38 protein-coding genes and 1 tRNA gene are annotated in these 44138 nt (G+C 61.5%); 13 read left to right on the forward strand and 26 right to left on the reverse strand.

The genetic code is table 11. The features are described 5' to 3' along the window. The 7 genes from ANI01nite_RS14600 to ANI01nite_RS14630 all read right to left on the reverse strand — a co-directional run. Positions 1 to 1366 (reverse strand): IS1380 family transposase (locus ANI01nite_RS14600; protein WP_141358832.1); only part of this gene is annotated, 1366 nt, incomplete at its 3' end. Between the two features lie 119 nt (positions 1367 to 1485). Continuing rightward, entirely contained in the window at positions 1486 to 2505 is a 1020-nt protein-coding gene (locus ANI01nite_RS14605; RefSeq protein ID WP_038990245.1) for a LacI family DNA-binding transcriptional regulator, read from the reverse strand. Positions 2506 to 2599: 94 nt separating this feature from the next. Beyond that, positions 2600 to 4018 carry a GH1 family beta-glucosidase gene (locus tag ANI01nite_RS14610; protein ID WP_141358834.1) on the reverse strand — a complete coding sequence of 473 codons (1419 nt, stop codon included), beginning with the start codon at positions 4016 to 4018 and terminating at the stop codon, positions 2600 to 2602. After that, a complete protein-coding gene (locus ANI01nite_RS14615; RefSeq protein WP_073707469.1) occupies positions 4018 to 4863 on the reverse strand; it encodes a carbohydrate ABC transporter permease in 846 nt (281 codons plus the stop codon). Before ANI01nite_RS14615 ends, ANI01nite_RS14610 begins: the two co-directional genes overlap by 1 nt. A 34-nt stretch (positions 4864 to 4897) precedes the next feature. Then, positions 4898 to 5998, reverse strand: coding sequence for a carbohydrate ABC transporter permease (locus tag ANI01nite_RS14620; RefSeq protein WP_121866123.1), 1101 nt, complete (start codon positions 5996 to 5998; stop codon positions 4898 to 4900). 90 nt (positions 5999 to 6088) lie between these two features. Then, complete coding sequence (locus ANI01nite_RS14625; protein WP_254590842.1) at positions 6089 to 7420, reverse strand: ABC transporter substrate-binding protein; 1332 nt, start codon at positions 7418 to 7420, stop codon at positions 6089 to 6091. 269 nt (positions 7421 to 7689) lie between these two features. Beyond that, entirely contained in the window at positions 7690 to 9606 is a 1917-nt protein-coding gene (locus ANI01nite_RS14630; RefSeq protein ID WP_141358839.1) for an ExeM/NucH family extracellular endonuclease, read from the reverse strand. A 221-nt stretch (positions 9607 to 9827) separates the two neighbouring features. Between ANI01nite_RS14630 and ANI01nite_RS14635 the strand changes: the two genes are divergently transcribed. From ANI01nite_RS14635 to ANI01nite_RS14645, 3 genes are read left to right on the forward strand one after another with little or no spacing between them, the layout of a single operon-like run. Beyond that, positions 9828 to 10751, forward strand: coding sequence for an ABC transporter ATP-binding protein (locus ANI01nite_RS14635; RefSeq protein ID WP_141358841.1), 924 nt, complete (start codon positions 9828 to 9830; stop codon positions 10749 to 10751). After that, the gene (locus ANI01nite_RS14640) at positions 10748 to 13078 is read left to right on the forward strand and encodes a YhgE/Pip domain-containing protein (RefSeq protein ID WP_141358843.1); all 2331 of its coding nucleotides are present in this window, start codon (positions 10748 to 10750) and stop codon (positions 13076 to 13078) included. Before ANI01nite_RS14635 ends, ANI01nite_RS14640 begins: the two co-directional genes overlap by 4 nt. Next, positions 13078 to 13686, forward strand: a complete 609-nt coding sequence (locus tag ANI01nite_RS14645; protein WP_141358845.1) for a TetR/AcrR family transcriptional regulator — start codon at positions 13078 to 13080, stop codon at positions 13684 to 13686. The genes ANI01nite_RS14640 and ANI01nite_RS14645 overlap by 1 nt, the downstream gene beginning before the upstream one ends. Here the strand turns inward: ANI01nite_RS14645 and ANI01nite_RS14650 are convergent. The 4 genes from ANI01nite_RS14650 to ANI01nite_RS14665 all read right to left on the reverse strand — a co-directional run bounded on the left by ANI01nite_RS14650 (position 13683) and on the right by ANI01nite_RS14665 (position 18042). After that, a complete protein-coding gene (locus tag ANI01nite_RS14650) occupies positions 13683 to 15296 on the reverse strand; it encodes an ABC transporter transmembrane domain-containing protein (protein ID WP_141358847.1) in 1614 nt (537 codons plus the stop codon). The two genes, ANI01nite_RS14645 and ANI01nite_RS14650, sit on opposite strands and share 4 nt — an antisense overlap. An 8-nt stretch (positions 15297 to 15304) precedes the next feature. After that, positions 15305 to 16432: a DUF1611 domain-containing protein gene (locus tag ANI01nite_RS14655; protein ID WP_073707462.1), complete on the reverse strand. Its 1128-nt coding sequence runs from the start codon at positions 16430 to 16432 to the stop codon at positions 15305 to 15307. 227 nt (positions 16433 to 16659) lie between these two features. Next, positions 16660 to 17187: a SixA phosphatase family protein gene (locus ANI01nite_RS14660; protein ID WP_141358849.1), complete on the reverse strand. Its 528-nt coding sequence runs from the start codon at positions 17185 to 17187 to the stop codon at positions 16660 to 16662. Positions 17188 to 17256: 69 nt separating this feature from the next. Beyond that, on the reverse strand, positions 17257 to 18042 hold the full coding sequence (locus ANI01nite_RS14665; protein ID WP_141358851.1) for a winged helix-turn-helix domain-containing protein: 786 nt from the start codon (positions 18040 to 18042) through the stop codon (positions 17257 to 17259). Positions 18043 to 18658: 616 nt separating this feature from the next. Here ANI01nite_RS14665 and ANI01nite_RS14670 point away from each other — a divergent pair. Together ANI01nite_RS14670 and ANI01nite_RS14675 are read left to right on the forward strand one after the other, a co-directional pair. After that, positions 18659 to 19399, forward strand: coding sequence for a response regulator transcription factor (locus ANI01nite_RS14670; RefSeq protein ID WP_038992352.1), 741 nt, complete (start codon positions 18659 to 18661; stop codon positions 19397 to 19399). After that, positions 19396 to 20907: a sensor histidine kinase gene (locus ANI01nite_RS14675; RefSeq protein WP_141358853.1), complete on the forward strand. Its 1512-nt coding sequence runs from the start codon at positions 19396 to 19398 to the stop codon at positions 20905 to 20907. Before ANI01nite_RS14670 ends, ANI01nite_RS14675 begins: the two co-directional genes overlap by 4 nt. Positions 20908 to 20942: 35 nt before the next feature. On the opposite strand, the gene upp is transcribed toward ANI01nite_RS14675, so the two are convergent. After that, complete coding sequence (gene upp / locus ANI01nite_RS14680; RefSeq protein WP_066144007.1) at positions 20943 to 21590, reverse strand: uracil phosphoribosyltransferase; 648 nt, start codon at positions 21588 to 21590, stop codon at positions 20943 to 20945. Between the two features lie 169 nt (positions 21591 to 21759). Between upp and tadA the strand changes: the two genes are divergently transcribed. Both tadA and ANI01nite_RS14690 read left to right on the forward strand, forming a co-directional pair. Beyond that, complete coding sequence (gene tadA, locus ANI01nite_RS14685) at positions 21760 to 22242, forward strand: tRNA adenosine(34) deaminase TadA (protein WP_141358855.1); 483 nt, start codon at positions 21760 to 21762, stop codon at positions 22240 to 22242. Positions 22243 to 22329: 87 nt separating this feature from the next. Beyond that, a tRNA-Ser gene (locus tag ANI01nite_RS14690) sits at positions 22330 to 22420 on the forward strand. Between the two features lie 382 nt (positions 22421 to 22802). Here ANI01nite_RS14690 and ANI01nite_RS14695 read toward each other — a convergent pair. The 8 genes from ANI01nite_RS14695 to ANI01nite_RS14725 all read right to left on the reverse strand — a co-directional run bounded on the left by ANI01nite_RS14695 (position 22803) and on the right by ANI01nite_RS14725 (position 29367). Next, positions 22803 to 23060 (reverse strand): hypothetical protein, encoded by a 258-nt coding sequence (locus ANI01nite_RS14695; RefSeq protein ID WP_141358857.1) that lies wholly within the window; start codon positions 23058 to 23060, stop codon positions 22803 to 22805. Between the two features lie 25 nt (positions 23061 to 23085). Beyond that, positions 23086 to 23709: a hypothetical protein gene (locus ANI01nite_RS14700; RefSeq protein WP_141358859.1), complete on the reverse strand. Its 624-nt coding sequence runs from the start codon at positions 23707 to 23709 to the stop codon at positions 23086 to 23088. 1447 nt (positions 23710 to 25156) lie between these two features. After that, positions 25157 to 25372, reverse strand: coding sequence for a hypothetical protein (locus ANI01nite_RS14705; RefSeq protein ID WP_141358861.1), 216 nt, complete (start codon positions 25370 to 25372; stop codon positions 25157 to 25159). Positions 25373 to 25522: 150 nt separating this feature from the next. Further along, a complete protein-coding gene (locus tag ANI01nite_RS14710) occupies positions 25523 to 26725 on the reverse strand; it encodes a glycerophosphodiester phosphodiesterase family protein (RefSeq protein WP_141358863.1) in 1203 nt (400 codons plus the stop codon). Positions 26726 to 26822: 97 nt separating this feature from the next. Beyond that, positions 26823 to 27365 carry a YaeQ family protein gene (locus ANI01nite_RS14715; RefSeq protein ID WP_141358889.1) on the reverse strand — a complete coding sequence of 181 codons (543 nt, stop codon included), beginning with the start codon at positions 27363 to 27365 and terminating at the stop codon, positions 26823 to 26825. A 53-nt stretch (positions 27366 to 27418) separates the two neighbouring features. After that, the gene (locus ANI01nite_RS16780; RefSeq protein WP_158024695.1) at positions 27419 to 27574 is read right to left on the reverse strand and encodes a hypothetical protein; all 156 of its coding nucleotides are present in this window, start codon (positions 27572 to 27574) and stop codon (positions 27419 to 27421) included. A 38-nt stretch (positions 27575 to 27612) separates the two neighbouring features. Next, positions 27613 to 28131, reverse strand: coding sequence for an NUDIX domain-containing protein (locus tag ANI01nite_RS14720; RefSeq protein ID WP_170214664.1), 519 nt, complete (start codon positions 28129 to 28131; stop codon positions 27613 to 27615). Between the two features lie 3 nt (positions 28132 to 28134). Further along, a complete protein-coding gene (locus ANI01nite_RS14725) occupies positions 28135 to 29367 on the reverse strand; it encodes an MFS transporter (RefSeq protein WP_083586853.1) in 1233 nt (410 codons plus the stop codon). Between the two features lie 215 nt (positions 29368 to 29582). Here ANI01nite_RS14725 and ANI01nite_RS14730 point away from each other — a divergent pair, with 215 nt between their 5' ends. The 4 genes from ANI01nite_RS14730 to narI are packed head-to-tail and all read left to right on the forward strand — an operon-like array spanning position 29583 to position 36395. Continuing rightward, the gene (locus tag ANI01nite_RS14730) at positions 29583 to 33302 is read left to right on the forward strand and encodes a nitrate reductase subunit alpha (protein ID WP_141358867.1); all 3720 of its coding nucleotides are present in this window, start codon (positions 29583 to 29585) and stop codon (positions 33300 to 33302) included. Beyond that, entirely contained in the window at positions 33299 to 34936 is a 1638-nt protein-coding gene (narH, locus tag ANI01nite_RS14735; RefSeq protein WP_141358869.1) for a nitrate reductase subunit beta, read from the forward strand. Before ANI01nite_RS14730 ends, narH begins: the two co-directional genes overlap by 4 nt. Beyond that, complete coding sequence (gene narJ / locus ANI01nite_RS14740) at positions 34933 to 35631, forward strand: nitrate reductase molybdenum cofactor assembly chaperone (RefSeq protein WP_141358871.1); 699 nt, start codon at positions 34933 to 34935, stop codon at positions 35629 to 35631. Before narH ends, narJ begins: the two co-directional genes overlap by 4 nt. Then, entirely contained in the window at positions 35628 to 36395 is a 768-nt protein-coding gene (narI, locus tag ANI01nite_RS14745; protein ID WP_141358873.1) for a respiratory nitrate reductase subunit gamma, read from the forward strand. The genes narJ and narI overlap by 4 nt, the downstream gene beginning before the upstream one ends. Positions 36396 to 36460: 65 nt before the next feature. Here the strand turns inward: narI and ANI01nite_RS14750 are convergent, their stop codons facing one another. Genes ANI01nite_RS14750 through modA form a run of 5 tightly spaced genes read right to left on the reverse strand, consistent with a single transcriptional unit; the run spans position 36461 to position 40901 of the window. Next, complete coding sequence (locus ANI01nite_RS14750) at positions 36461 to 37333, reverse strand: NTP transferase domain-containing protein (RefSeq protein WP_141358875.1); 873 nt, start codon at positions 37331 to 37333, stop codon at positions 36461 to 36463. Further along, positions 37330 to 38577 carry a molybdopterin molybdotransferase MoeA gene (locus tag ANI01nite_RS14755; protein ID WP_141358877.1) on the reverse strand — a complete coding sequence of 416 codons (1248 nt, stop codon included), beginning with the start codon at positions 38575 to 38577 and terminating at the stop codon, positions 37330 to 37332. The genes ANI01nite_RS14750 and ANI01nite_RS14755 overlap by 4 nt, the downstream gene beginning before the upstream one ends. After that, positions 38574 to 39326: an ATP-binding cassette domain-containing protein gene (locus tag ANI01nite_RS14760; protein WP_141358879.1), complete on the reverse strand. Its 753-nt coding sequence runs from the start codon at positions 39324 to 39326 to the stop codon at positions 38574 to 38576. Before ANI01nite_RS14760 ends, ANI01nite_RS14755 begins: the two co-directional genes overlap by 4 nt. Then, positions 39323 to 40129 carry an ABC transporter permease gene (locus ANI01nite_RS14765; protein WP_141358881.1) on the reverse strand — a complete coding sequence of 269 codons (807 nt, stop codon included), beginning with the start codon at positions 40127 to 40129 and terminating at the stop codon, positions 39323 to 39325. Before ANI01nite_RS14765 ends, ANI01nite_RS14760 begins: the two co-directional genes overlap by 4 nt. After that, entirely contained in the window at positions 40122 to 40901 is a 780-nt protein-coding gene (modA, locus tag ANI01nite_RS14770; protein WP_141358883.1) for a molybdate ABC transporter substrate-binding protein, read from the reverse strand. Before modA ends, ANI01nite_RS14765 begins: the two co-directional genes overlap by 8 nt. Positions 40902 to 41035: 134 nt before the next feature. Between modA and moaA the strand changes: the two genes are divergently transcribed. Then, positions 41036 to 42076 carry a GTP 3',8-cyclase MoaA gene (moaA, locus tag ANI01nite_RS14775; protein ID WP_141358885.1) on the forward strand — a complete coding sequence of 347 codons (1041 nt, stop codon included), beginning with the start codon at positions 41036 to 41038 and terminating at the stop codon, positions 42074 to 42076. Here moaA and ANI01nite_RS14780 read toward each other — a convergent pair. Then, positions 42073 to 42618 (reverse strand): DinB family protein, encoded by a 546-nt coding sequence (locus tag ANI01nite_RS14780; RefSeq protein WP_170214665.1) that lies wholly within the window; start codon positions 42616 to 42618, stop codon positions 42073 to 42075. The genes moaA and ANI01nite_RS14780 overlap by 4 nt on opposite strands. Positions 42619 to 42722: 104 nt before the next feature. On the opposite strand from ANI01nite_RS14780, the gene ANI01nite_RS14785 reads away from it, so the two are divergent. Beyond that, entirely contained in the window at positions 42723 to 43688 is a 966-nt protein-coding gene (locus ANI01nite_RS14785) for a helix-turn-helix transcriptional regulator (protein ID WP_141358887.1), read from the forward strand. The last annotated feature ends 450 nt before the right edge of the window (positions 43689 to 44138 follow it).

The following is a 44138-nucleotide window of genomic DNA, read 5'->3' on the forward strand; positions in this document are numbered from 1 at the left end:
GTTGCGCTTCTGGTGCACTTTCGGGGATCAACAGCCGGCGCTGCCGGCCGCCAGAGACAATTTTCCCGGCCATTGAGAACAGCCGGTACCGCCACCGCTTCACATCCCAGCAGCCTGCCTCATGCCCGCCGGGCAACACGACCAGCTGCAGCCATGACACCAAATTCAGTGCGAACATCGCCAGGTTGGCCCATGCTTGGTTCGCGGCAAAAGACCAATACGGCAGCTTGCCCAGCCCCGTGTTCTTCAGCGTTTTGATCCTGTTCTCGCGCCGGCCCCGCGCCCGGTGCCTCGCATCGAGGAACGCCACGTTGAACCGCGGGGCATTGGTCAAGAACGCGGTCACCCGGTTCCCGTCCGTGTCGAACAGGTTCGCTTTCGCTCCGGGATGCAACGGCTCAGCACGCAAATAGATCCGGGTTCCTGGCGGGTAGTCCTTCAGCTCGATCACCTTGGACGCGTCAATAACCCACGCATCATCACGCTGATCCACGCCAGCGCCCCGCGCTGGTTCCCAGTATTTCTTCTCATCGATCCACCGGATGAACCGCTCCTTGATGACCGGCAGCGAATACGAGGTGGAGAATTGGATCCCCAACGAATCCAGGTATTGCAAGAACTCACGGGACGAGCCGGCACTATCGGTACGGACCAGGACCTTCTCTCCATAGAGGTTTCCGTGCTCGTCGGAGAACCCGTCCGGCAGCTGCGCCAACGCCTGGTTGAGCACTTCGATATGGGATGCAGCCGAGTTCGCGCCCCGGTTGCCCGGGCGCAACTGGACCGCGAGGACTTCGCCGGTGCCGTTCTTCTTGCCGTAGTCGGCCATCGCGATCAAGGGTGCGAATCCGTGCCCGCCTTTATAGGTTCCAGCGCTGGATTCTTTTTCGGCGTGCACGTGCACCAACGAGGCGTCGATGTCGATGATCAGCGGGTTGGTTGGTGTGGCCAGCCGGCCGGGATTCCGTGGTCCGGCCGCAGTCCACACTTTGGTGCGCAGGGTCCGGGTCATGGTGGCGAACCCATGTTCGAAGGCTTCGGGTTGTTCCTTGATCCGGTGCGTGAACCTGCTGATGGTGGCATCCGACGCTACCGGGCCGAAGAGTCCTGGTGCGGCTCGTAGTTGGTCGATGTCGGTGGCTTGCTCCCCGCCAGCGGCCAGAGACAGGGTCAGTGCTCCGAGGATCTTGCCTGGACGGTGGGTTGCGGTGGCTGGCACGAACTGGCTGAACCGGTCCTCGCAAAGCCGGCGGAAGCCTACCGCGTTCAGGAAGCTGGTGAGCACCGACAACCCTGCATGGGAGACCAGGGACTGGCCGGTGAGTTGGGTCGAGAGAGCAGGGAAAACGGGGGTAGAAAGGTTCACTGAAAAGGTGATCCTTTGAACTGGGTGGATGATGATTCGACACCACTATTTTCCCAGTTCAGGCCGCCTTTTCTCCTTTTAAGTCAGTTAATGACTGCCGCCTTCATGAAATACCCGGGCTAGTGCGAGGCGCGCAGCACCAATTTCGTGTCCATGATGCTCCACTCGGGCACCTGTTCCCCGTTGATGCGCTTGATCAGCAGCTCCGCCATGATCTCGCCCTGGCGCTCCGGGTTCTGCGCTATGGTCGTCAACGGCGGGGTCGAGCTCCGCGCGAAGGAATCATCATCGACCGACGTGACCGAAATGTCCTCGGGAACTTTCACGCCGGCCTCGGCCAGTGCCTGCAGGGCGCCGAAGCCCATCTGGGCGCTGGCGGCAAACAGGCCGTCGACCGCGAGATTAGCATCCAGCAGCTGCTGCATGATGCGCCGTCCGCTCGCCGGGGTGAAGTCGCCGATCTCGATAGCTACAGGTTCCAGCCCGGCGTCCTCAACCGCCTGCCTGAATCCCACCAGCCGGTCCAGTCCCGCACCCATGTCCTGCGGCCCGGCAATCGTTGCCAGCTTGGTGCGGCCCTGGCCAATGACGACCTCCGTCGCCTGCCTGGCGGCGGCAATGTTGTCGATATCGACAACATAGATGTCCTTCTGGTCGGTGCTCATGGTGCGCCCGCCATAGACCATGGGCAGCACGTTTCCGAGATCAGCATAGGAGCGGTCATCTGCGTGGTGCGAAAGCACCAGTGCCCCATCCACGTTGCCGCCTTGCAGGTAGCGGGTGGTCTTTGCCGGATCCGCTTCGGTGGACAGCAGCAAGGTGAGCATGAATTCGGTGCCGGCCAGGTACCGGGCCACGCCCTGGACCACCTTGGCGAAGTAGGGATCGGCAAAGAACTTCGCGGTGTTCTCGGGGACAACCAGGGCAACGGAATTGGTCCGGCCCTGCGCGAGGGAACGGGCAGCGCGGTTGGGCACATAATTCAATTCGCGGATCGCCAATTCAACGGCCTTGCGGGCCGCGGGCTTCACCCGATCCGAGCCGTTGACCACGCGGGAAACCGTGGCGCGCGAGACACCTGCGCGTTCTGCCACCAACTCTAGGGTCGGCTTCGGACTGCGCGCTTCGTGCATGCTCATGTTCTGTACCCAGGTACCTTGCAGTAGTTCGTCGTGGAAACGCGATGGTGGCCCGCAGCACCGGGAGCGGGCTGCGGGCCACCATGCTCAGGTGTTATGCCATTGTACGGTTCGCGGCAATCAACCCCGCGTAGGTCCGGCCGCTATTCTTGATCGTCCGCTCCTGGGTCTGGTAATCGACGTGGATGATTCCGAAGCGCTTGGCGTAGCCCCAGGCCCATTCGAAATTGTCCAGCAAGGACCAGACAAAGTAGCCGCGGACATCCACCCCGTCGGCAATCGCGCGGGCGACGGCATCAAGGTGGTTGAGGATGTATTCCTCTCGTTCGGTGTCTTCGATGGTTCCCGCCTCGGTGACCGTATCCGTGTAGGACGCGCCATTCTCCGTGATGTACAGCGCCGGCATATTGCTGTAGTCGCGCTTCAGGCGCTTCAGCAGCACCCGCAGCCCCTCGGGATTAACCTCCCAGCCCATGGCCGTGCGCGGCAGGTCGCGGGCCGGGAAGCTCACGTACTCGCTGCCGACAAACGGCGAGGACTTCGGCGCATCGGTGGGCACGATGGCCGGCGGCTGGCCGGCTGGCAGCGGATGGCCCGAGACGTTGTCGTCGTGGTAGTGGTTCACACCCAGGAAATCGATTGGCTGCGCGATGATCTCCAGATCCCCGGGCTCGATGGATTCGGCCAGCCCCAGTCCTTTGACGTCCTCGAGCAGGTCTTCCGGGTATGCGCCGCGCAGGATCGGATCCAGGTACATCCGGTTCCACAGCGCGTCGATGCGGCGCGCGGCTTCCAGGTCCACAGGATCTATCGGGTCGTTCGGCACCGCGTTGGTCAGGTTCAGCGTGATACCGATCTGCTCGGCGCCCAGTTCGCGCAGCCGGGATGCGGCCAGCCCGTGGGCCAGGTGCTGGTGGTGCACCGCGGCCAGCGCGGCCTCGGGCTCCTGGCGTCCCGGGGCGTGCTCGCCGGCGGCGTAGCCGATGAGCGAGGAGCACAGCGGTTCATTGAAGGTCGTCCAGTGCTTCACCCGGTCGCCGAGTTTTCCATGCACCGCTTCGGCGTAGTCGAGGAACTTGTACGCGGTCTCGCGGTTGGCCCAGCCGCCGCGCTCTTCCAGGGCCTGCGGCAGATCCCAGTGGTAGAGGGTCAGCCACGGCAGGATGCCGTTCTCCAGCAGCTCGTCGACCAGCCGCGAGTAGAAGTCCAGGCCCTCGGGGTTCACCGTGCGCCCGCCCGGAACGATGCGCGCCCAGCTGGTGGAGAAGCGGTAGGAGTCCAGGCCCAATTCGCGCATCAGCTGCACATCTTCGCGGTAGCGGTGGTAGTGGTCCACCGCAACGTCGAGATTATCGCCGCCTGCGATGGCCCCCTGCTTGCGGGCGAAGGCGTCCCAGACGGAATCCTCCTTCCCGTAGGAGTGCGCCGCCCCTTCGATCTGGGCTGCCGCGGTGGCAGAGCCCCACAAGAAGTCCTTCGGCCATGCGAATTGCTGGGATAGGTGGTTCATCATCAGCCCTTTACAGCTCCTGCCATAATTCCGGATACAAGTTGCTTGCCTGCAAGAATGAAAAGCACCAGCAGCGGGATCGTCGCCATCAAGGCTCCGCTCATCACGATGGTGTAGTCAACGTATCGTGCAGACTGCAGCTGGCTCAACGCCACCTGCAAGGTCGGGTTCTGCGGCGCCACCAGCATCGGCCACAGGTAGTCGGTCCACGCGGTCATGAAGGTGAACAGCGACAGGATCGCCATCGCGGGCCGGGCCGCTGGGACACCGACATGCCAGAAGGTGCCGATCATGGAGGCGCCGTCCACTCGGGCAGCCTCGATGAGCTCGTCGGGGATATTATCCACCAGATACTGGCGCATGAAGAAGACGCCAAAGGCTGTCACCAGGGTTGGAATCATGATCGCTCCCAAAGAACCGGTCCACCCCAGTTCCTTCATCATCATGAACATCGGGATAATCCCGAGCTGAGTCGGCACCGCCAGTGTTGCAATGACAAAAACCAGCAGTCCCTGGCGCCCGCGGAAGCGCAGCTTGGCGAAGGCGTAACCGGCAAGGGTAGAAAACATCACCACCGAGAAGGTAATAACTGAAGAAACAATCAAGCTGTTACCCAGCGCAGCCCAGAACTCCACCGAGTCAAAGACCTCAGCCACGTTAGTCCAGAACTGTCCGCCCGGAAGCAGCGGTGGCCATGCCGAAGAAAAGACTGCACCAGTAGAAGAACCAATCACAAAGGAATACCACAGCGGATAGGTACTTCCGATAAGGAAGGCCAGCAGGATGCCGTAGGTGAGAAATCCTGGACGCCGGTCGGCAGAAAAGTTCTTGTTTCGGGCCTGGCGCATCAACTTGGGTCTAGCAGTTGATTGCAAGGTAGCGTTACTCATCGTTGGCACTTTCTCTGAGTGAACCGGAAGGATGTGATTTGATACGTTTGGCTTTTCGGCCTGGAATCCGTCGAGGTCCGCGCTTATCTGAAGACGAGGCGATGGTGCCGGAGATCAAGAAGTTGATCACTCCGATCACGATGATGATCAAAAACAGCATCCAAGCCACGGCCGAGGCCCGCCCAAAGTCCCCGCGGTTGAAGGCCAGATCCCACAGATAAAGCACCGTGGTTTGATACTGCCGATCAGGTCCGCCCGGAACCGAACTACTGGGGTTAAAGAGTTTGGGCTCGGTAAAGATCTGTAAACCGCCGATGGTCGCTGTGATGATCACGAAGATCATGGTGGGACGGATACTTGGCAGGGTAATGGAGAAGAAACGGCGAATCATTCCTGCCCCATCGATCGCCGCCGATTCGTGTAATTCGCGAGGTACGGCCTGCATGGCCGCCAGCAAGATCAACGCGTTGTACCCAGTCCAACGCCAGTTCACCATGGTGGCAATAGCCATGTGGGAGGGGAACACATCGGTTTTCCAGGCAATCGTGTCCAGGTTCAGTGCACCGAGCAGGTTGTTGATCAGTCCGTATTTCTCGTCGAAGGCAGTGGAGAAGATCAGCGTGACAGCCACCGGAGTCACCACGTAGGGAACCAGCACGCTCATCCGCCAAAAAGTTTTGGCCCTGATATTTTGATCAAGCATCGCTGCGATGAAGGTGGCGACCACCAGCTGCGGGATCGCAGAGAGCAGGAAGATGCTGAAAGTGTTGAACAGCGAATTCCAGAACAGCGGTGAGGCTAGTTCTGCCTGGTAGTTTTTCAGCCCCACCCAGTCACCGGCTCCACCTAGCAGGTCCCAGTCGTTGATTGATACCACGAAGGTGTAGATCAGTGGGAAGAGCCCAACCAGCGCGAAGAGGATGAAAAAGGGCGAGATATAAAGGTATGGGGAGTACTTAAAATCCAGTCGGCCACGCAGGTGCTGGCGTCGCATTTTGCGTTCTGCCTTGGCTTCCTGCAGCCTTTCTGGGGTGGGCGTACTGGGTTTTTCGGCCCGTAGTTTCGGCCGTGACATGGGTGTCGTGGTGCTCATCGGTGTCTTCTTTTCTGCTGCAGTTGCGCTCTGTGGGGCCAGGTCAGTGATGAACGCTGACCCCACAGGGCGCTATGTCGGCCAATCCGATTACTTGATTTCCAGTTCCTGCAGCGTTGACAGAGCCGTGTTCCACGCGGTGTCCCCGTCAGTGCCCTTGTCAATGGCGATAGTTGCTGGACCGAAGACCTGCTCCTGAATCACCGAATCATCCGCGCCCTTGTACTGTGCCTTTACGCCCTCGGCACGGTTCGAGAGAATTTCACCGATCGGTGCACCATTGAAGAACTTGGTCAGGTCGTTCTCACCGGTCACAGCCTTGGACTTCTGTGCTTCGATGTTGCTTGGGAAGGCTCCTGCTTCTTCGAAGGAAGTCGCCTGCGAGGTGGCGTTGGTCAGGTACTGCGCGAGCTTGGCCGCCTCAGCGGGATGCTTGGAAGTGCTTGGCACCGTCAGGAATGCACCGCCCCAGTTGGCTGCGCCGCCAGGGAAGACATCGGCAAAGTCCCAACCGTCCGATGCGTCGCCACCGGCGCCTTCAACCTGACCCTTGACGTTGCCCAACATCCAGCCTGGGCATGGCATCACTGCGAAGGAGCCGTCGACAAATGCTTGTCCCTTGCCCCAGTCCCATTGGGTCTGCGCCGAGGACAGGCCCTTGGACGCTGCAGCCGACAGTTGATCCCACCGCTCACGCAGTGCGGTGTTTCCCTCAATGTTCAGTGAGCCATCAGCCTTGTAGTAGCCTTCATCGAGCTGGTTGACCATGGCGTTCCAGACGAAGCCGGACTGGTCATAGAAGGCCTTGTCGGTTTTCTTCACGTAGTCCTCGCCCACGGAGAAGAAGTCATCCCACGTCGAGTCGGCGCCGCCGAAGAGTTCTGCAACCTGTTCACGATCGCTGGGCAGACCGGCTGCCTTGAAGAGCTTGCTGTTGTAGCACAGGCCCATAGGTCCGATGTCGGTGCCGTAGCCGATGGTGCGACCATCGGCGTCGGTGGCCTGCTGTACTTTCCAGTCCACCCAGTCGCCGGCGATATCTTTGGCACCGTATTCGTTGAGGTCGGTGAAGCTATCTGAAACGGTCATGACTTGGCCGAGCCAGCCTTCTTCCACAGCTTGAACATCCGGCAGGCCTGCGCCCGCAGCTTGTTTGGTTTTCCAGTCGGTCAGTGCGTTGCCACCGGTGTCGATGTTGGTGGCTTCAATGGTGATGCCTGGGTTATCGGCTTCGTACTGCTTGTACAGAGGATCCAAACCCTGGGTGCCGAAGGTGGTGATGGTCAGGGAGACAGGATTATCCGCGGAGGCTGGCTGGGCGGCGTCCTTGCTATCGCCCGATGCGCAGCCTGCTGCGAGCAGGGCAATACTTGAGCTCAGGGCTACAACCTTGGCTAGCCGAGCTGTTCGTGAGGGGTTCACGGTGACTCCATTCAAGTCTTGTTTGTGCGAGTGAGGTGAGACCAACATATTTTGAGAGCGCTCTCAAAATGTGGCAAAAATATGAGGGTTCTTCCTGAACCCCATTTGCCATAGCAATGACAGCAACTCCGCTTAGCTATTTTGTGAGCGCTCTCACAAAACCTCTTCCATAATTCTCCACAATGGATTCTGCTTGTCAACCCTTAACGAAAGAATCGGCCAGACAACTGCCCCATTGGGAGTTGCCTGGCCGATAAAACTAGCTGAAACTAGCCCTTCTTGTTCAACTGCAATCCAACCAGAACCGGATCATGATCCGATGAACGGTACTGGTTCGAGCTAAATAGGTTGGTGATGTTGTAGTTGTAGCGGCTGTATTCATAGCCGACGGATTCGATGGCGTTGATATTCCAGATATCCTGGCCGGTAACCTTGGAAGCCAGCTCTGGGGAAGCCAGAATATGATCCAAGGAACCGCTCAGCCCACCATAAACGTAGCTCTGCGAGTCAGCCTTGGCACCGAGATCAACGTAGCCCGCCTCGGCGAGCACTCGAATTGGATCTTCGGCAGCGTAGGAATTGAAGTCGCCAGCGAGCAAGACCTTCTGGGTGTTGCGTGACTTCTTCAGCTGATCAGCAAAACTGACCAGCGCCTTAGCCTGATCTACTCGATCGGCGTTCCAGGCACCCTGGCCATCGCCGGAGTCAGCGTTGCCCGAACCGTCTTTCGGGTCTGAGCCCTTCGACTTGAAGTGATTGGCTACGACCACAAAACGAGTCTTCTGATTTCCGCCGACCTTCTGGAAGGCTTGACCCAGTGGTTCGCGCGCATTATCAAAGGCCTCGTCTTCGAGAATGACCGATTCGCCGATCGGCTTCACAGCTTTGTTGCGGTAGATGATCGCGGTGCGGATCACGTCTTCATCAGCCGGGGTAGCATCCGGGCTTGGGACAAATTTCCAGATCTTTGAACCGGCTGCCGAATTCAACTGATCAACCAGATGAGCTAGGGCAGCATCACGATCCTGACCAAAACGGGCCGAGTTTTCAATTTCTTCAAGTACCACGACATCCGCGGTAAATTTGCTCAACGCAGCAACAATTTTGGACTGCTGACGTTCAAAACTGGCCTGGTTGGCAGCTCCACGAGCGTCGCATCCTTGACGGACGGTCACTGGATTACCTTCGCGGTCCGAGTAGTAGCTGCAACCGGAAAGTTCATCGCCGGTAGTGGTGAAGTAGTTCAGTACGTTGAAGCTGCCTACGGACACGTTGCCGCCGACATCCTGTGGGGCACTATTATCGATCTGCTCAAAGTGCAAGGCGATATCTGCGTCATCGGAGCCGATCACCTGCCCCTGAGGCTGTAGTCGCCACAGGTCATACCGGTAGTCCAGAATCATCGGTCCGGTGAAAGTGGCTTCCGCTCCAACACTGACGCGATGGGCAGAATCAATATATGGCAGGGCAACGGTGGTGTTTTTGGCGGTGCTGAAATTCAAGGTGGCACCATCGTCCACCACGATCGAGCGCTGCTCGTTTTCTTTCCCTAGCTCAGCGGCCTGCGCACTGCCCGGAGCAAAGACGTCGGTGGGCTGACGCAGCAGCTTTTCACCTGGGAGGATCGAGCTTGTTCCCATGGCTAGGGTCAGTTCACCATATTGGTTCAGCGAATAGTTATCCGAGACAGTGAACTCACCCTGAGGTTCAATGAGCATGGATTCGATCTGCTCGCGCCCGGCTTCGTCGCTAGGCAAGGTGATGGCCAATGGCTTAATGCTTTCGGCCGGCTCACTCAGGGACTTCACACTCTGGGCTTTGATCTGGGTGAGCCCGTAGTACTCACTGACCGTTCCAGAGACCTGCAGGTGGTCCCCGACCTCAACTGAAGCTACATCGTCCGGGGCGTAAATGAACACCGCCGAGCTTCCTTCTGTTGGAATCTGTGCCCCACTACCGGCGCTTTGTAGGTAGAATCCGCGAATTCCACCCTGTGCATAGGCGGCGGTCACCACGCCACGCACGGTGGTCTTTTGGCCGACCAATGGGGAGGTATCCCCCGTACCTTGCACCTGCTCGATAGGGGTGATCTCCACCGTGTCAGCCTGAGCTGCGGTGAAGGTGGATGCAACAACAGCCCCGGACAGCAGAACTGCCGCAATACTGGTAGTTCGTCTCTTGCTCATAGTTTCCCTCGGTTGATGATCGTTGGGCGGTAGTCAGAACCGCCAATGGCGACTAGGCTTCGAGGTAATCAGAGATCAGTGAACTACTCGTGAACTCCACACCGCGTTTATAAGGCTTAGCCAAGAACCATCCAAGAGCATCAAGCGGTTTACGTCTAGACGTGATTAAAGGAATATTTTCCCTATTTGAACTGACCGGTCAGTTCAATTAGTCTTGTTTTGTGCTTATCGCAGATTCAGTTTCCGTCAAGGGACGCCACGATTTGCTGGTGTCCCCCACCTCGCTTCAAGTAACTCGCGGAGAGGTACACCTTGTGGTGGCCGACCCGCAAATCTCACGTACCGCCTTGGCCCTAGCCCTGAGCGGACGCATGAAACCATCTACGGGGACCGTCTCGTGGGGTCACGCTGACTCCCTGAAAACCCTGCGCCAGCACACTGCCCTCCTGGATTCTCCAGAGGTCAACGAACCTGAATCACATATGAAGGTCCGCGATCTCATCGCCGAAGACCTCGCCCTTCTGCCGGGCCCGATCTGGAAAAAACCACGCAATAAAAAGTGGACGGCACTGCACGGATTCGATGATGTGGCCAAGGATTGGGCAGATTCCCTAGATCCCGCCCGCCGGTTGGAACTGCAACTTTTACTGGCCGCAGAAGACTCCCGCATCGAACTTATAGTCCTTGACTCCCCTGATCGCCACGACATGCAAGATGATGTCTGGCTGGATCTCCTGCTTGAATTTGCTGGCTCGAACCGCGCATTCGCGATCGTCGCCATTGTCAGTAACGCCCCTTACGAGTGGGATGGACCGATCACTTACCTGGGATCCAACGAGTACGAAGAATTTGAATCACCGGAAGAAGCCACCACGCTCATCTCCGGAGAACCTCTGGTTGAAGAGCCAGAACAACCCGAAGAACTAGAAGAGCCAGAAGAGCCCGAAAATTCTGAAGCGCCTGCAGAACTAGAGGAACCCGATAAAACAGAGGTTTTGTCGCAAGAATCTGTTCAAGATGAGCTGGATCTAGACGTTCCAGAAACAGTGGAGCCCAAGTCCGCGGAGCAAGAATCCACACCGGCAGAACACAGCGACGCAGTACCAACTGTCGCAGAGGATAGCGACGCGAAGGAAAAAGAATGACCACTTTGCAACTTGCGCTCTCCGAGCTAAAGCGCATGACCCGTGGCACGCTGCCAAAGCTGGCGCTCATCGCGGTGACCTGTGTGCCTCTGCTTTATGGTGCCCTCTACCTCTACGCCAACTGGGACCCCCAGGGAAACTTAGACAAGGTCACCGCGGCCGTCGTTAATCTCGATGACGGCGGGGAAAAGGACGGCAAATTCACCCGTGTCGCCGACGATGTCGTTGAGAACCTCGAAGACGATGGGACCTTCAGCTGGGCGCATCTCGATTCGAGAGACGAAGCCGCCGACGCGGTGGCCAGCGGCAAATACGCCTTCGCCCTCGTTCTACCCGATAATTTCACCGCTGCGCTGCTGTCCCCCGGCGACTTCAAAGATGCCAGCCAGGCCAATATTGAGTTGCTGACCAATGACGCGAATAACTTCATGGTCTCCAACTTCGCACGGACCCTGACCACCTCGGTGCGCACTTCGGTCTCCGAAGAAGTCGGCACCGAAACCGCGTCGGCGATGATCGCCGGCTTTGTAGACATTCACAGCTCTATGGATAAAGCCGCGGACGGCGCACAACAGCTCTACGACGGCACGATCACCCTAGGTGATGGCATCGTGACCCTGGCCGATGGCACCACCAAGCTTGTTGATGGCAGTAGTGAACTCTCCGACGGTGCTGTCCAGCTCAAGGATGGAACCAGCGAACTTTCCAGTGGCCTTTCTCAGCTGGTCACAGGTCAGAAGAAACTGCTCGATGGCAGCAATTCTCTGGCCGATGGCACCGGAGAGCTAGCCACCGGTGCAGATACGCTCAGCGATGGTTTGAGCGCCATGAAATCCAAGACCAAGACCCTGCCAAGCTCGGTCAAACAGCTCAACGATGGCGCCCAGAGCGCCAAGAGCGCTGCCGACCAGTTGGCCACCGGCGCACGTCAAGTCGCCGATGGAAATAAGCAGCTCTCCGACACCGCCGATGACGCCATCTCGGTGATCAACGAGCTGCAGGACGAAACCGACAAGCAACTGCAGAACGTCAAGACCGATACGCAGGCCGAGCTGGACAAGCTGGTGGCCGACGGTGTGTTGACCCAAGAGCAAGCAGACACCATCAAGTCCAAGGTCAGCGATAGCGTGGAGAACTCGACGCTGAGCAACACCTTGAAGAACAAGGTGGACAAGGTCAACACCGGCCTTGCAGGACTGCAAGATAACCTGCACACACTCTCGGATGGTGCCGACAAGGTCGCCGATGGTAACGAACAGCTAGCTACCGGTCTGGGCACCCTTGCCCAGGGCACCAAGACGCTGAACGCTGCGGTACCAAGCCTCGTGGACGGAATTTCCTCGGCCGCTGACGGCTCAGCGAAACTTGCCACCGGCGCGAACAGTGCCCACGACGGTGCCAAGCAGTTGGCCGAAGGCCAGAAGTCCGCACTGACCGGTGCGACCCAGGCCTCCGAGGGTGCCAAGAAGCTGGATTCCGGAGCCGGTTCCCTAGTGACCGGCGCCGACCAGCTCCACAGCGGTTTGGTCCGTCTTTCCGATGGTGTCGGCGATCTGTCCGACGGTACCACCAAGCTCGAAGATGGCTCCAACGAGCTGGCCACGGGCCTGGATGACGGCGTCAAGCAGGTTCCTAACCCCGATAAGAAGACCAGTGAAGAGCTCTCCGATGTGATCGGTAACCCGGTGACGGTGGAGAACACCAAGCAGTCCGAAGCCCAAGTCTATGGTGAGGGTCTAGCCCCATTCTTCATGACGCTGGCGACCTTTATCGGTGTACTGATCCTCACGCAGGTGATGCGCCCCATTACCAAGCGCGCACTGCTGTCCAACGGCAGCAACTGGAAGATCTCGCTCGGTGGTTGGATACCATTCGCGGCCGTTGCCGTGATCCAGACCAGCTTGCTCTACGCAGTGGTGCACTTCGGACTGGGTCTACACACGGCGCACCCATGGATGGCATGGTTCCTTCTGGTACTCGCCGCCCTGTGCTTCAGCGCCCTCATCCAAGGCTGCTTCGCCCTGCTAGGAACTGCCGGCAAGTTTGTGGTGCTCGTCTTGATGGTGCTTCAGCTGGTCACCGCCGGCGGTACCTTCCCGTGGGAGACCCTGCCAGCGCCATTGCACTTCCTGCACCAGATCTTGCCGATGGGTAATGTGGTCGTCGGACTGCGTCACCTGGTGTACGGAGCGGAATTGAATGTGCTCTCCGCGGTCGCAGGCTCATTGCTCATCTACACCGCGATCGGACTCTTGCTGAGCATGCTCGCGGTACGTAAGGGCAAGACCTGGACCCTGAAAACACTGCAGCCGGAGTTGAAGGAATAATGATGCTTCCAGGTGCTCGTCGTCGAGTTCGCACCACCGATTCCAAGGAACGGCTCTTTGAGGCCGCAATGGAGTTGCTCGGTTCGCGTTCCCCCGAGTCCGTCTCGGTGGACGAGATCGCCGCGGCCGCCGGGGTGTCCAAGGGGACCGTGTACTACAATTTCGGTTCCAAGGACGAGCTGGTCAGCCAGCTGCTCAGCTACGGCGCGCAGAAGCTCATGGGCGAACTGGCACGCGTTGCTTCCGCGGAAGACCCCTACCTGGCGCTGCGCCAGATGCTGGAATTCGCCATGGATTTCGTGGCCAGCTACCCGGCCTTCGCCCATCTGTGGATGCAGGAGCAGCTGGATGCCGACACCGCAAACGCGTTCGCCGGCACCCCGCTGAATACGCAGGTGACCGGGCTGATCATCGAGGTCCTCGAACGCCTCGTGGTGCTCGCCCCGGAGCAGAAGCTGTCGGTAGCCACCAGCATTTTCGGCGCCGCCTTGTTCACCGCCCGCATGCGCGCCTCGGGACGGACCGATCTGGACCGCGAGCAGACGGTGCGCGCCGTGCTGCTCACCGTGGACGGGCTGCGTGCCACCCGTCCACCAGCCAGCAATTAGGCCCGCGCTTCCCAGCTGGCGGTTTCGCTGATGCCCGGCAGTTCGCCGCTGAAGATCAGCACCCCGGGATAGTCGTTGAGCAGTTCGGCCACCGTGGCATAGGCAGCATCGGGCAGGCGGGCCAGCAGCGAATCGAGCACCAGCAGCGGCGGTTCGCGCAATAGCGCCCGCGCCACCAGCAGCGAGGCCTGCTGCGCGGAATTCAGCGGTTCTCCGCCCCGGCGCAAGCGGGTTTCCTCCGCATCGGGCAGGTGGGCCATCTGCAGCCCGCAGGTTTCCGCCAGTGCCACTGCCTTGCGCAGCGACGCGCCCGGATGGCGGTAGCGCAGCGCGCGGGCAACGCTGCCGCGCTCGGGAACCATGGACTCCAATGCGGCGCCGATCAGCTTGCGGCGGCCGGTCGCAGGCAAATCCTCGCTTCGCCCCTCGGCGATCCACACCCCGGCCTGCGGGTCGGCGTCATGAGCCAGGCTGCCGGTGGCGATGGCCGCGAGCAATGCGGCGCAGTCCCCCTGGTTTCCGCGCACCGCGATGCGCTGCCCGGGCTGGGCCCGCAGCGTGGGAAACTTCCCGGCCATCGATTCCGGAAGCTGGATGCGCACTGAGGACGGCTGGAGCATCAGCTCCTTCGCATCGCGGGTGCTCGCCGGCGATGCTTCGCTGGCCTGCCAGCGTTCCTGCTCGGCCAGCAGCGGCGCGATGATGCGCCGGCCGGCCTTGTAATTCTGCCGGTACTCCACCACGCGGCCCCACTCGCCCAGGGTTCCGGCGCAGATTCCCATCAGCGTCAGCGCGGTCGCCACGGCGGCTGCCGGAAGCTGTGCCTGCGCGGCCGCGGCCACGAGAAGCGCGGTACCCAGCAGCGGAATGGCCAGCGCTCCGCCGCGCAGGGCAGCGGCGAACCGGGCGCGATGCACCGACGCGTCAATCACCTTCTGCGAGGTGTCCTGAACCCTTTGCACTTCCCGCTCGATGCCGCCCCCGGCGGCAATCGCGGTCCGCGCGGCCACGGTATCGGCAATGCGCGCAGCCAGGTTCCCGCGGTGCCGGCGCAGGGCCCGGGCGCTGAGGAACGTCCCGCCGGCCAGGCCCGCCAGCAGGATGCCTTCCAGCACCAGCGTCGCGCCCAGGCTGAGGGCCAGCAGCGGATGCAGGAACCACAGCCCCGTGCCGCTGACGATCAGCAGCGGCAGGCCGGCCACCAGCGGGACCATGCCCTGCACAATCCAGTTGCGGATCGAGGACAGGTCGTTGGTGGAGCGGGCAATGGTGATGCCCATGGACGGGCCGCGGGCGCTGCGCAAAGCGTGGGCCACCAGCCCGCGGCGCAGCTGGGCCACATAGTGCTGGCCCAGCTTCTCGGCCAGCACCCGTTCAGCGTATTTGGCCAGGAAGAAGCAGCCCACCAGGCCCAGCACCGCGGCTAGCGTCCCGGCGCTGAGGCTGGCCGAGAGCTGCCCGATCAGCCAGCCAATGGCAATCGAGAGCAGGCCGGCGAGAACGCCTAGGCTGAGCAGTCCGGCCAGGAGCATCCGCCGGCCGGGCGCCACCAGTGGCGGCAGGCGCTCGGGCTGGGCCACCGGCGCGGCTGCAGTCTTCTGGTCCAGCATTGCGGCTCCTAGCGGGTTGGCAGCAGCGCGGCGGCAACCTCGGCCTGGCACAGGTCGAAGGTCCCGATGACCGGGGTGGCCAGCTGCGCCTGGGCTTCCTTCGCGGCCAGCGGGGAGGCGGTGAGCACTCCGGACACCGCGGCAACATCCAGGCCTGCTTCGCGCAGGATGCGTTCGCCGGCCAGCGCGCCCAGCGCGTCCTGGGCGCTGAACAGCACGCGGTCCACGTGCTCGGAGAAGACCGGGTCGAGCAGCAAGCGGGAGGTCTCGCCCTGGAACAGGCCGTCGGCGATCTCGATGACCACTGCGTCCGCGCCGGTGGCGCTCTGCTCGCGGATCATCGCCACCAGCAGGTCGCGGACGGTTTCGTAGTCCAGGCGGTAGGTGGTCGGGAAGCCGAAGTCGGTGAAGTCGCAGACGCTGAAGGCGCCGGCATCGGTGAACAGGTCCGGGTCGTTGCCTGCTCCGGTGCCGGTGGCCTTGCCTGCGGCAACTGCCATGCCGGAGTTGACCAGGCCGTTGACCAGGCATCCGAGCGTGGTGGACTTGCCGGAGTTCATCGAGGTGCCCAGCACCGCGATCACCGGCGGGCGCTGGGCGCCGGCCTGCGCCGGGCGCGGGGAATCGTCCTCGATGCCCAGCGGTGCGAAGTCCGCCAGGTTCACGACCTTGCCGTGGCGCATCAGCAGGCCGGTTGGCTGCAGCTGGGTCGCCATGTCGATCGAGGCGTGCTGCTCGATGACTTCGCTGGCGACGCCGCCGCCGGCCACCAGCTGGCAGGGGCCCAGGTTCTGCGGCACATGGGCAAGGAACTGGTCCGGTGCGTAGCGGTCGCCGTAGGCGACCATGATCTCCTGGCCGACGAACATCAGCTGGCGGCGGGAAACCGGGGACTGCAGGCGCGTGTGCTTGCCCAGCTCGGTGACGGTGGCAATCACGACGTCGCCGGCACGAGGCGCCATGTTCGCGCGGCGCACGACCTGGAAATCCTGGGGGTTGCGCTGCAGCTCGGCTGCGACAAAGCGGGTGGTGTAGGCGGCGCGGATGGTGCGAGCACGCTGTGCATCGATCTGCTGCTGCACTTCATTGCGGGCTGCGGTGGTCTGCGTTGGAAGCGATTCTGCGATGATGGCCATTTGCCTGTTCCTCTTTCACTGTTTCCGGCCTGCGGTTTCCGTGTGCCGGTGCTGGCTGTGCTGCCAACGATTCCTAGTGAAACGAGCAATAGTGAACTCAAAATGAACGGTTCATGAGACGACGAGGTGGATTCGATGAGAGGGTTATCATCTGCTTCTCATACATCCAGATCATCACTTATTTACAGGCTGACTAGTGCGTTAGAAAAATCTTGATGAGACTTCTCTCATGCAGGCCGAGGTGCGGTGAAATGTGTGACGCGCGCATCACGGGCATCCAAATGCGAGTACGGGTGCGAAGTTTCCAGCACCGTGGTTCCCAGGGTCGGATAGTTCATCGCCAGCTCGTAGACGGCTTCTTCATCCGAGTCCATAGCGGCCAAGCGCAACGCCAATTCCTGCAGCACCGGCTGATGCCCGATCACCAGCAGGCAGCTGACCGTATCCGGGACCTCATTGATGATGGAGCACAGCTGGGAGACGCCCGCGGTGAAGATGCGCGAGTCGATGTAGGGGGTTGGACCCTTTTCCCCAAGCTCGGACAGCACCCACGCGCAGGTGGCGCGCGCACGCAGCGCATCGGAACAGATGATGTAGTCCGGGATCAGGTCATTCTCCACAAGCCAGGCTCCGGCAGCGGGAGCCTCGCGGTGGCCGCGGGCTGCCAGCGGCCGGTCGTGATCCGCGACGCCTAGCGGGTAGTCGGCTTTGGCGTGGCGCATCAGAATGAGCTTGCGGGAGTGAATGGTGTTCATTGTCCCAGCTTAAGACAGCAGTGGCGGGCAAACCGAACCCGGTTTGCCCGCCACTGCTGTCGGCAACTGCTAGATGGAGTATTCCGGAGCAGCCCAGACAACTACTTCTGGGTGCTCGTAGAAACGGTAGCCCTGGCCGCGCACGGTTCGCACGGTGTTGGCCAGGCGTCCCAGCTTCGAACGCAGGCGACGGATATGCACGTCGATGGTGCGTTCGTTGGGGACTTCTTCGGCGTTGCGCCACAGGTTTTCCAGCAGCTCTTCGCGGCCTACGGTGCGGGTGCCGTTTTCCACGAGGAAGTTCAGCAGCTCGAATTCCTTGAAGGTCAGGTTCAGGGTTTCGCCATCGAGGTAGACTTCGCGGCGCGAGAGGTCAATCAGCACACCCGATGGGCGCGGGGTGGATGGGCGGGCTTCAGCGCGAGGCCGGCGGGAAACCGTCGGGTCACCCAGTGCCTGGCGAACAACATCGATTGGCTCGCCCTGCGCACTGGTTGGTGCCAGCGCTACGGCAGCGTGGGTCTGCGCCTGCGGCGACAGGGTGGCCAGGAAGGCGCGCACCTGGGTGGCAAGCTTGCCCAGCGAGGTGCCCTGCGCCTGAGCTGCGGTTTCATCCAAGCCTACGTAGAGCACGAAGCCGCGCGCTGAGGTATCGGCGCTCGGCTGGCCGGTTGGCTGCACTGGAGCCTGAGCTGGCTGATGCGATGGATCACGAGTTTCATGAACATTGGAAACTGCGCGCAGTGGGCGATAGCCCGCTGGTGCATAGTTGCCAGAAGCTGCACGCTGGGCAGCTGCTGCGCGGTTCTGCGCATTGCGAATTGAAACGTGGACGTATCCGGAACCAGCCGACATAATCTTTTTCCTCTTTTAGTGCGAAGGCCAAGTGGCTTGGCGCTCATGCTTCGGGTTTTGCTTGCGCTGTCCGCGGCCTTCGTCCACGTTCAGCAGTTGGGTTTCCCGTCAATAACACCCAGAATCCGGATTGCAAATCACTCGCAATTCGATCTGGACGCCAAGGACGCCGAGCATTCATTGAGAACAATCGCGGGCAATTCGAGGTGGTTATTCGAGGTGCCTTTGCTGTTCTGCGCCGTACTCACATCTCTAGTTTCCTCGTAACATTGGCAACTTGCAAGTAACAATGGGCACCCATGTCCACATAGTGAGATGAATGTTTCCAAACGTGATACACACCACTTTAGGCAATTCTGGGCTGCCTAAGCGCTTAACTAAACAATATGCTCAAGCTATCAGTTGATCTTCGTCATTTTGCCTAGTCCACTCAGGGGCCTGAATATCCATTCACCGCTACGGCTTGTCCACGCTTCAATCATTCGTCGTTCTTAGGGGTTGACCAAATTAACCACTATCGGTTCCGGTTTTCTCCGCATAAAATCGACTTGCAGTCATAGCTCGCTCACAGCAAAAACATATTCTCGGCCCATGGCAATAGGACAAGCTGATAAACATGAATGAATCTCGATTTTCACCTTCGCAATTGCCTCGGCTGACCCACCCTGACGGCACGGCAATCAAAGTTCTCGTGGTCGATGATGAACCTTCGCTGGCAGAATTGGTCGCCATGGGAACCCGCATGCTCGGCTGGGAAGCCACGATGGCCCACGATGGGCCGGAAGCCGTGGCGACCGCCCGCTCCTTGGCCCCTGACGTCCTGGTCCTCGACTGGATGCTGCCCGGATTCGACGGCCCGGAAGTGTTGCGCAAGGTGCGCACCCATTTCCCGGAGATCCCAGTTCTCTTCCTGACCGCCAAGGACGCGGTCGAGGATCGCATCGAAGGCCTGGGCGCAGGTGCAGACGACTATGTCGCCAAGCCTTTCAGCCTCGAAGAGGTCCTGATCCGGTTGCACCGTCTCGTGGAACGTTCAGGCGCCGCCACCGCAGATTCCGCTGAACTAGTGGTCGGCGACCTGGTGCTGAACATGGACTCGCACGACGTATCGCGTGCAGGCCGCGAAATTTCGCTGACCGCCACCGAATTCGACTTGCTCAGCTACCTGATGAGCAATGCCCGCCGAGTGGTGTCCAAGTCGCAGATCCTGGACAACGTCTGGCACTACGATTTCGACGGGCAGGCGAACATTGTCGAGTTGTACATCTCGTACCTGCGCAAGAAGATCGATGTCGATGCCGAGCCGATGATCCATACCGTGCGTGGTGTCGGCTACGTGCTGAAGCCGGCTGCATGAGTTTCTTTTCCCCGAATACCAGGGTGAGCTCGCCGCACGCGCTGCAACGCAAGCTGCTGCTCATCCTGCTGACCTCGGTCACCGCAGTATCCGTATTGCTCGGCCTGCTCTACAACGCCGGCATGCGCCAGACGTTGATGGACCAGCTCAACAGCCAGCTGCGGCTCACCACCGAACGCGCGCTGAATTATTCGCAGGGCGCGCCAGCGGTGAACTCCCGATTGGATGCCCCGGGCCAGGCAGCCGGCACGCTGACCGCCCGATTCGTCGACAAGTACGTCTTCAACGGCGGCGTGCTGGATGAACGCACCGGCGAACTGAAGCAGCTGAGCCAGGAAGACGCCATCCCAATGGTGGATCTCGAACTGAGCACGCTGCGTGCCGGCGGGCAGTTCAAGCCGGTACGCGCCCACCTGACCGTGGGAGACTACTACCTGGTCGCCGTGAAGGACTCCGGCTCCAACGGCATCCTGATCGTCGGTTTGCCCCTGCACGGCACCGATCTGGCGCTGCGCGGCATGGCGTGGCTGACGCTGTTCATTGCCTTGATCCTGATCGCCGGTGCAGGCCTGGCCGGCTCATGGCTCATCTCGCGTTCGCTGGCCTCGCTCAAGCGTGTGGCCGCCGTGGCAGGTTCGGTCGCCGCCGAAGATCTCGATTCGGGCAAAGTGGACCTGACCCAGCGTGTGCCCGCACGCGATGCCATCCCCGGCACCGAGGTGGGCAATGTCGGCAATGCGCTGAATGCGATGATCAGCAACGTCGCCACCGCACTGACCGCCCGCGAGAAATCCCAGGCCCAGATGCGCCAGTTCGTCGCCGATGCCTCGCACGAGCTGCGCACGCCGCTCTCGGCGATCCGCGGCTACACCGAACTGCTCTCCGCTACCGAGCATTTCTCTCCTGACGGGCAGCGCTCGGTGGATCGGGTGCTGCAGCAAAGCAGCCGGATGAGCTCGCTGGTGGAGAATCTGCTGCTGCTGGCCCGCCTGGACGAAGAGAATGCTTTCAAGCGCAGCAAGATCGATTTGTGCTCGCTCACCGCGGATATCACCGAAGACTTCAAGCTCACCGCGAGCGACCACCATTGGGAGTTCGACTGCCAGGCGCCGCAGACCTTCGTCTACGGCGATTCGGCCTCGCTGCGCCGGGTGATTACCAATCTCCTGGCCAATGCACGCAAGCACACGACCGCCGGGAACACCGTCACCGTATCGGTGGACCGCGACGAGGACGCCGATGAAGCCGTCATCCGGGTGCACGACACCGGCGAAGGCATTGCCCCAGAATTCCTGCCCCGGGTATTCGAGCGTTTCACCCGAGCCGACAAGGCGCGTTCTGGCTCCGATGGCACCACCGGGCTGGGCCTGCCGATCGCCAAGAGCATCGTCGAAGCCCATGGCGGCAGCATTACGGTGGCGTCCACGCCAGGAGACACCGTCTTCGAGGTCCGCCTGCCGCTGGACGAACCCGAAACCGATGAAGAAACGCCGGAGGCTGCGGTGTAATCACCGCAGCCTCCGGGCGCATGGCTTAGCTGATGCTATGCAATCGGCGGGGTCACGCCATACAGGCGGTCGCCGGCATCGCCCAAGCCTGGGATGATGTAGGACTTCTCGTTCAGCTTCTGGTCCATCGCCGCCAGCACGATGTGCACGCGGTCGTCGCCACCGTGGATTTCCTTCAGGCGCTCGACACCTTCAGGAGCAGCGATCAGGCAGATGCAGGTGACGGATTCCGCGCCTCGCTCGAAAATGAACTTGATGGACTCAGCCAGTGTGCCACCGGTGGCCAGCATCGGATCCAGCACGAAGACCTGGCGACCGGTCAGGTCGTTTGGCACGCGGTCGGCGTAGGTGATGATGTCCAGGGTTTCCTCGTTGCGGGCCATGCCCAGGAAGCCGACTTCAGCGGTTGGGACCAGGCGGGTCATGCCTTCGAGCATGCCCAGGCCTGCACGCAGGATCGGGACAACCAGCGGGGTTGGCTTGGCAATCGAGGTGCCGGTGGTGGTGGCGACCGGGGTCTGCACCTCAACGTTTTCGGTTTTCACCTCGCGGGTGGCTTCATAAGCCAGCAGGGTGACCAGTTCGTCGGTCAGCTGGCGGAAAATCGAGGAGGGGGTGTTCTTATCACGAAGAACCGAAACCTTGTGTGCCACCAGTGGGTGGTCGACTACCTGTACGCGCATAAGTAGAAATCTATCAGCACCGCCTCGGCCAAATCGAGAGAAATCCTCGATTTCACGCTGTTAAAGGTCTTTGGTGTGCCCAAGGAAACAGCAAACTTCAGTGCAGTGGGCGGTGATCCACGCTCCCGGAGCCCGGCAGCCGTCGCAAAACACGTAAAGTGAAAGTACTATGGTGCACGAATTTGATGCTTGGATGGACCTCGCCTTGGCTGAAGCGCGCAAAGCGCTAGCCACCGATGACGTGCCCATCGGCGCCGTTATCCTCTCCCCCGAAGGCGAAGTACTGGCCACCGGCCGCAATGAGCGCGAGGCGGTCAAGGACCCTACAGCGCATGCCGAGGTGGTCGCCATCCGCAATGCGGTCAAAGCCCTGGAAGCCGCGGGACAAGACGATGGCTGGCGCTTATCGGACTGCACGCTGGTGGTAACCCTGGAGCCCTGTGCCATGTGCGCCGGGGCCATCGTCCTCTCGCGCATTCCCCAGCTGGTCTTCGGGGCGTGGGATGAAAAGGCCGGCGCGTGCGGCTCGGTCTTCGATATCGTCCGCGAACCACGCTTGAACCATTGGGTCGAGGTGCATTCGCGGGTCAAGAAAGACGAATGCGGCGACCTGCTGCGTGAATTCTTCCGAGGCAAACGCGGTAGAAGCTGACGTTGATGTGTTTCGGACCACTTCAGACCAAAAATGGCGCTCTCGTTTTTGTTTTCACCTGTTGTTCGTTATAGAGTTATCAGGTCTGGTGACGTGTCCGAGCGGCCGAAGGTGCAACACTCGAAATGTTGTGTACGGTAACCCCGTACCGTGGGTTCAAATCCCACCGTCACCGCCAACGAAAACCCCTGGTCAACCAGGGGTTTTCTTTTTAAGAATCTGCCATGGTGCACTTATGGTGCAAATTTCAGCGGAAGGTAGTCGAGACATGCCTGTCACGCGTTGCAAACACGGCTTCCACCACCATGCAGGGCCGCACGTCTGCGACTGGGGCAACCATGACGAAGAATGCCACTATTGGGCGTCTCATCGCGCGCAGAATCTCGAAGACCAGTAGCCTCCCGGCGGGCTGCCGCACATCGCTCCGCGACGCTTGCCCTATAGCAGTGGCACCCAGCTCGGTCGAGCTATTTCAGGAGCCATCGCCCAGCAATGAGCCCACGTACAACAAAGCCCCGGAGCGGTCTTATAATTCGCTCCGGGGTCTGTCGTACAAACTCTTACGAGCCGATTGCGTTCACGGCTTCAACGATCGAAGCTTCTGGATGCTGCTTCCGGTATTCCTTGACAGCTTTTGGATCGATGCCATCGGCAGCGCCTGGCCTGACTTCCTCCTGCTTGCCTCCGAAGAACGCCAGGATCATAATGGCCCACGCTCCAAAGATCGCCGGCACGAGCCAGGTATCAAGCAATACAAAGGCGACAGCTGCCGCCGCGAGGCAGGCGAACACCAATGTGTATCTGAGGTTCTGTTTCATTTTGCCCCTACTTTCTCGCCCCTAATTAGGTGCAGGCCTTCTTGACAGCCGCAATGCCGAGCAGTTCGGCTCCCAGCGCAGCGGCTGCACCACCGAGCGCCTTCAGCTTCTCGTGGGAGAAGCTTGCTCCCCACATGAGCTTAATTGCCTTGGTCACACCGCCCAAAGAATCCATCAGCTTCTTAATCTTCAGGATCTTGGCAACCGGGATTGCGGTGGTGCCAATTGCCAGCAGAATGGCACCCGAGCACTCTAGGAAGCCAGCGGGTTTGCCCACAAAGATACCACCGATAGTCGATGGCTTCTCTTGGAGGTTCTGAGCCACCCAGAGTCGTGTCGCCTCGTCTCCCTGGAGAAGAACCGACTCGGGGATCTGGTCGATCGCCCGCAACAACTCTTCAACCTGCTGGGCCTCGCCGACAGACGAACCCACTACAGAGGTGACGGGCTGCGCCGGAAGTTCCGCAACTTGTGGCGCGGCATTAGCCGGACCGATAATTGTCATCATGAGCGCCGAAGCCACCATGACTGCAGTTGATGCACCAACCGCTTTTCGAATTTTCAATTTTCCACCAATGAGATATTCATGCCAATTAGGACTTTTACAGCTTCTCATTAATAAAGCGAATTGTATATCATCCAAAAACACGAAGGTTGGGTGCTTGACTCCGAGGGACAGAAGTGCTTTTGAAGCAGTTCTTTGCTCCCTTGGGGTAAATCCGATTCCACCATTCGGCGACACTCGTGCCACGCGTTGGGCGCGCGGCTGATCTAATTGTTCTTAGATGAAATTTCTAGCAATCGCGGGGCTTTCGGAATGCCGACGCAGAGTGGTGCAACCATTTCGGCGAGCGGGTCGCACAGCGCGTGAGCAAGAGCGTGCAGGTTTCAGGGAAAGACGATCGTCGCAAATCAGCCAGGCGGGTTACCAGAGATCGCAATATTAGCCATCGACAAGACGCGCATGGGCTTCACCATCGTGGTAGCACTTTCGATCATTTATAAAATTCAAAAGCGAAATCGACAGGTAGGGCCGCCGGATACTCTCCACGATCTAACCTGACTTGAATAATTTTACTTCTTTCCCCATTGCTGAGCGAGATCTTAACTGTGAGGTCAAAGATTTCGATCCGCTGATACGACAATCCAGGAGAGATGTCTTTCATCTCGGTTTCTTAGCTGCCCAGATCCTGCAGCAGTTCGACCCAAAAATCGTGGATTTTAGGTTCCAGATTCAACGGAGGTAATTCCTGCATCCACGCTGGCCTAACGGTGTAGCCCGCTCGGATTAACAGGGATTCAATGTCGGACCTACTAGCTTCACGGGAGCATGGAACCCACTCGTTGTAAACTTTAACAGCAACGTTTCCTAATTCAGTGACACTAAACCCTCTTAATAGGAAATCGCCCTGCGTTCGTTCGAGAGCAGAGAGCTCCATGAACAGATGGCCAAATCGAAGATCTTTCTTGAATCCCTAAATCTGGTTGATTGCGTTCTTGACGTAATTAGGGCATTTCACAACCCGTGTAAGACAGTGGGACGTAACTACGCCAAACGACTTCGTATCGCTCGTATTGTTTCGATAATCAATCACTGTGCGCACAATTACGCTATCGCGTGTTACACAATGACGCTTCCAAAGAAAATCAGTGCAGGTTACGTTTTTCATGAGGCTGGCTCCTTTGCGCATGGTCCCTCATTTGGTCGGCCAACCGCAGGTAGCAAAGTCTTACACCCACGTTATGACAGGCGTCCAGTTTTGGCGCCGCGCCCCTAAATAGCAATCACCTCGCTGCCATCCCGGCCTCGGTGGCAACACCCGTATCATTGGTTAGACAGGGACAAGACACCATTCCGAGGCTGGTCGGCCGACAGTCCCCATGATCCCCTTGTTGGGGGGGGCTGTCAAAAAGATAACGGGCTATCAAAAAGAACGGGCTGCCGAACGCGCTACGCGCGCTTGCCCTCAGGAAGCCGGGCACAGAGAAAGATCCCCTTGCTGCTGGATGCGGCAAGGGGATCTCTTCGGGTTAGGCTCAGCGGATCTGGACATTGCTCGTCTCGTCCCATTCGACGAACGAGCCGGCGTTACCTACTACCCTGAAGTGCTGGTCTTCGAGTGGTGCCGGTAGTTGGTGAAAGCAAGGATCAGCGCTGCGAGCAGCAGTACTCCGCCGACAGCCCATCCAACCACGGCGTAGTCAGTAAGCTGAGGGACCCGAGGCAAGTTGATCGCGGTTACCGCAAGGAACAGAAGCACCACTACGGTGCTCTTCCTGGCGGCAGACGAATTGCTAGGTTGCTTTGTCATTTGCCGTTTCCTTTCTCGTGCCTAACTGACACCGCTCAGGCACTGTCCTGCGGATGCGCCAGCAACATCGGGGAAACCAGCTACGCAGATGATGCAGGCTGTTCCAACAGCAACAGCACAAAGAGAACGGGGGTTTTGCCTTGCCCAGCTCTAGTTCGCGAAGGTATCGGTGAGCTTGCCCTTGGCATCCCACAGTGCCAGCGAATCACCGGCATTGTTCAAGATGCCCGGACCGCCCACGTAGAAAGCTTCGTCGCTGTTGGTGCCCGGACCCGAGTACACGCGCAGCTGCTCGTCTGGCTCTAGCTCGTATCCCTTGCCGATTTCCAGGATGTTGTTGGCGGCATCGCGAATGATGTAGCCGCTGACATCGATGGTGCGCTTGCCGGTGTTCTCCAGGATCACGTGCTCGCCATTTTCCGGAGCGACGTCGTTTCCAGGCACGTCGTTGACCGCGTCGGCAATCACCACGCCGTTATTGGCCGGGAAGTCCTTCTGGCCATCGACGTGGCGGTTCACCTGTGTTGGGAAGTCGCCGGTGATCCGCTCGACGCCCAGAGCCATGGCATCATCAGCAGCTTCGGTGGCGTTGACCGTGTAGACTCCCAGGCCCAAGCCTGCGTCCTTCACACGTTGGGCACCGGCGGCATCAAGCGTGCGGTAGTTGGTGCCGAAGGAATCAGCGTACGTCGCGTAGTTTGCCAGTTCCGCGGCAGATGGCACGGTTCCGGTCAGCTGCTGGAGCGGCACTTCAGGGGCCAACTGCGCAAAGGTCTGGTTGGATGCGGCATCGAAGCTGAGCACCTCGATCTTGTTCGCATCTGCGAGCGCCTTCCACTCCGGATCCTCGGCCAGCGCGTCCGCTACCAGCTTCTCCACGCCTGGGGACTTGGCCGGATCCTTGATTTCGATGAAGACGCCGGTACCGCCGGTCAGTGCACCTGGGACCTCATCGAAATGGGGAATCTTGGTTCCCTTGAACTCGTCCGAGAAGTAGGAACCGGCATCGAGCTGCTGCAGTTCGTCCCAGGTGAATGACGTGATGGGGTCATTGACGCGGTCAGGGAATACCTCTGCCACGTTCGTGGTGCGCGAAGGAGTTCCGTCATGGAAGATGAACGGCACCCCGTCCTTGGACAGCTGCACGTCGATTTCAATGAATTCGGCGCCAGACTGGCTGCCTGCCTTGAGGGCTGGCAAGGTGTTCTCCGGAGCCACACCGGCTGCTCCGCGGTGGCCGATGATCAGTGGATCGGAACCAGTCGGTTCAATCGGTGCGGCGCCTGCAGGAGCGGCCAAGGTGACGGCCAAAGCCAGAGTTGCTGTGCCGAGGGTGATTTTGCGCAGTTTCATGGAGCTCTTCCGTTGGTGTCATTGATGTACACCGGCCATGCTTCCGCTCGCTGATGACGGCGGCGGCACACTGAGCTAAATCAGAGATTAACCTTTGCTACTCAATCTCATGCGAGCTGAACTGCGTTTCCAGATTCGTTCCATTCAATTCAAGATAGATTTGCCCCTCGGTTACCGAGACAGACATGGTGTTGCGGCGTGTCAGTGCCTGGGTTGCCGCATCGACGAACTGGGGGTCGAAGGAACGCACCGTGATCTGTTCCGACTGGTGGATCGTCTTTCCACGCCAGGAGGCCAGAAGCTTGGCAGGGTCGCGATGCGTGTAGACGGCGGTGCGCCCTGCCCGCTTGCTTCCCGTATGCAGCCGCTGGGCATCAGGAGCACCCACTTCAATCCACGCGGTGATCAGGCCGGTCAGATCCTTGACCAAGATGGCAGGCTCTTCCCCGGTGGAAACTCCGCCGGCCGAGAAGGAGATGCCTTCCTCGTATTCGAGGCAGTAGGCCAGCACGCGGGTAACCAGATAGGCATCGGTTTCCGAAGGGTGCTGCGCAACCCGCAGGGAAATATCCTCGTACACCCCGCGATCCACATCAGCAAGCTGGATTTCAAAGGTGTGCATAGTCGCGCCGATAGCCATAGTCATCGAGTTTACCGCGAATGCCATGGCCCGTCCGACGAGCAGCCGGCTTTCTAGGCTTTCGCCCCGCGGCTTCGAACTACGAAGAAGCCTGCCAGCGAAGACAAGCTGGCCACGGCTGCAACTATGCCAACCAGCAGATTCCCGCCAATTGATAGTATTGAAAACGCAGCAAAAAGGATCGCGGAAACAATGAACAGGGTTTTCATAACTAGACCCTAACTGACCCAGCGCGCAAATGATTGATCTATCCAGCAGATGGGAACTTTCCATCCAGGTCTTTGAGCCATTGGCCAAAGAGCTCAACAGCATCGGGCATATAGCTGCCGGGGTTCCGCTCAATGTCTGCCAGCAGCTCACGATGCTCCATCCAGCGTCCGCTAGCGACTTCCTCAGCTTGCAGGCTGAGCTCCCCGCGGGCAACCGTCCAATACCGAAAAGCCCGGTACCGGGTATGCGCATCTGCGTAGTTCTCTGGTTCCAAGCGCACGAGCTCGCTGTCGATGCCCAATTCTTCCTGGGCTTCGCGTATTGCTGATTCATCGGGATTTTCGCCTGCTTGAATCACACCGCCAGCGGTGAAATCGAAGAGTCCGGGGTACACGTCTTTGGTCATCGTGCGCTCATGCACAAAGACCTCGCCCTGCGGGTTGAACACCAGAATCCCGGTAGCGCCATGACGCAGATTTTCCGCTCTGACGCGTGAGCGCGGAGCTTGCCCGATTACCTGCCCGTGCTCATCAAATAACGCTGCTTGTTCTTCCACGATTCATTTTCCATCACGGGCCCTGGTGCCGCGCAGCATGCCGGCAACCACCAAGGCGAAAGTTCCCACGAGCACCAGCAGCCAGAGACCTAAAGCGTAGGAGTTGGATTCGGCATGGTAGGTGGCGCCCATGGCCAGCGGCGGGAAGTAACCGCCCAGGCCACCGGCAGCCGCCACGACACCGGAAACGGCGCCAACCTTTTCCGGAGGTGTCGACGGGCCTATCCAAGCAAAGACCGCGCCCATTCCAAGGCCCATGGCCGAAGCCATCAAGATGAAGGTAACACCGGTCAGGATGCCTTCAGCAGGTTGCTGTCCAACAATATAGGCGAGCGAAACGATGCCGGCCAGCGAGATCAGCGCAATGACTTTCGGACCGAATTTGTCGGCCAGCACGCCGCCGACAGGTCGAGCAATCACTGCGGCCACAGCGAACAACGCCGTACGGGTACCGGCACCGATCGGGTCGACATTCTCCGGGTAGATGGTCATCAGGTATTTGGGCAAGAAGGTCGAAAATGCGACAAAACCGCCAAAGACTATTCCGTAGAGGAAGGACATTTCCCATGTAATAGCCAGCTTCAATGCACCGAAAACCTTCGGGAACAGCGGTTGGCTGCTCGGCTTCCATGCCGGAGACTCGCGCATCAAGAACCACACCAGGATCGCGGCGGCGAGCAGAAGACCGGCCAGGAACAGGTGGGTTCCCCAGTAGCCGAAATCTTGCAGCAGACGAGGTGTCTGGAAGGCCGAAATGGCGGTGCCAATCATTCCCATGCCAAAGATGCCGTTGGCGAAGCCGCGCCTATTGGCCGGATACCAGGCACTGGCGAAGGGGACGCCCACTGCAAAGATCGAACCGCCAACACCAAGGTAGGTTCCTGCGATAATCAGCAGCGCAAAACTGCCTATGCTGCCGGCGAGCGCCACCAGCAGCACCGCCGGAATCGTCGCCAGCAGCACGGCGGTGAACATTTTCCGGGCACCAAAGCGGTCGGTCAGCGCACCGGTGAAAATGCGTCCGATAGCGCCTACGAGCACCGGTGTAGCCAGCATCAGGGACACCTGTCCCTCGCTCAGATCCATCCCCTCGGCATAGAAACGCTGGATCGGTGAAATCAGCATCCATGCCCAGAAGCCCACGGCGCTTGCGAAAGTGGCCAGCAGCAGTTGGAAGAATCCTCCCCGCAAATCGGGCTCATTCACAGTGGTGTTTGCGTCAGATCCTGCGCTCATTGGACCCCCTGGTCGCACGGTTCAAGTAACGTCGAAGAGCCTTTTAAGCCAGTAGTCTATTCCTTCCCATCATGAAATTGGAAGAGTTATTCCGGTTAATTATTTACCGGATGACAAGGAAAAATATTAACGGATAATTCTGGAAAATACTCTTGAAACTCGCGATCCAAAAGGCGAAGCTAGGGATACTAGCCACAGTTGGAGGAGATCCGCCAATGAGCGATAGTCCAAACCACACACAGCCTGCCACTGATGGACCGATTGCTGATTCACTGCTTTCGATGGGAAAGTTCCTGCGCCGCGGTGACACCAGTGACGACCTGCGTGCCATGTTCCTGCAGGGAGGGCGCAAGGGCGATGTCTTCTACCGGGACCGATGGTCCCATGACAAGGTGGTGCGCTCGACCCACGGGGTGAACTGCACCGGCTCCTGCTCCTGGAAGGTCTACGTCAAAGACGGAATCATCACCTGGGAAACGCAGCAGACCGACTATCCCTCGGTTGGCCCTGATTCCCCTGAATACGAGCCGCGCGGCTGCCCGCGTGGCGCGGCGTTCAGCTGGTACACCTACTCCCCGACCCGCGTGCGCTTCCCCTACATCCGCGATGTGCTCGCCGAGCTGTACCGCAGCGCGAAGCAGGAGCACCCGGATCCGGTCGATGCCTGGGCATCGATTGTCGAGGACCCTGCCAAGGCCAAGCGCTACAAGAAGGCCCGCGGCAAGGGCGGGCTGATCCGCACCACGTGGGATGAAGCACTGGAAATCGCCAGTGCGGCGCAGGTCTATTCGGTGAAGAAGTACGGGCCGGACCGCATTGCAGGCTTCTCCCCCATCCCAGCCATGTCGATGGTCTCCCATGGGGCCGGCTCGCGCTACATGAATCTGGTCGGCGGCACCATGCTCTCCTTCTACGATTGGTACGCAGATCTTCCGGTCGCCAGCCCGCAGGTCTTCGGCGACCAGACCGACGTGCCGGAATCGGCCGACTGGTGGAACTCGCAGTACCTGATCATGTGGGGCTCCAATGTGCCGGTGACCCGCACCCCGGATGCGCACTTCATGGCCGAGGCTCGCTACAAGGGCACCAAGGTGGTCACGGTATCACCGGACTACACGGACAACACCAAGTTCGCCGACGAATGGGTGGCTCTGCAGCCCGGCACCGATGCGGCGTTGGGCTTGTCCATGGGGCATGTGATCCTCAAGGAGCACTACGTCGACAAGCGCACCAAGGCTTTCGAGGACTACATGCTGTGCTTCACCGATTCCCCGTTCCTGGTGGAAATCGATGCGGCCACCGGCACACCGGTGCCTGGCAAGTTCCTCACCGCCACCGACCTCGGGATGTCCGAGGAACAGAACGCAGACTTCAAGCCTGCCCTGCTGGACATGGATGGCAACGCCCGGGTTCCGCGCGGCACCCTGGGCCACCGCTACTCCGAACAGGACAAGGGGCAGTGGAATCTGGACCTGGGCGATATCACCCCTGCCCTGTCGGTCATGGACCTGGACAGCTGGGATGGCGCAACGGCAGAAATCAGCCTGCCGCGCTTCGATCTGGCCCCGGAGGCCGGGCAGGAGCATGCCGGAGGCTCGGGTGTCGTGCAGCGTGGCGTCCCGGTGGTGCAGCTTGCCGGCAAGACGCTGACCACGGTCTTCGATTTGATGCTCGCCCAGTACGGTGTGGGCCGCGAGTCCCTTCCCGGCCAGTGGCCAACTGATTTCATGGACGCTTCCACGGTCGGCACCCCTGCCTGGCAGGAGGAGCATACCGGGGTTCCGCCAGAGCAGGCCATCCGCATTGCCCGCGAATTCGCCGATACCGCAGAGAAATCCGGCGGCCGTTCGATGATCCTGATGGGTGCCGGCACCAACCACTGGTTCCATTCTGACACGATCTACCGCACCTTCCTGGCGCTGACCATGATGACCGGCTGCCAGGGCGTGAACGGCGGCGGCTGGGCGCACTATGTGGGCCAGGAAAAGGTCCGTCCGCTTACCGGCTATCAGCAGTATGCTTCGGCCGGAGACTGGAACCGCCCGCCGCGCCACACCATCGGCACCGCCTTCTGGTACCTGGCAACCGACCAGTGGCGCTACGACGGCCTGCCGGCCAACCAGCTGGCCTCGCCGCTGGCCAAGGGCCAATTCGACGGGCGCACCACCGCGGACTGCCTGGTCGAGTCGATCAAGCGTGGCTGGATGCCGGACTACCCGACCTTCAACCGCAATCCGCTGGACCTGGTGGATGAGGCCGAAGCGGCCGGCAAGGATCCGGCGGCGCATGTGGTCGATTCGCTGAACGACGGCTCGCTGTCCTTCGCCTGCGAGGCCCCCGACGCCCCGGAGAACTTCCCGCGGGTCGTGCTGATCTGGCGGGCTAACATCCTCGGCTCCTCCGGCAAGGGCAATGAGTACTTCCTCAAGCACCTGCTGGGCACCGATGCGTCGGTACGCGCCCCGGAAGCTGCCGTTGGCCACCGCCCGGTGGACATCGCCTGGCACGATGAGGCACCGGAAGGAAAGCTGGATTTGCTGGCCACCGCGGATTTCCGGATGACCAGCACCACCTTGTTCTCGGATCTGGTCTTCCCGGCGGCAACCTGGTACGAGAAATACGATTTGTCCTCGACGGACATGCATCCGTTCATCCACTCCTTCAACCCGGCCATTTCCCCTCCATGGCAGACGAAGACCGATTTCGAGCTGTTCGGGTCCATGGCCAAGCGCTTCGGCGAGTACTCCGCCAAGCACCTGGGTGTGCGCAAGGACCTGGTGGCGTCCCCGCTGCAGCATGACACCCCGGATGCCATGGCCACCGTCAAGGGCAAGGTGGCGCAGGACGCCCCGCTGGTTCCGGGACTGAGCATGCCCAAGCTGAAGGTCGTGGAACGCGACTACCCGAACCTCTACCGGCAGTGGAGCACCTTAGGTCCGCTGACGCAGGAACTGGGCATGGTCACCAAGGGCATCAATTACCGCGTGGGTCCCGAGATCGAGGCGCTCAAGTACGCCAACGGGGTCTCGGCCACCGGCGCGGTGCTGCTGGATACCGACAAGAAGGCCTGCGAGATGATCCTCGCTTTCTCCGGCACCTCCAACGGGCGCCTGGCCACCGCAGGCTTCAAGCAGCTCGAGGAGCATACCGGGCAGAAGATGGCCTTCCTCTCCGAGGAGCATGAGGGCTCGCGGATTTCCTTCCACGATGTGCAGGTCCAGCCGCGCAGCGTCATCACCTCCCCGGAGTGGTCCGGCTCGGAGCACGGCGGGCGGCGCTACACCGCGTTCGCGATCAACGTCGAGCAGCTCAAGCCCTTCCACACGCTGACCGGGCGGATGCACTTCTACCTGGACCACGACTGGATGCAGGAACTGGGCGAGTCGCTGCCGGTCTACCGGCCGCCGCTGGACATGCACCGGCTGTTCAACGACGCCAAGCTGGGCGCCACCGGCCAGCACGAGTCGGGCAATGCCGAGGTAGCGGTGCGCTATCTGACCCCGCATTCGAAGTGGTCCATCCACTCCGAGTACCAGGACAACCTGTTCATGCTCTCGCTCTCCCGCGGCGGGCCGACCATCTGGATGTCCCCGCAGGACGCGGCGAAGATCGGGGTGAAGGACAACGAGTGGATCGAGTCCTACAACCGCAACGGCGTGGTGGTCGCCCGCGCGATCGTCTCTCACCGCATGCCCGAAGGCACGGTGTACATGTACCACGCGAAGGACCGCACGGTGGATGTTCCGATCGCGGAAACCAGCGGCAAGCGCGGCGGCATCCACAACTCGCTGACCCGCATCCTGATGAAGCCCAGCCACCTGATTGGCGGCTACGGCCAGTTGGCCTGGGCATTCAACTATCTCGGCCCCACCGGAAACCAGCGCGACGAGGTCACCACGATCCGCCGCCGTAGCCAGGAGGTGCAGTACCGATGAAGGTCATGGCCCAGATGTCCATGGTGATGAACCTGGACAAGTGCATCGGCTGCCACACCTGTTCGGTCACCTGCAAGCAGGCATGGACCAACCGCACCGGCGTGGAGTATGTCTGGTTCAACAATGTGGAGACGCGTCCCGGCGTGGGCTACCCGCGCACCTACGAGGACCAGGAGAAATGGCGCGGCGGCTGGACGCTGAACAAGCGCGGCCGACTGACCCTGCGCGATGGCGGTCGCTTCAAGAAGATCAGCCGCATCTTCTCCAACCCGAAGCTGCCCGAGATCCACGACTACTACGAGCCGTGGACCTACGACTACGACATGCTGCTGAACTCGCCCTCCGGCGAGCACATCCCGGTAGCCACCCCGAAGTCGCTGCTCACCGGCAAGGACATGAAGATCGGCTGGTCGGCGAACTGGGACGACAACTTGGGCGGCTCGCTGGAGACCATGGACCAGGATCCGCTGCTGGCCAAGATGAGCGAGGAGGTGAAGGCCGAGTACGAGAAGGCCTTCATGTTCTACCTGCCGCGCATCTGCGAGCACTGCCTGAACCCCTCCTGCGTGGCCTCCTGCCCCTCCGGGGCGATGTACAAGCGGGCCGAGGACGGGATCGTGCTGGTGGACCAGGATGGCTGCCGCGGCTGGCGGATGTGCGTCTCCGGCTGCCCCTATAAGAAGGTCTACTTCAACCACCGCACCGGCAAGGCCGAGAAGTGCACCTTCTGCTACCCGCGCGTGGAAGTCGGGCTGCCGACCGTCTGCGCCGAGACCTGCGTGGGCCGCCTGCGCTACCTGGGGCTGGTGCTCTACGATGCCGACGCGGTAGCCGCCGCGGCCAGCGTCACCGACGAGCACGAGCTGCTCGACGCCCAGCGCAATGTCCTGCTGGACCCGAACGACCCGGCAGTCATCGAGGCCGCCCGCGCCGAAGGCATCCCGGAAGACTGGATCGCCGCCGCCCAGGCCAGCCCGATCTGGAAGCTGATCCGCGACTACCAGGTAGCCTTGCCGCTGCACCCTGAGTACCGCACCATGCCGATGGTCTGGTACATCCCGCCGCTGTCCCCAGTAGTGGACGTGGTCACCAATACCGGCAACGACGGCGAGGACGCCAACAACCTCTTCGCCGCCATCGACAAGCTGCGCATCCCGATCGGCTACCTGGCCGAGCTGTTCACCGCCGGGGACACCGCCCCGGTAGATCTGGCCCTGCGCAAGCTGGCAGCCATGCGCTCCTACATGCGCGGCATCTCGCTGGATGATGTGCGCGACGAGTCAATCGCGCTGGCGGTGGGAATGGACGGGCCGGCCATGGAGGAAATGTACCGGCTGCTGGCCATCGCCAAGTACGAGGAACGCTACGTGATCCCGCCGGCCCACGCCGAGCAGGCGCACGACCTGGAGGAAATGGGCTGCTCGCTGGACTTCGAGGGCGGCCCTGGCATGGGCGGGGCAGGCCCGTTCGGTTCCTCCTCGGGCGAGTCGGTGCCGGTGGCGGTGGAGAATTTCCACTCGCTGAAGAACCGGCAGACCGCGGACCGGCCTTCCAGCCCGGGACGCGTGAACCTGCTGAACTGGGACGGCAACGGCCGGCCCGAGGGACTCTTTCCACCGGAGGATGAAAAGTGATTCCCCGACTGTTCAACCGGGGCACCCCGCGCCGCCGGCTGCCGGGCGCCCTCGAACCGGTGTCCATGGCCCGCGGGGAACGCGCCCAGGTGCACATGCTGGTCTCCCTGCTGCTGGATTACCCGGATGCTGCATGGTTCGCCCGGCTGCCCGAACTGGAGCGCCATCTGGGTGCGGTGCCGAAGCCGCTGGCCGGCCTGCTGGCCGAGTTCATCGATGCCTCCACCGAGCTGGGTGCCGCCGAGGTGCAGCGCCGCTACGTGCAGACCTTCGATTTGAAGCGCAAGTGCAGCTTGTACCTGAGCTATTTCGCCACCGGGGATACCCGCAAGCGCGGCACCGCGCTGGTGACCTTCATCGAGGCGTACCGGGCCGCGGGCTGGGAATTCGAGGCCGAGGAGCTGCCGGACTATTTGCCGGCCGTGCTGGAATTCTCCGCACGCAGCGATGACCCGATCGCCGAGGCACTGCTCGCGGCGCACATCGAGGGCATCGAGGTGCTGCGCGCCGCACTGGAATCCATGGACAGCCACTGGGCGCCGCTGGTCCGCTGCGTCACCCTGTCCTTGCCGCCAGTCGACCTGGAAACGCAGGAACGGGTGCTGGCCCTGGTCAGCGAGGGACCGCCGACGGAAACCGTCGGATTGTCCTTCCTGGGAAATCTTCCGCCATTCAGCCCGAGGGGGAACGGATGAGTACGTCAGCGATTCTGCTCTGGGTCGTGCTGCCCTATGCCTGCGCGGTGGTGTTCATCGTCGGGCACATCTGGCGCTACCGCTACGACAAATTCGGCTGGACCACGCGGTCGAGCCAGACCTATGAGAACCGGCTGCTGCGCTGGGGCTCGCCCATGTTCCACCTGGGCATCCTGATGGTGATTGCCGGGCACGTGGTCGGCCTGCTGATTCCACGCGAATGGCTGTACGCCATCGGGATCAACGAGCATATCTACCACCTCGGGGCCACCTGGCTCGGTACCGCGGCGGCCGTCCTGACGCTGGCCGGCCTGGCGATCCTGATCTACCGCCGCCGCACGGTGGGCCCGGTGTTCCTCGCAACGACCCCGATGGATAAGATCATGTACGTGTTCCTGGGAGCCACGTTGTTCTTCGGCACCTTGGCGACGGTCGTGTACCAGGTCTTCGGGCCTGGCTATTCCTACCGTGAATCGATCTCGCCGTGGATCCGGCAGATGATCATCTTCCAGCCGCACCCGGAAATGATGCTGGAGGTGCCGCTCTTCTTCCAGCTGCATGTGATCACCGCTTGCCTGCTGTTCGCGCTGTGGCCGTTCACCCGGCTGGTGCACGTATTCTCGGCGCCGATCCCGTACTTCTTCCGCCCCTACATCGTGTACCGCTCGCGGGATGATTCCCGTGGCGCCGGCAGCCGTCCGATCCGCCGCGGCTGGGATCCGATCACCACGCCGCCGCAGACCCGCGGCCGGCGCAGCCGGTAGCACCGCGGGTTGCCGGCTGTCCGGAGAATTGCGGTTCCGGGGAGGCTGCGAGCAGCAGGACTAGGCTATTCGTCCGGGTGCTCGTCAGCCCAGCGGTGGGCGCGCGAGACCAATCGCTCGGATAAGCCAGACAGCTCACCCTTGCCGCTGCCCATGGCCAGGCCGAGCAGGAAGGTGCTCAGCGGGGCTGCCGGCCGGGCGACCTCGTGGGCTACATGCTTGGCAACATCGAGCACGGTGGCGATATCCACTTCGCCGGAGTCTAAGCCCAATTCCTTGGCGGCTGCTTCCAGCCAATCGTTCAATGCTTCTGGCGGCAGGTGCTGTGCCATGGCTTCCCTTCCATTCTTGCGGGCGCCTTCCAGCGCCTGCGGCGTATCTATGTCACTGCTGATTCCATCATCCACCTGTACCCGTGCCAACTGCAGCTGGTTCAAGGCGCGGCGCACCGGAGCATTGACCAGGTCCGCGCCTAGTTGGGCGCAGATGGCCGCCAGTGCCGAGGTGCGGTAGATTCCTGCCAGCCACTGGGTGTGGCCTTCCGCGTCGACCAGCAGCAGGCCGTCGGCTGCGCGTTGCCCATAGCCACCGATTAACGCGCTGGCCACAGCAACCGGACGTTGCAGGTCGCAGGCCAGAACCATGGTCCATTCCGCGTTTGCGCTGCCAGCAAGTTCGGCTAGTCCGGCGGCGATTCCCGCCAGCGGACCGGCAAATGGCGGGTCCTCGCGGATCACGGAATCGGCTTGGGTACCGGTGGATTCCGGGCCAACCACAACCACCCTGCACGCCCCGGTTTTGCGGGCGGCGGCGACCACGCGGTCAACCAGGCGTTGGCCGTGCAGCTGGATTTCAGCTTTGCCCTCGCCTCCGAGACGCGTGCCCCTGCCGCCGGCCAGCACCAGGGCGTTGAAGCCGGGAAGCTGTGCGGCGCTCATGGGATCATCCTCAGTACTTCGACTTCATCGCCCGGGTTGACCCGGTCGATGCCCGCCGGGACCAGGGCATAACCTTCGGCGGCGCCGAAGCCGCCCACCGAGTGGGAGATGCTGCTGGCTTGGACTGCCGGGGCGCACCGCAGTTGTTCCCCGTGCTCGAAGACGACGGGAATGACTTGCAGGCGTCCGGCCGCCGCTTTCCAGCCCACCGCGGCGATGGCGCGCAAGGTTGGGCGCAGCACCTCGCGGTGCCCTTGCATGGCCCGCAGGCAGGGGCGGACGAATAATTCGAAGCTGACCGCTGCGCTGACCGGGTTGCCGGGCAGGGCGAAGACCATCGCTCCGGCCTGCAAGCGTCCAGCGCATTGCGGCTGGCCGGGGCGGATCTTCACCCGGGCCGCCTGCACCCCGGGTTCGGCATCCAGCACCTGGCGCATCACGTCATAGGCGCCCGGGCCGACTCCCCCGGTGCTCAGGATGGCGTCATGCGTGGAGCCGAGCACCTCCAGCTGTTCGCGGACCGCTGCGGTGTCATCCACGCAGTGCACCACGGTGGTTGCCTGGATCCCGGATTCGGCCAGCAGCCCTGCCATGAGCAGCGAGTTGGTTTCCGGGATCTGCCCGCGCGACAGCGCTGTACCGGGTTCAAGTAATTCCGCTCCGGTGATCAGCACCGCCACCTTCGGCGCGGTGCGCACCGGCAAGCTGCTGGCCCCGGCGGCAGCCAGGGCCGAAAGACGGGCGGCGGTGAGCTGCTCGCCGGCATGGGCCACCGGCTGGCCGGCGGCTTTGTCTTCGCCGCGGCGGCGCAGGTCCTTGCCCGGCTGCACCGGCACGTGGATCTGCACGGTCGCCGCATCCCAGCCGGTCACCGCGGCGGAGGTGTCCTCGATGCGCACCACCGCATCGGCATCGGACGGGATCGGGGCACCTGTCATGATCTTCACGCACTGACCCGGTTCCAGTTTCGGGTCCCAGCCGCTTCCGGCCGGCACTTCGCCAATGACGTCCAGCGCAACCGGCGCCGCAGCGGTATCCACCGAGCGCACCGCATAGCCGTCCATGGCCGAGTTGTCCCATAACGGCAGCGGATGCGTGGCGCGCACATCCTCGGCCAGCACCGCGCCGTGCAGTGCGGCAAAGCCTCCAGCCACCTCGATCTGCCGCGGGGCCAACGGCACAACCTGCGACAAAAGCCGATCACGGTGTACTTCAAGTTCCCCTGGCTGGATGCCGGTACTCATGGTTGCTCTTCCTGGATGCTCATCGGATGCTGTGCTGGCAAGGTGGCCGCCACCGCACGCACGAAGCGGTTGGCAGGTTCAGCGAAAACCTGCTGCACTGCTCCCTGCGCAATGATTCTTCCCCGCTCCAGCACCAGCAGGTCATCGGCGAGCGCCAGGGCATCGGCGGCCGAATGCGAGACGACAATGGCGCTGGTTCCGGTGCGTTCCAGCTCTTCGCGCACCAGGGCACGCATGTCCATGGCGGCTTCGACATCCAGCGAAGCGAAGGGCTCGTCGATCAGCAGGATCTTGGGCGCGGCGGCCAGGGCCCGGGCCAGCGCGATGCGCTGGCGCTGGCCGCCGGAGAGGGCCTCGGGCCGGTGCGTGGCGATTTCTTCCAGGCCCAGCCGCGCGATCCATTCGGCGGCCGCGGCCTTCGCCGCGGCCTTGTCAAGTCCCCCGGCCCGGGCGCCGAAGGCGATGTTCTTCAGCGCATCTTGGTGAGGGAACAGGTGCGGGTCCTGGCCCAGCAGGCCGACCTCGCGCAGGTGCGGCGGCCGGTGCTGCTTCGCATCGGCCAGCACGGTGCCGGAGAGCTCGATGCGCCCGGCGGCAATCTTCTGGATCCCGGCGATGGCATGCACAATGGTGGACTTGCCCGAGCCGCTGGGGCCCATCATCGCCAGCGTGCTGCCGGCAGGAACCTGGAATTCCACGTCCACGTCGAATCCGGTGCGAGGCACGCGCAGGGCAACCTCCAGTGTCATTTCAACGCCCCCGGACGCCAGGCGCGCGCCAGCAGCAGCACCACCACGGCGGTGGCCAGCAGCAATAGCGACAGGGCGACGGCTGAATCCCGTCCGGTGCCGGCCCCGTTGAACGCGGTGTAGATGGCCAGCGGCATGGTCTGGGTGATTCCCGGCGCGTTGCCGGCGAACAGCGCGGTGGCCCCGAATTCGCCGATGGCCCTCGCGAAGCACAGGATCACCCCGGCTACCAGGCCCGGGGCTGCCAGCGGCAAGGTGATGCGGGTGAGCACCATCCAGCGTCCGGCGCCCAGCGTGGCGGCTGCCTGCTCGTAGCCGGCGCCGGCGGCTCTGAGCGAGCCCTCCACGGAGAGCACCAGGAAGGGCAGGGCGACGAAACTCTGGGCGATGACAACCGCCGCGGTGGAGAAGGGCAGGGTGATCCCCCACAGGGAATCGATGAATTGGCCTATCGGGCTGGTGCGTCCGAAGAGGAAGAGCAGGGCAACGCCGCCAACCATCGGCGGCAGCACCAGCGGCACGGCGATCAGCGCGCGCAGCAGCTGCGCTATGCGGGCCGGGCTGCGGGCCATCAGCACCGCCAGCGGCACGCCAAGCAGCACGCACAGCACGGTGGCCGCCACCCCGGTGCGCAGGCTCAGCCACAGTGCCGAAAGGGCCTGGGGGCTGGTTGCATCGTCCACCAGCGTGGACCAGCTGGCGCGTGTGATAAGCGCCAGCAGCGGAAGCACCAGCAGCCCGACGCCCAGCAGTGCCGGCGCGATGGCGAAGCCGGGAACCCGTACCCCTGTATCGCTAGCCATTGGCCTGCTCGGCGCCGGTGCCGAAGCCGTGCTCGGCAAGGATCTGCTGGCCGCGCTCGCTGATCACGAAATCCATGAACGCCTGCGCGCCGGGATTCTCGCCGAGCGTCGTAATCGGATAGGTGTTCACGACGTCCTCGGCTCCTTCCGGGACAATCGAGGCGACGTTTTCTTCGTTGAGCACATCGGTGGCGTAGACCAGCCCGGCATCCGCTTCACCGGCGGCCACCTTCTGCAGCACCGCGGTGACGTTCTGCTCCTCGCTGGCCGGGGTCACCTGAACCCCTTGGTCTTCGAGCAGCTGGCGGGAGGCCGAGCCGCATGGCACCTGCTGCGCGCACAGCACCGTGGTGGCCTGCGCCAGGTCATCGAGCGAATCGATATCCGCCGGGTTGTCCTGCGGCACCGCGATCACCAGGGTGTTGCTGGCAAAGATCGCCGGCTCGTGGCCGAACCCGGCCTCGGTCACCTCGGACATGTTGCGTTCATCGGCCGAGGCGAAGACGTCCACGTCGGCGCCTTCGAGGATCTGCGTGGCCAGGGTCGAGGAGCCGTCGTAGGAGATGCTGGAAATCTTCACCTCCGGGTGTTCTGCGCTGAATTCTTCGGAGATCTGCTCGAAGGCGCTTTGCAGGGAGGCCGCCGCGGAGATGGTGATGGGTTCAATTGCTGCATCCTCGGATGAGGTGCTGGCCGAACAGCCCGCCACCGCCAGCACGGACACCGCTATTCCGGCAAGAACTCGGAACCGTGGGAAAGGGCGGTACTGCATGGGTCCTCCTTGAAATCGGGGCTGGTGCCAATGCTACCGTCCCGCCTGCCTTGCAGATCCATTTGCGTAGCTGATTTGTTACTTTCAGGTTAATCGTCTTCCACGCGAGGATACCGGAAGCTACTGTGGAGAGTATGAAAACACAAGCGGCCGACCCCCTGGGCGATGCCCGTGGGCGGCCCCTGCACGACCTGCGGATCTCGGTGACTGACCGTTGCAATTTCCGCTGCGTGTATTGCATGCCCAAAGAGATCTTCGGCCGCGATTTCGTCTTCCGCGAGCGCTCCGAGCTGCTCAGCTTCGAGGAAATCGAACGGCTGGCCCGTATCAGCGTTTCGCTGGGGGTCACCAAGCTGCGGCTGACCGGAGGCGAACCGCTGCTTCGCCGCGGCATCGTGGATCTGGTGGGCATGCTCGCCAAGCTGAAGACCCCGGAGGGCCAGCCGGTGGATTTGGCGATGACCACCAACGGCTCCGCGCTGCCGGTCATGGCCCAGCAGCTCAAGGACGCAGGGCTGCGCCGCGTCACCATCTCGCTGGATTCGCTGGATGACGAGAAATTCAAGGCGATCAATGACGTGGATTTCCCGGTCTCCCGGGTGCTGCACGCCATCGACGTGGCCCGCGAAGTGGGCCTGGGTCCGGTGAAGATCAATACCGTGGTCAAGCGCGGGGTCAACGACTCGGAAATCCTGTCGCTGGCCGAGCACTTCCGCGGCACTGGAGCGATCCTGCGCTTCATCGAATACATGGATGTGGGCACCACCAACGGCTGGAAGCTGGACGAGGTGCTGCCCTCCTCCGAGGTCGTGGCCATGGTCAATAAGCGCTGGGCGCTGGAACCGGTCAGCAAGACAGAGCCGGGCGAAACCGCCAACCGCTGGCGCTACACCGACGGTGCCGGGGAGATCGGCGTGATCTCCAGTGTCACCAATGCCTTCTGCGGCAATTGCTCGCGTGCCCGGGTCTCGGCCGAAGGCCAGCTGTACACCTGCCTGTTCGCCGGATCCGGCTATGACCTGCGCGCCCTGATGCGCGACGGCATCAGCGATGAGGAGTTGGCCAACGCGCTGGCAGGGCACTGGCGCAAGCGCGATGACAACTATTCGGAACTGCGCGCCGCGCTGACCCCGGGCAACCGCAAGCGCATCGAGATGTCCTACATCGGGGGCTAGCCCATCGATTTCTGCCCGTCCAGGGATTCGCGGATGATGTCCGCATGCCCTGCATGCTGCGTGGTTTCGGCAATGATGTGCAACAGGGTGCGGCGCACCGACCAGTGCGTGTCGGTGAACCACGGGGCGGAGGGCAATTCGTAAACCGCGTCCAGGTCGATTTTTGCCAGCAGGGCATCGGTCCGCTCGGCTACCAGTGCGTAGTTTTGCAGGAGCCCGACCAACGTCTCGTTTGGCTGCATGTTGAATTCGTTCTGGAAGGCTTCGATCATCTCCGAGGTCGGTTCGGAGAAGTCAATGCCATCCCAGGCCATGGCGGCTCGTCCTTTGACCATGAATTCCTGCCATTGCTTCTCGACTCCGGTCACGTGCTTGACCAGCCCGCCGAGGGTCAACTCGCTGACGGTGGTTCGAGTGGCGGCCTGCTCGTCGGTCAGGTTCTGGGTGGTGACCCGCAGGAAATGCCGGGCATTGGCCAGGGCCTGGAACAGGTCGGCGCGTTCCCCGGTGAGGGTGGTGTTGGTGATGGCCATGGTGCTCATGGTTGCCTCCTGGCATAAGCTGCAGCCGGTATTTCCAGCTGGTAGTCACCAGAGTAGTAGTGGAAAGTGCCAGTTTTTGTCCTAAATCAAGGCAGACTTGTTGCATGAGTACCAGCACCAGATTCTTGCGCTTGCTGTCCCTGTTGCAGACCCACCGCTACTGGTCCGGGGACGAGCTGGCTGAACGCTTGGACGTCAGCCTGCGCACCGTTCGCCGCGACATCGACCGGCTGCGCGACTTGGGCTACCCGGTGCAGGCGGATCGCGGTGTGGGCGGCGGCTACCAGCTGTCCTCTGGCGCCGCGCTGCCTCCGTTGGTGCTTGACGACGAGGAAGCGGTCGCGCTGGTTGTCGGACTGCAGTCGACGGTCCACGGCGGCGAGGATGCGCTTGCCGAGGCGGGGCTGCGTGCCCTGTCCAAGGTGGTCCCGGTGCTCCCGTCCAAGCTCCGGCAGCGAGTGCAGGCGCTGGCTACCAGCACCGTCCCGCTGAACTCCCCTTCGTCCTCACCTGGTCCCGTGGACCCGGCAGTTCTGGTGGCTTTTGCCCAGGCATGCCGCGACCATGAGCGAATTGCCTTCGACTACAAGGATGCCAAAGGAGTTGCGAGCTCGCGCAGGGTCGAGCCGGCCCAGCTGGTGAATGTCGGCAACCGCTACTACCTGGTGGCCTTCGATCTGGATCGCGATGATTGGCGCAGTTTCCGCGTGGACCGCGCCGAGAACGCAAACCCCCGCGCCTTGCGCTTTGCCCCTCGGCAGATCCCCGGCGGCGATGCAGCCCAATTTGTACGCGAGGGGCTGCGCGGCGCTGGAGTGCAACCAGTCAGCGCACGGGTGCACGCCAGCTCGGAGACGCTGGCACCGCGCATTGGCCGTTGGTTTGAGATTCAGCAGATAGATGAGGACAGTTGCATGGTGCGCACCGAAAATGCCGACCTGCGGTGGGCGGCTTTCGGCCTGGCGCTGAGCGAAGCGCCGGTCAGCGAGGTTCGGCCGGAAGAGCTGCGAATCCTCCTGGATTCGTGGACGAAATATCTCAGCTCACATCCACAGCGACATGCAAAATGATCGGTCACTCTATATTTCTTGAAATTAGTACGCGTTACTCCCTCAATCGAGGCCCTTCTTGATGCATCACCAGCTTCCCTACATCAGAAGCAGATATGAAGAGCCAGTTCAGCACTAGTTCTGGAACTATACTGCGCGCATTCTTGAAGGCTTGGAAGTGGCACTCGCTAAGCTTCGTGGTTGCTAAGCACTGGGCACGACATAGGTCAGACTAAAAATAGTTCCCATATTCGGCCATCCGCTCTTCAAATTCCGCTTGAATAGTCTAGGCAGTCTCAACTTTCATGTATCGACAGGTAGGCGCGCTACAACTATGACGCCGGACATAGTTCTAGCGGAGCTCGAGGTAAGTCATCAGATACCAATCGTCGTTCGCCATTGCCTCGTAAAGCGCGAGCTCCCACGAATTCTCTCTTCCGCCAGATTGCTGAAAAGCTGTCGTCGTTAAAT

Source organism: Glutamicibacter nicotianae (assembly GCF_006539525.1).
In the GTDB taxonomy this organism is placed as follows: domain Bacteria; phylum Actinomycetota; class Actinomycetes; order Actinomycetales; family Micrococcaceae; genus Glutamicibacter; species Glutamicibacter nicotianae.

What these genes read in the sequence shown, in the direction of transcription:
- ANI01nite_RS14640 (WP_141358843.1), top strand. Translation starts at nt 10,748, where the DNA reads ATGACCACTTTGCAACTTGCGCTCTCCGAGCTAAAGCGCATGACCCGT.
- ANI01nite_RS14730 (WP_141358867.1), top strand. Translation starts at nt 29,583, where the DNA reads ATGAGCGATAGTCCAAACCACACACAGCCTGCCACTGATGGACCGATT.
- moaA (WP_141358885.1), top strand. Translation starts at nt 41,036, where the DNA reads ATGAAAACACAAGCGGCCGACCCCCTGGGCGATGCCCGTGGGCGGCCC.
- ANI01nite_RS14785 (WP_141358887.1), top strand. Translation starts at nt 42,723, where the DNA reads ATGAGTACCAGCACCAGATTCTTGCGCTTGCTGTCCCTGTTGCAGACC.
- ANI01nite_RS14605 (WP_038990245.1), bottom strand. Translation starts at nt 2,505, where the DNA reads ATGAGCATGCACGAAGCGCGCAGTCCGAAGCCGACCCTAGAGTTGGTG.
- ANI01nite_RS14630 (WP_141358839.1), bottom strand. Translation starts at nt 9,606, where the DNA reads ATGAGCAAGAGACGAACTACCAGTATTGCGGCAGTTCTGCTGTCCGGG.
- narH (WP_141358869.1), top strand. Translation starts at nt 33,299, where the DNA reads ATGAAGGTCATGGCCCAGATGTCCATGGTGATGAACCTGGACAAGTGC.
- ANI01nite_RS14780 (WP_170214665.1), bottom strand. Translation starts at nt 42,618, where the DNA reads ATGAGCACCATGGCCATCACCAACACCACCCTCACCGGGGAACGCGCC.
- ANI01nite_RS14715 (WP_141358889.1), bottom strand. Translation starts at nt 27,365, where the DNA reads ATGGCTATCGGCGCGACTATGCACACCTTTGAAATCCAGCTTGCTGAT.
- ANI01nite_RS14760 (WP_141358879.1), bottom strand. Translation starts at nt 39,326, where the DNA reads ATGACACTGGAGGTTGCCCTGCGCGTGCCTCGCACCGGATTCGACGTG.
- ANI01nite_RS14660 (WP_141358849.1), bottom strand. Translation starts at nt 17,187, where the DNA reads ATGAACACCATTCACTCCCGCAAGCTCATTCTGATGCGCCACGCCAAA.
- ANI01nite_RS14765 (WP_141358881.1), bottom strand. Translation starts at nt 40,129, where the DNA reads ATGGCTAGCGATACAGGGGTACGGGTTCCCGGCTTCGCCATCGCGCCG.
- ANI01nite_RS14655 (WP_073707462.1), bottom strand. Translation starts at nt 16,432, where the DNA reads ATGGCCATCATCGCAGAATCGCTTCCAACGCAGACCACCGCAGCCCGC.
- ANI01nite_RS14615 (WP_073707469.1), bottom strand. Translation starts at nt 4,863, where the DNA reads ATGCGCCAGGCCCGAAACAAGAACTTTTCTGCCGACCGGCGTCCAGGA.
- ANI01nite_RS14645 (WP_141358845.1), top strand. Translation starts at nt 13,078, where the DNA reads ATGATGCTTCCAGGTGCTCGTCGTCGAGTTCGCACCACCGATTCCAAG.
- ANI01nite_RS14755 (WP_141358877.1), bottom strand. Translation starts at nt 38,577, where the DNA reads ATGAGTACCGGCATCCAGCCAGGGGAACTTGAAGTACACCGTGATCGG.
- ANI01nite_RS14620 (WP_121866123.1), bottom strand. Translation starts at nt 5,998, where the DNA reads ATGAGCACCACGACACCCATGTCACGGCCGAAACTACGGGCCGAAAAA.
- ANI01nite_RS14610 (WP_141358834.1), bottom strand. Translation starts at nt 4,018, where the DNA reads ATGATGAACCACCTATCCCAGCAATTCGCATGGCCGAAGGACTTCTTG.
- ANI01nite_RS14725 (WP_083586853.1), bottom strand. Translation starts at nt 29,367, where the DNA reads ATGAGCGCAGGATCTGACGCAAACACCACTGTGAATGAGCCCGATTTG.
- ANI01nite_RS16780 (WP_158024695.1), bottom strand. Translation starts at nt 27,574, where the DNA reads ATGAAAACCCTGTTCATTGTTTCCGCGATCCTTTTTGCTGCGTTTTCA.
- ANI01nite_RS14750 (WP_141358875.1), bottom strand. Translation starts at nt 37,333, where the DNA reads ATGAGCGCCGCACAGCTTCCCGGCTTCAACGCCCTGGTGCTGGCCGGC.
- ANI01nite_RS14650 (WP_141358847.1), bottom strand. Translation starts at nt 15,296, where the DNA reads ATGCTGGACCAGAAGACTGCAGCCGCGCCGGTGGCCCAGCCCGAGCGC.
- ANI01nite_RS14675 (WP_141358853.1), top strand. Translation starts at nt 19,396, where the DNA reads ATGAGTTTCTTTTCCCCGAATACCAGGGTGAGCTCGCCGCACGCGCTG.
- ANI01nite_RS14710 (WP_141358863.1), bottom strand. Translation starts at nt 26,725, where the DNA reads ATGAAACTGCGCAAAATCACCCTCGGCACAGCAACTCTGGCTTTGGCC.
- upp (WP_066144007.1), bottom strand. Translation starts at nt 21,590, where the DNA reads ATGCGCGTACAGGTAGTCGACCACCCACTGGTGGCACACAAGGTTTCG.
- narI (WP_141358873.1), top strand. Translation starts at nt 35,628, where the DNA reads ATGAGTACGTCAGCGATTCTGCTCTGGGTCGTGCTGCCCTATGCCTGC.
- ANI01nite_RS14695 (WP_141358857.1), bottom strand. Translation starts at nt 23,060, where the DNA reads ATGAAACAGAACCTCAGATACACATTGGTGTTCGCCTGCCTCGCGGCG.
- ANI01nite_RS14705 (WP_141358861.1), bottom strand. Translation starts at nt 25,372, where the DNA reads ATGACAAAGCAACCTAGCAATTCGTCTGCCGCCAGGAAGAGCACCGTA.
- ANI01nite_RS14670 (WP_038992352.1), top strand. Translation starts at nt 18,659, where the DNA reads ATGAATGAATCTCGATTTTCACCTTCGCAATTGCCTCGGCTGACCCAC.
- modA (WP_141358883.1), bottom strand. Translation starts at nt 40,901, where the DNA reads ATGCAGTACCGCCCTTTCCCACGGTTCCGAGTTCTTGCCGGAATAGCG.
- tadA (WP_141358855.1), top strand. Translation starts at nt 21,760, where the DNA reads ATGGTGCACGAATTTGATGCTTGGATGGACCTCGCCTTGGCTGAAGCG.
- ANI01nite_RS14665 (WP_141358851.1), bottom strand. Translation starts at nt 18,042, where the DNA reads ATGTCGGCTGGTTCCGGATACGTCCACGTTTCAATTCGCAATGCGCAG.